Source organism: Aeromonas sp. Lyrl_2, from assembly GCF_051948815.1.
Lineage (GTDB): Bacteria > Pseudomonadota > Gammaproteobacteria > Enterobacterales > Aeromonadaceae > Aeromonas > Aeromonas veronii.
The window spans coordinates 1-56,671 of record NZ_JAYJLJ010000014.1; the positions used below are offsets into that span (position 1 = coordinate 1).

General features: G+C 57.3%; 53 protein-coding genes, 2 tRNA genes, 5 pseudogenes and 1 riboswitch (1 of these 61 cut by a window edge). Of the genes and pseudogenes, 41 read left to right on the forward strand and 19 right to left on the reverse strand.

Features of this window, described 5'->3' with window-relative positions:
• Positions 1-70: 70 nt before the first annotated feature.
• On the reverse strand, positions 71-1,294 hold the full coding sequence (locus VF684_RS13320; RefSeq protein WP_139442042.1) for an MFS transporter: 1,224 nt from the start codon (positions 1,292-1,294) through the stop codon (positions 71-73).
• A 95-nt stretch (positions 1,295-1,389) separates the two neighbouring features.
• Here VF684_RS13320 and VF684_RS13325 point away from each other — a divergent pair, with 95 nt between their 5' ends.
• Together VF684_RS13325 and VF684_RS13330 are read left to right on the forward strand one after the other, a co-directional pair.
• Positions 1,390-2,265, forward strand: a complete 876-nt coding sequence (locus VF684_RS13325) for a LysR family transcriptional regulator (protein ID WP_005351154.1) — start codon at positions 1,390-1,392, stop codon at positions 2,263-2,265.
• Positions 2,266-2,328: 63 nt separating this feature from the next.
• Positions 2,329-3,285 (forward strand): LysR substrate-binding domain-containing protein, encoded by a 957-nt coding sequence (locus VF684_RS13330; protein WP_139435484.1) that lies wholly within the window; start codon positions 2,329-2,331, stop codon positions 3,283-3,285.
• Positions 3,286-3,355: 70 nt separating this feature from the next.
• Here VF684_RS13330 and ribA read toward each other — a convergent pair whose 3' ends face one another.
• Entirely contained in the window at positions 3,356-3,949 is a 594-nt protein-coding gene (gene ribA / locus VF684_RS13335; protein WP_139435482.1) for a GTP cyclohydrolase II, read from the reverse strand.
• Positions 3,950-4,197: 248 nt separating this feature from the next.
• On the opposite strand from ribA, the gene cmk reads away from it, so the two are divergent.
• The 6 genes from cmk (at position 4,198) to pyrF (ending at position 9,371) form a co-directional block, all read left to right on the forward strand.
• On the forward strand, positions 4,198-4,890 hold the full coding sequence (cmk, locus tag VF684_RS13340; protein WP_019444698.1) for a (d)CMP kinase: 693 nt from the start codon (positions 4,198-4,200) through the stop codon (positions 4,888-4,890).
• A 94-nt stretch (positions 4,891-4,984) separates the two neighbouring features.
• Positions 4,985-6,655 carry a 30S ribosomal protein S1 gene (rpsA, locus tag VF684_RS13345; protein WP_005337148.1) on the forward strand — a complete coding sequence of 557 codons (1,671 nt, stop codon included), beginning with the start codon at positions 4,985-4,987 and terminating at the stop codon, positions 6,653-6,655.
• Between the two features lie 92 nt (positions 6,656-6,747).
• Entirely contained in the window at positions 6,748-7,032 is a 285-nt protein-coding gene (gene ihfB, locus VF684_RS13350) for an integration host factor subunit beta (RefSeq protein WP_005299934.1), read from the forward strand.
• Positions 7,033-7,190: 158 nt separating this feature from the next.
• Positions 7,191-7,475, forward strand: coding sequence for a LapA family protein (locus tag VF684_RS13355; protein ID WP_005337143.1), 285 nt, complete (start codon positions 7,191-7,193; stop codon positions 7,473-7,475).
• A gap of 9 nt (positions 7,476-7,484) precedes the next feature.
• A complete protein-coding gene (lapB, locus tag VF684_RS13360) occupies positions 7,485-8,651 on the forward strand; it encodes a lipopolysaccharide assembly protein LapB (protein WP_139442043.1) in 1,167 nt (388 codons plus the stop codon).
• Positions 8,652-8,669: 18 nt separating this feature from the next.
• Positions 8,670-9,371: an orotidine-5'-phosphate decarboxylase gene (pyrF, locus tag VF684_RS13365; protein WP_139442044.1), complete on the forward strand. Its 702-nt coding sequence runs from the start codon at positions 8,670-8,672 to the stop codon at positions 9,369-9,371.
• On the opposite strand, the gene rrtA is transcribed toward pyrF, so the two are convergent.
• Positions 9,346-9,939, reverse strand: coding sequence for a rhombosortase (rrtA, locus tag VF684_RS13370; protein ID WP_162838995.1), 594 nt, complete (start codon positions 9,937-9,939; stop codon positions 9,346-9,348). The two genes, pyrF and rrtA, sit on opposite strands and share 26 nt — an antisense overlap.
• On the opposite strand from rrtA, the gene VF684_RS13375 reads away from it, so the two are divergent.
• From VF684_RS13375 to VF684_RS13395, 5 genes are all read left to right on the forward strand, one after another.
• Entirely contained in the window at positions 9,938-10,561 is a 624-nt protein-coding gene (locus VF684_RS13375) for a tRNA-uridine aminocarboxypropyltransferase (RefSeq protein WP_139442045.1), read from the forward strand. The genes rrtA and VF684_RS13375 overlap by 2 nt on opposite strands.
• Positions 10,562-10,581: 20 nt before the next feature.
• Positions 10,582-11,289 (forward strand): 7-cyano-7-deazaguanine synthase QueC, encoded by a 708-nt coding sequence (gene queC / locus VF684_RS13380; protein WP_139442046.1) that lies wholly within the window; start codon positions 10,582-10,584, stop codon positions 11,287-11,289.
• A gap of 61 nt (positions 11,290-11,350) precedes the next feature.
• Positions 11,351-12,022: a 7-carboxy-7-deazaguanine synthase QueE gene (gene queE / locus VF684_RS13385; RefSeq protein WP_069527953.1), complete on the forward strand. Its 672-nt coding sequence runs from the start codon at positions 11,351-11,353 to the stop codon at positions 12,020-12,022.
• Between the two features lies 1 nt (position 12,023).
• Complete coding sequence (locus VF684_RS13390) at positions 12,024-12,254, forward strand: DUF3820 family protein (RefSeq protein WP_005337126.1); 231 nt, start codon at positions 12,024-12,026, stop codon at positions 12,252-12,254.
• Positions 12,251-12,826 (forward strand): cob(I)yrinic acid a,c-diamide adenosyltransferase, encoded by a 576-nt coding sequence (locus VF684_RS13395; RefSeq protein WP_376898503.1) that lies wholly within the window; start codon positions 12,251-12,253, stop codon positions 12,824-12,826. Before VF684_RS13390 ends, VF684_RS13395 begins: the two co-directional genes overlap by 4 nt.
• Positions 12,827-12,895: 69 nt before the next feature.
• On the opposite strand, the gene VF684_RS13400 is transcribed toward VF684_RS13395, so the two are convergent.
• Entirely contained in the window at positions 12,896-13,300 is a 405-nt protein-coding gene (locus VF684_RS13400) for an H-NS family histone-like protein (RefSeq protein ID WP_376898501.1), read from the reverse strand.
• Positions 13,301-13,603: 303 nt separating this feature from the next.
• A riboswitch (Lysine riboswitch) is annotated at positions 13,604-13,775 on the forward strand.
• A gap of 88 nt (positions 13,776-13,863) precedes the next feature.
• Between VF684_RS13400 and VF684_RS13405 the strand changes: the two genes are divergently transcribed.
• On the forward strand, positions 13,864-15,444 hold the full coding sequence (locus VF684_RS13405; RefSeq protein WP_234663915.1) for a Na+/H+ antiporter NhaC family protein: 1,581 nt from the start codon (positions 13,864-13,866) through the stop codon (positions 15,442-15,444).
• Between the two features lie 91 nt (positions 15,445-15,535).
• A complete protein-coding gene (locus tag VF684_RS13410; protein ID WP_005351181.1) occupies positions 15,536-16,117 on the forward strand; it encodes a thymidine kinase in 582 nt (193 codons plus the stop codon).
• Between the two features lie 91 nt (positions 16,118-16,208).
• Here VF684_RS13410 and VF684_RS13415 read toward each other — a convergent pair whose 3' ends face one another.
• Complete coding sequence (locus VF684_RS13415; RefSeq protein WP_376898498.1) at positions 16,209-17,546, reverse strand: flavohemoglobin expression-modulating QEGLA motif protein; 1,338 nt, start codon at positions 17,544-17,546, stop codon at positions 16,209-16,211.
• 158 nt (positions 17,547-17,704) lie between these two features.
• On the opposite strand from VF684_RS13415, the gene VF684_RS13420 reads away from it, so the two are divergent.
• Together VF684_RS13420 and VF684_RS13425 are read left to right on the forward strand one after the other, a co-directional pair.
• On the forward strand, positions 17,705-18,160 hold the full coding sequence (locus VF684_RS13420; RefSeq protein WP_082628315.1) for a YbjN domain-containing protein: 456 nt from the start codon (positions 17,705-17,707) through the stop codon (positions 18,158-18,160).
• Positions 18,161-18,294: 134 nt separating this feature from the next.
• Positions 18,295-18,382, forward strand: a tRNA-Ser gene (locus VF684_RS13425).
• 330 nt (positions 18,383-18,712) lie between these two features.
• Here VF684_RS13425 and VF684_RS13430 read toward each other — a convergent pair.
• The 8 genes from VF684_RS13430 to VF684_RS13465 form a co-directional block, all read right to left on the reverse strand.
• Positions 18,713-19,435: an AcvB/VirJ family lysyl-phosphatidylglycerol hydrolase gene (locus tag VF684_RS13430; protein ID WP_376898496.1), complete on the reverse strand. Its 723-nt coding sequence runs from the start codon at positions 19,433-19,435 to the stop codon at positions 18,713-18,715.
• Positions 19,436-19,446: 11 nt separating this feature from the next.
• Positions 19,447-21,996: a bifunctional lysylphosphatidylglycerol flippase/synthetase MprF gene (mprF, locus tag VF684_RS13435; protein WP_440174310.1), complete on the reverse strand. Its 2,550-nt coding sequence runs from the start codon at positions 21,994-21,996 to the stop codon at positions 19,447-19,449.
• A 153-nt stretch (positions 21,997-22,149) separates the two neighbouring features.
• Positions 22,150-22,332 carry a hypothetical protein gene (locus VF684_RS13440; protein ID WP_005337116.1) on the reverse strand — a complete coding sequence of 61 codons (183 nt, stop codon included), beginning with the start codon at positions 22,330-22,332 and terminating at the stop codon, positions 22,150-22,152.
• 54 nt (positions 22,333-22,386) lie between these two features.
• Complete coding sequence (gene rstB, locus VF684_RS13445; protein WP_047438323.1) at positions 22,387-23,712, reverse strand: two-component system sensor histidine kinase RstB; 1,326 nt, start codon at positions 23,710-23,712, stop codon at positions 22,387-22,389.
• 21 nt (positions 23,713-23,733) lie between these two features.
• A complete protein-coding gene (gene rstA, locus VF684_RS13450; protein WP_257724835.1) occupies positions 23,734-24,444 on the reverse strand; it encodes a two-component system response regulator RstA in 711 nt (236 codons plus the stop codon).
• Between the two features lie 310 nt (positions 24,445-24,754).
• Positions 24,755-24,830 (reverse strand) — tRNA-His (locus VF684_RS13455).
• A 366-nt stretch (positions 24,831-25,196) separates the two neighbouring features.
• Positions 25,197-26,507, reverse strand: a complete 1,311-nt coding sequence (locus tag VF684_RS13460; protein ID WP_005329232.1) for a type II toxin-antitoxin system HipA family toxin — start codon at positions 26,505-26,507, stop codon at positions 25,197-25,199.
• A complete protein-coding gene (locus VF684_RS13465) occupies positions 26,507-26,761 on the reverse strand; it encodes a helix-turn-helix domain-containing protein (protein WP_005329233.1) in 255 nt (84 codons plus the stop codon). Before VF684_RS13465 ends, VF684_RS13460 begins: the two co-directional genes overlap by 1 nt.
• Positions 26,762-27,266: 505 nt before the next feature.
• Between VF684_RS13465 and VF684_RS13470 the strand changes: the two genes are divergently transcribed.
• Positions 27,267-27,515, forward strand: a complete 249-nt coding sequence (locus VF684_RS13470; RefSeq protein WP_010674978.1) for a hypothetical protein — start codon at positions 27,267-27,269, stop codon at positions 27,513-27,515.
• A 420-nt stretch (positions 27,516-27,935) separates the two neighbouring features.
• On the opposite strand, the gene VF684_RS13475 is transcribed toward VF684_RS13470, so the two are convergent.
• Both VF684_RS13475 and VF684_RS13480 read right to left on the reverse strand, forming a co-directional pair.
• Positions 27,936-28,187: a type II toxin-antitoxin system Phd/YefM family antitoxin gene (locus VF684_RS13475; protein ID WP_010674977.1), complete on the reverse strand. Its 252-nt coding sequence runs from the start codon at positions 28,185-28,187 to the stop codon at positions 27,936-27,938.
• Positions 28,188-28,265: 78 nt separating this feature from the next.
• Positions 28,266-29,573, reverse strand: coding sequence for a Fic family protein (locus VF684_RS13480; protein ID WP_021140687.1), 1,308 nt, complete (start codon positions 29,571-29,573; stop codon positions 28,266-28,268).
• A gap of 254 nt (positions 29,574-29,827) precedes the next feature.
• On the opposite strand from VF684_RS13480, the gene parS reads away from it, so the two are divergent.
• The 4 genes from parS (at position 29,828) to VF684_RS13500 (ending at position 36,854) form a co-directional block, all read left to right on the forward strand.
• Complete coding sequence (parS, locus tag VF684_RS13485; protein ID WP_021140686.1) at positions 29,828-30,280, forward strand: type II RES/Xre toxin-antitoxin system antitoxin; 453 nt, start codon at positions 29,828-29,830, stop codon at positions 30,278-30,280.
• 331 nt (positions 30,281-30,611) lie between these two features.
• On the forward strand, positions 30,612-31,190 hold the full coding sequence (locus VF684_RS13490) for a hypothetical protein (protein WP_021140685.1): 579 nt from the start codon (positions 30,612-30,614) through the stop codon (positions 31,188-31,190).
• The gene (locus VF684_RS13495) at positions 31,183-33,561 is read left to right on the forward strand and encodes a site-specific integrase (RefSeq protein WP_139737078.1); all 2,379 of its coding nucleotides are present in this window, start codon (positions 31,183-31,185) and stop codon (positions 33,559-33,561) included. The genes VF684_RS13490 and VF684_RS13495 overlap by 8 nt, the downstream gene beginning before the upstream one ends.
• Positions 33,546-36,854, forward strand: a complete 3,309-nt coding sequence (locus tag VF684_RS13500; RefSeq protein ID WP_139737079.1) for a tyrosine-type recombinase/integrase — start codon at positions 33,546-33,548, stop codon at positions 36,852-36,854. The genes VF684_RS13495 and VF684_RS13500 overlap by 16 nt, the downstream gene beginning before the upstream one ends.
• Positions 36,855-37,344: 490 nt before the next feature.
• Here VF684_RS13500 and VF684_RS13505 read toward each other — a convergent pair whose 3' ends face one another.
• On the reverse strand, positions 37,345-37,545 hold the full coding sequence (locus VF684_RS13505; protein WP_010674971.1) for a helix-turn-helix domain-containing protein: 201 nt from the start codon (positions 37,543-37,545) through the stop codon (positions 37,345-37,347).
• A gap of 131 nt (positions 37,546-37,676) precedes the next feature.
• Here VF684_RS13505 and VF684_RS13510 point away from each other — a divergent pair, with 131 nt between their 5' ends.
• From VF684_RS13510 to VF684_RS13545, 8 genes and pseudogenes are all read left to right on the forward strand, one after another.
• Positions 37,677-37,886, forward strand: a complete 210-nt coding sequence (locus VF684_RS13510) for a hypothetical protein (RefSeq protein ID WP_021140683.1) — start codon at positions 37,677-37,679, stop codon at positions 37,884-37,886.
• Positions 37,887-37,901: 15 nt separating this feature from the next.
• Positions 37,902-39,146, forward strand: coding sequence for a tyrosine-type recombinase/integrase (locus VF684_RS13515; RefSeq protein WP_010674969.1), 1,245 nt, complete (start codon positions 37,902-37,904; stop codon positions 39,144-39,146).
• Positions 39,130-40,020: an HDOD domain-containing protein gene (locus VF684_RS13520; protein ID WP_223916935.1), complete on the forward strand. Its 891-nt coding sequence runs from the start codon at positions 39,130-39,132 to the stop codon at positions 40,018-40,020. Before VF684_RS13515 ends, VF684_RS13520 begins: the two co-directional genes overlap by 17 nt.
• 124 nt (positions 40,021-40,144) lie before the next feature.
• Positions 40,145-40,426: a hypothetical protein gene (locus tag VF684_RS13525; protein WP_010674967.1), complete on the forward strand. Its 282-nt coding sequence runs from the start codon at positions 40,145-40,147 to the stop codon at positions 40,424-40,426.
• Positions 40,427-40,564: 138 nt separating this feature from the next.
• Positions 40,565-41,418, forward strand: a pseudogene (locus VF684_RS13530) (IS3-like element ISKpn10 family transposase); the annotation flags it as partial.
• An 87-nt stretch (positions 41,419-41,505) separates the two neighbouring features.
• A complete protein-coding gene (locus VF684_RS13535) occupies positions 41,506-42,423 on the forward strand; it encodes an IS5-like element ISAs13 family transposase (protein ID WP_005345606.1) in 918 nt (305 codons plus the stop codon).
• A 60-nt stretch (positions 42,424-42,483) separates the two neighbouring features.
• Positions 42,484-42,723: pseudogene (locus tag VF684_RS13540) on the forward strand (integrase core domain-containing protein); the annotation flags it as partial.
• A gap of 372 nt (positions 42,724-43,095) precedes the next feature.
• Positions 43,096-43,344 carry a hypothetical protein gene (locus VF684_RS13545; protein ID WP_042045363.1) on the forward strand — a complete coding sequence of 83 codons (249 nt, stop codon included), beginning with the start codon at positions 43,096-43,098 and terminating at the stop codon, positions 43,342-43,344.
• 304 nt (positions 43,345-43,648) lie between these two features.
• On the opposite strand, the gene VF684_RS13550 is transcribed toward VF684_RS13545, so the two are convergent.
• Entirely contained in the window at positions 43,649-44,827 is a 1,179-nt protein-coding gene (locus VF684_RS13550; RefSeq protein ID WP_139738029.1) for an ABC transporter substrate-binding protein, read from the reverse strand.
• Between the two features lie 228 nt (positions 44,828-45,055).
• Between VF684_RS13550 and tnpA the strand changes: the two genes are divergently transcribed.
• The 5 genes and pseudogenes from tnpA to VF684_RS13575 form a co-directional block, all read left to right on the forward strand.
• The gene (tnpA, locus tag VF684_RS13555; RefSeq protein WP_005325174.1) at positions 45,056-45,358 is read left to right on the forward strand and encodes an IS66 family insertion sequence element accessory protein TnpA; all 303 of its coding nucleotides are present in this window, start codon (positions 45,056-45,058) and stop codon (positions 45,356-45,358) included.
• Entirely contained in the window at positions 45,358-45,723 is a 366-nt protein-coding gene (tnpB, locus tag VF684_RS13560; RefSeq protein ID WP_041205730.1) for an IS66 family insertion sequence element accessory protein TnpB, read from the forward strand. The genes tnpA and tnpB overlap by 1 nt, the downstream gene beginning before the upstream one ends.
• 277 nt (positions 45,724-46,000) lie before the next feature.
• Complete coding sequence (locus VF684_RS13565; RefSeq protein WP_000273849.1) at positions 46,001-47,503, forward strand: TnsD family Tn7-like transposition protein; 1,503 nt, start codon at positions 46,001-46,003, stop codon at positions 47,501-47,503.
• A 34-nt stretch (positions 47,504-47,537) separates the two neighbouring features.
• Positions 47,538-49,118 (forward strand): Tn7-like element transposition protein TnsE, encoded by a 1,581-nt coding sequence (locus tag VF684_RS13570; protein WP_235671684.1) that lies wholly within the window; start codon positions 47,538-47,540, stop codon positions 49,116-49,118.
• Between the two features lie 91 nt (positions 49,119-49,209).
• Positions 49,210-49,311: pseudogene (locus VF684_RS13575) on the forward strand (ATP-binding protein); the annotation flags it as partial.
• Between the two features lie 290 nt (positions 49,312-49,601).
• Here VF684_RS13575 and VF684_RS13580 read toward each other — a convergent pair.
• Both VF684_RS13580 and VF684_RS13585 read right to left on the reverse strand, forming a co-directional pair.
• A pseudogene (locus tag VF684_RS13580) lies at positions 49,602-49,754 on the reverse strand (transposase domain-containing protein); the annotation flags it as partial.
• On the reverse strand, positions 49,711-49,974 hold the full coding sequence (locus VF684_RS13585) for a transposase (RefSeq protein WP_001446199.1): 264 nt from the start codon (positions 49,972-49,974) through the stop codon (positions 49,711-49,713). The gene VF684_RS13585 and the pseudogene VF684_RS13580, both read right to left, overlap by 44 nt.
• A gap of 315 nt (positions 49,975-50,289) precedes the next feature.
• Between VF684_RS13585 and VF684_RS13590 the strand changes: the two are divergent.
• The 6 genes and pseudogenes from VF684_RS13590 to VF684_RS13615 all read left to right on the forward strand — a co-directional run.
• Positions 50,290-50,664 (forward strand): annotated as a pseudogene (locus VF684_RS13590) (Hsp20/alpha crystallin family protein); the annotation flags it as partial.
• 105 nt (positions 50,665-50,769) lie between these two features.
• Positions 50,770-53,619 carry a heat shock survival AAA family ATPase ClpK gene (clpK, locus tag VF684_RS13595; RefSeq protein WP_065086370.1) on the forward strand — a complete coding sequence of 950 codons (2,850 nt, stop codon included), beginning with the start codon at positions 50,770-50,772 and terminating at the stop codon, positions 53,617-53,619.
• Between the two features lie 17 nt (positions 53,620-53,636).
• Positions 53,637-53,810 carry a hypothetical protein gene (locus VF684_RS13600; protein WP_312553988.1) on the forward strand — a complete coding sequence of 58 codons (174 nt, stop codon included), beginning with the start codon at positions 53,637-53,639 and terminating at the stop codon, positions 53,808-53,810.
• Positions 53,811-53,865: 55 nt separating this feature from the next.
• Positions 53,866-55,749, forward strand: coding sequence for an ATP-dependent zinc metalloprotease FtsH (gene ftsH / locus VF684_RS13605; RefSeq protein ID WP_139700435.1), 1,884 nt, complete (start codon positions 53,866-53,868; stop codon positions 55,747-55,749).
• Positions 55,746-56,186: a thioredoxin TrxC gene (gene trxC / locus VF684_RS13610; RefSeq protein WP_139700425.1), complete on the forward strand. Its 441-nt coding sequence runs from the start codon at positions 55,746-55,748 to the stop codon at positions 56,184-56,186. Before ftsH ends, trxC begins: the two co-directional genes overlap by 4 nt.
• Positions 56,187-56,341: 155 nt before the next feature.
• A protein-coding gene (locus tag VF684_RS13615; protein WP_139737420.1) for a sensor domain-containing protein crosses the window boundary here: on the forward strand, positions 56,342-56,671 show its 5' end (the start). The gene runs 2,478 nt beyond the window's last position; the window shows 330 of its 2,808 coding nt (coding positions 1-330); the start codon lies at positions 56,342-56,344; its stop codon lies beyond the right edge, outside the window.

Genomic DNA, 56,671 nt, shown 5'->3' on the forward strand with positions numbered 1-56,671 from the left:
TTGTTATCTGGCGGTGCTGGGTTGCGAGATCGCCATCTGCTCGTGGGTGACCCTGTTTGCGCTGAGCCTGTTACCCGTGTCGGTGGGGTTGCTGGGCGGGCAGTGGCGATTGGCTTCGCTGCTTGAGACGGCCGAGCCAGAGGCTCAAGCCTGCCGTCAGGATGAGGACCAGCTCAATTCCCATGACCAGACCGCCCAGCTCGCCTTGCTCCCAGAAGGGGTGCAGGTAAAGCCCACCCAGACTGGCACCCAGATAGTAGGCCACCAGATAGAGGGAGGAGGCGAGAGCGCGGTTGTGTTCGACATGATGACCGACCCAGGCACTGGCGCAGGCGTGTGCCAGGAAAAAGCCGAAGCTGGAGATCAGCAAGCCGCTCAGGATCCCGAGCAGACTGCCCTGCAGCAGCCACAGACTGCCGATAGCCATCAGCGCGATCCCCACTAGCAGCATCCGTTGTGCTCCCCAGCGGTTGGCAAAGCGGCCGCTCAAGGAGGAGGCTACAGTCCCCGAGAGATAGGTGAGAAACAGCATGCCGAGCCACTGCGTGGGCAGGGAGAAGGGGGGCTTGGCCAGCAGGAAGGTGAGATAGCTGAACTGGTTCAGAAACACCATAAAGTTGAGCCCCCCGATAAGGTAAGCCCCTACCAGCAAGGGATTGGTCAGGTGTTGTTGCAAGGCGCGAGCAAATTGGCCGCGAACGGGGGCGCTCGCCACAAAGCGGGTCTGATGGGGCAGCAGCCAGAAGACCAGCGGCAGCAGTGACAGGCTGATCACACCAATCCCCAGAAAGGTATGTTGCCAGTCGCCAAACCAGCCCGCCAACAGACCGCCGACCACTCGACCGGCAATGCCACCGAGGGAGTTGGCGGCAATATAGACCCCCACCGCCGAGAGCAGCGCCCGTTTGCTGAACTCTTCCCCCATATAGGCAATCGCGGTCGCGGGCAGTCCTGCCAGCAGCGCGCCCTGCAGGATGCGTAGCAGCAGCAGGGTGCCAAACTGCTCAACCAGCGGGATCAACAGTGAGAGCAGGATCGCCAGGGTGAGGGTACCCAGCATGACCTGCCGACGGCCATGGCGATCCGCCAGTCTGGCGCAGATCAGCAGGGAGGCGGCGAGGCCTGCAGTGCATCCTGCCAGGGTCCAGCTGGCCGAGAGGGAGTTGACCGAGAAGACCTCGGCAATCAGGGGTAACAGGGGGTGGGTCTGGTAGAGGTTCAGAAACACCAGAAAAGAGCCCAGGCTGAGGGCCAGGGTTGCACGTATCCACTCGCGACTTCCAACTTCAATCATTGCGTATTGTCCTGACTACTTTTGGTCAGGGTAGAGTCCTTTCGGTTATAAATATAATATATTTAAGTTATCCAACTCATAAGATGAATTGATACATGGATCTAAAACAGCTCACCTATCTGCTGGCGGTCAGGGATGCCGGCTCATTTACCAAGGCAGCCAACAGTCTGCATGTGGCACAGCCGGCCATCAGCATGGCAATCGCCAAGCTGGAGCAGCAGCTCGAATTGCGGCTGTTTGATCGACAGGACCGGGCGGTACGGCTCACCCCGGAGGGAGAGGTGCTCTGTCGCCATGCCGAGCGCTTGTTGTTGCAGATGCATCAGGCCGAGGCCGAGATGGCCGAGCTCAAGGGGTTGGAGCGGGGGGAAGTGCGGATCGGGATCCCCTATATGATGGGCTCCTACTATTTCCCCCCTCGTCTGATGGCCTTCAAGCATCGCTATCCCGGCCTCAAGATCCGGGTCGAAGAGGCCGGCACCCGTGAGCTGCTCAGCCGGATGGTGGATGGCTCCCTCGATCTCGCCATTCTCATCACCAGTGATCTCCCCCCCGCCATCGAGGGGGCACATCTGCTGAGTGAAGAGATGTTGATGGTGGTGGGGGACGATCACCCCTTGCGTGGCGCATCGGCCGTCACCCTCTCTCAGTTTTTCGCTCAGGAGCTGGCGCTGTTTCGCCGTGGTTTCTACCACCGGGAGCATATGGAGGCGCTGGCCCAGAGCCTGGGCGTCGAACCCGATATCGCCTTCGAGAGCAATCTTATCCCTCTGCTCAAGGCGGTGGTGCGGCAAGGCTTTGCTGTGACCACCTTCTTGCGGATGGTGCTGGAAGAGGAGCCGGATCTGAGTGGCGTGCCCTTCGACCCGCCTATCTATCTCGATCTCTGCGTGGCGTGGCGGCGTGGCGATCCGCTCTCCATGGCCAACCGTGCCTTGCGTGATTTCCTACTCAAGGAGCGCCCGGCCTGATGGCGGCGGGCCATTGCTGAAAGTTTGTTACTATTAACGGTGGGTTCGCTTGAGGGCTACACCATGAAATTGCAGCAATTGCGCTATATCGTCGAGGTGGCGAACCACAGGCTGAATCTGTCGGCCACCGCCGAGAGCCTCTTTACCTCCCAGCCCGGGATCAGCAAACAGGTGCGGATGCTGGAGGATGAGCTGGGGATCCAGATCTTCGAGCGCAGCGGCAAACACCTGACCCAGATCACCCCCATAGGTCGGGACGTGATCAAAGTGGCCGCCGAGGTGCTGGACAAGGTCGCCACCATCAAGGTCATGGCCAGGCAGCATGTGCATCCGGAGCAGGGAACCCTCACCATTGCCGCTACTCATCTGCAAGCCCGTTATATTCTGCCCGCCATCCTCAAGGGTTTCATGGCCCGCTTTCCCAAAGTTGCCGTAACTGTGATGCAGGGGAGTGCGGCGCAGTGCCGCGCAGCCGTACATGATGGCGCTGCCGATCTGCTGCTTGTCGATGAACCGGAGGAGGGGAGCGATCTGCTCATGCTTCCTTCTTTTCAGTGGCAACGGGGCTTGGTGCTGCCCAAGGATCATCCGTTGGCCAAAGCACCATCGCTGACCCCGGCCGAGCTGGTGGAGTTTGCGCTAGTGACTGACGGAAGGGCGCTCTCTGCCGCTTATAGCACTGATTGCGCTCATGCTGAGAGCCGGATCGCCTGCTGTGCGAGCGACAGCGATGTGCTCAAGACCTATGTCAGACAAGGGATTGGTATAGGGGTGATGGCAACCTTTGCCTGGGAGCCCCAGCGCGATGGCGATCTGGTGCTCAAAACGGCGCCCTGGCTACCAGGCGGTGTGGCCGCTATCGGGTTGCGCAGAGGGGCATTTTTATGTGGCTATCTCTACGATCTGATTGAACGTCTCGCGCCGCAATTGACCCACGAGCGGGTCGATCAATACTGCGCGGCCCGCACTGGCGAAGAGCTTGAAGCTCTGCTGGCCAATCTGACCGTACCACAGCGATAGCTAGGGTCGTCCCAAGAAAAACGCCTCCAGTTGGGAGGCGTTTGAGTATCCGGTATTCGTCAATGCAGGCTCATTTTTTGAGCATGTGATCCAGCTTGTTGGCCTTGGTCGACAGATAGAACTCGTTGTGGGGATTGCGCCCTTCCTGCAACGGTACCCGTTCGGCCACCGGAATACCGAAGGATTCCATCGCTTTCATCTTGCGCGGGTTATTGGTCATCAGTTTGAGAGACTTGACCTCAAGCTGCTTGAGCATATCGGCGCAGATGGTGTAGTCGCGCATATCGGCGGCGAAACCAAGGGCTACGTTGGCCTCCACGGTATCGGCCCCCTGATCCTGCAGGTGATAGGCGCGGATCTTGTTGAGCAAGCCGATGCCACGGCCCTCTTGACGCACATACAGCAACACGCCACGACCGGCTTTGGCGATATTCTCCATGGCCGCCTGCAACTGGAAACCGCAGTCACAACGCAGGCTGAACAGGGCGTCGCCGGTCAGGCACTCTGAGTGGATCCGGCCCAGCACGGGCTCGTCACCGGTAATGTCGCCCATCACCAGTGCGGCGTGATCTTTGCCTGTGCCGGTTTCCTGAAAACCTACCAGCGTGAAGGTGCCCCAAGGGGTTGGCAATTTGGATTGGGCCACGAGGGTAACGCTGCTCATAGGTTGCTCCTTACTACTAACGGCTCAAAAAAGGGGGCCAGTTTAGCGCGCCTTGTCAGGAACGACCATAAGAACAAGTCCCTGCATTGCTTAATGAAATCTCCAAATGAGATACAAGCACAGCTGTCCGTCGGAGTTTTGGCCCTTTGTGCGGATTGATGACTGCCAGGCTCACCACATTCGGGTATAATCGGCGCCTATTAACCCACCCCTTCGGGATGGGAGCAACACAGTGCAGGAGAGAAGTTATGCCTCAGATGGCCCCCGTAATGACAATTGATGGCCCCAGTGGTGCAGGTAAAGGCACCTTGTGTCAGCTGCTTGCTGAGAAGCTGGGTTGGCACTTGCTGGACTCGGGCGCCATCTATCGGGTGTTGTCCCTGGCCGCCCTGCATCACGATGTAGAGCTGGACAGTGAAGCCTCACTGGTGCCACTGGCTGCCAATCTGGATGTGCAATTTCAGGTTGAGGGCGATCTGGTCAAGGTGATCCTGGAAGGGGAAGATGTCTCCCGCACCATCCGCACCGAAGAAGTGGGTAATGCTGCCAGTAAAATCGCCGCCTTCCCCCGGGTGCGCGAAGCATTGTTGCGCCGTCAGCGTGCTTTTCGTCAGGCCCCGGGTCTGATTGCCGATGGTCGTGACATGGGCACAGTTGTTTTCCCCGAGGCCGAGGTGAAGATTTTCCTCGACGCCAGTGCCGAAGAGCGGGCCCAGCGTCGCTATAAGCAGTTGCAAGATAAGGGCTTTGATGTTAACTTTGAGCGTCTTTTAACCGAGATTCGGGAACGTGACGATCGCGACAGAAATCGCGCTACTGCACCCCTGAAACCGGCAGAAGATGCTCTGGTGGTAGATTCTACCGCCATGACCATAGATGAAGTGCTGGCAACAGTACTCGCCTATGCAGAGCAACAACTTGGTGATGCCAGCGCAAGCTGACATCCGGTCGTCTGCACCAAGGATGGCGCAGATTATTTAAAACAGCCCCGCTTGTGCCGGATTGCAAGTGGATGTTTCATTTGTGACATAAACAATGATCGAATCTTTTGCTCAACTCTTTGAAGAGTCCCTGAACGCCGTTGAAACCCGTCAAGGTTCCATCGTCAAGGGTACTGTCGTTGCTATCGAGAACGGTTTTGTACTGGTTGACGCCGGTCTGAAATCCGAGTCCGCTATCCCGGCTGAAGAATTCAAGAACGCCATGGGCGAGCTGGAAATCAACGTCGGCGACACCGTTGACGTGGCTCTGGACTCTATCGAAGATGGTTTCGGCGAAACCAAGCTGTCCCGCGAAAAAGCCAAGCGCCACGAAGCCTGGCTGCAGCTTGAGAAGGCTTACGAAGAGCAAGCTACCGTTATCGGTATCATCAACGGCAAGGTCAAGGGTGGTTTCACCGTTGAACTGAACGGCATCCGTGCCTTCCTGCCGGGTTCTCTGGTTGACGTGCGTCCGATCCGTGACACCGCTCACCTGGAAAACAAAGAACTCGAGTTCAAAGTCATCAAGCTGGACCAGAAGCGCAACAACGTTGTTGTTTCCCGTCGTGCCGTGATCGAGACCGAGAACACCTCCGAGCGCGAAAGCCTGCTGGCTAACCTGCAAGAAGGTCAAGAAGTTAAGGGTATCGTCAAGAACCTGACCGACTACGGTGCATTCGTAGATCTGGGCGGTGTTGACGGCCTGCTGCACATCACCGACATGGCGTGGAAGCGCGTTAAGCATCCTTCCGAAATCGTCAACGTTGGCGACGAGATCGCTGTCAAGGTTCTGAAGTTCGACCGCGAGCGTACCCGTGTATCCCTGGGTCTGAAGCAGCTGGGCGAAGATCCCTGGGTTGCTATCGCCAAGCGTTACCCGGAGACCACCCGTCTGTCTGGCCGCGTGACCAACCTGACCGACTACGGCTGCTTCGTTGAAATCGAAGAAGGCGTTGAAGGCCTGGTACACGTATCCGAGATGGATTGGACCAACAAGAACATCCACCCGTCCAAAGTTGTTAACGTTGGCGACGTGGTTGACGTGATGGTTCTGGACATCGACGAAGAGCGTCGTCGTATCTCCCTGGGTCTGAAGCAGTGCAAATCCAACCCGTGGCAGCTGTTTGCCGAAACTCACGCCAAAGGCGACCGTGTTTCCGGCAAGATCAAGTCCATCACTGACTTCGGTATCTTCATCGGTCTGGATGGCGGCATCGACGGCCTGGTTCACCTGTCTGACATCTCCTGGAACAACCAGGGCGAGGAAGCCGTGCGTGAATTCAAGAAAGGCGACGAGATCGAAGCCGTTGTTCTGCAAGTGGATCCGGAGCGTGAGCGCATCTCCCTGGGTGTCAAGCAGATCGAAGAAGACCCGTTCAACAAGTACCTGGCTGACAACAAGAAAGGTGCTATCGTGAAGGGTAAGGTTACCGAGGTTGATGCCAAAGGTGCCGTTATCGAACTGGCTGACGGCGTAGAAGGCTACCTGCGTGCCTCCGACGCTGCTCGTGACCGTGTAGAAGACGCCACTCTGGTGCTGTCTGTTGGTGACGAAGTTGAAGCTAAATTCATGGGCGTTGATCGTAAGAACCGCACCGTAAGCCTGTCTGTCCGTGCTAAGGACGAGGCTGATGAGCGTGTTGCTATCGATAACCTGAACCAGCAAGAAGAAGTTGTGTTCAGCAATGCTATGATGGAAGCGTTCAAAGCCGCCAAGGGTGAGTAATCCTTGATGCAAGAAAAGGGCGGCATTGCGCCGCCCTTTTTTATCCTGGCAAAATGAATATTGCATGTGATCGGGGAAGGAGATTTAACGTTATGACCAAATCAGATCTCATCGAACAACTGGCAGCCAGCCGCATGCATATGCCGGCCAAGGATGTCGAAGCCGCCATCAAGGAGATCCTTGAGCAGATGGCGTCGACCTTGCAAAACGGCGACCGGATTGAAATCCGCGGATTTGGCAGTTTTTCACTGCACTATCGTGCGCCCCGTGTGGGCCGCAACCCCAAGACTGGGGACAAGGTTGAACTGACCGGGAAATATGTCCCGCACTTCAAACCTGGCAAAGAGTTGCGCGAGCGCGTCAACATCATTGAATAATGCAGAAATGGGCATACCTCGGGTATGCCTTTTTTCTTTTTGGCACCGATTCCTGTGCCAATCGTCTTGTTTCTTAAACTCTTTTCCCATTCACTCTAGAGTCTGCCTGCGATTTTAAGGATAATCAGCCTCTCATTAGATACTGACAGGGAGCTCTTATGAAGCGTATTTTGGCCCTCATTCCGCTGGTGCTGGTGTTTGTTCTGACCCTGGCGCTGGGCTCACAAAATGGCCAGCTGGTTCAGTTCAATTACCTGATCGCTCAGGGTGAGTTTTCGCTTGCCATGCTGTTGGGCTTCTTCTTCGCTGGCGGTTTTTTGCTGGGCTGGCTGGTATTCGGCCTGCTGTTCCTGCGCCTGAAAATGCAAAACCGCACCCTCAACCGCACCATGCGTCGTCAATCCCGCGAGTTGGAGCTGGCCCGGTCACCGGGTAAGGAATAATGTTCCTCAATGCTTGAACTGCTTTTCCTGCTGTTGCCCATCGCCGCCGGTTATGGTTGGTACATGGGTCGCAGGAGTGTTCGCCAGGACACACAGAAACAGAGTAACCAGTTTTCCCGCCAGTATGTGGCGGGCCTCAACTATTTGCTGTCCGATGAATCCGACAAGGCGGTGGATCTCTTTATCCAGCTGCTTGAGGTGGACAGTGAAACCATCGAAACACACCTCTCCCTCGGCAACCTGTTTCGCCAGCGTGGGGAGGTCGATCGTGCCATCAAGATCCACCAGAACCTGGTGACCCGCCAACTGACCCGGGAGCAGCGGCAGCTTGCCCTGCAGGAGCTGGCGCGCGACTTTCTGGCTGCCGGTCTGCTGGATAGGGCCGAGGCACTCTGGAATGAGCTGTGTGACGACAGCGACTATGAAGAGACGGCGCTGGCACAGCTGTTGATCATTCATCAACAACTGCGGGATTGGGACAAGGCCATCGATGTGGCGGTGCGTCTGCAAAAATTCCAGGGCAAGAAGCTGGCCGACCCTATCTCCCATTTCTATTGCGAGCAAGCTGAAATCGCGCTGCGTGAGGGCAATAAAGGGGAGGGGCTGGCCAAGCTCAAACGGGCGCTCGGTATCAATCCGGCCTGTGCCCGGGCCAGTTTGCGCCTCGCTGAGCTCGCCATGGCAGATGGAGAGTATGAGCAGGCCAGCAAGGAGTTGCTGCGGGTGTTCGAGCAGGATATCGACTTTGCCTCCGAGGCGATGCCCAAATTGCTCGAGTGCTATCAGCAGTTGGGCCGCACGCCCGCATTGATCCCGCTGCTTGAGAAGGCAGTGGAAGATCACGCTGGCGTCAGCGTGACCCTGGCCCTTGCCAAGCTGGTTGAAGAGCGTGATGGCCTGAGCCAGGCCCGTTTGCTGGTGCTGCGTCAGCTGCGTCGTCATCCGTCGATGAAAGGTTTTTACCAGCTGGTGGGTTTTCAGCTGGCCAGTGCGGAAGAGGGACCCGCCAAGGAGAGCCTCGAGCTGCTGCAACAACTGGTCGGCGAGCAGATCAAAATCAAGTCAACCCACAAGTGTCGACAGTGCGGTTTTGCCACTCACTCGCTGTTCTGGCAGTGCCCGTCTTGTCGCCAGTGGGGTTCCATCAAGCCGATCCGTGGTCTGGACGGTGAATAACAAGCAATAGGATGTGAGATGCAAGATCCCAAAGTACTGGTAGCGCTGGATTATCAGCACGAGGCAGATGCCTTAGCGTTCGTTGAACGTATCTCTCCGGCCCAGTGCCGTCTCAAGGTAGGCAAGGAGATGTTTACCCTGTTTGGCCCGCAGTTTGTACGCCAGCTGGTGGCCAGGGGATTCGATGTCTTTCTGGATCTGAAATTTCACGATATTCCCAATACCGTTGCCAAAGCCGTGGCAGCCAGTGCCGAGCTCGGTGTCTGGATGGTCAACGTGCATGCCAGTGGTGGTGAGCGGATGATGCGTGCCGCCAAAGAGGCGCTACTGCCTTATGGCGACAAGGCGCCCCTGCTTATCGGCGTGACCGTGTTGACCAGCATGGAGCAGTCCGACATGATCCCTCTTGGTCTGGATGTAAGCCCGGCCGAGCAGGTGATCCGGCTGGCTACCCTGACCAAGGCATCCGGTCTGGATGGTGTGGTCTGCTCTGCCAACGAGGCCCATGAGTTGAAAGCATTGCTGGGCGCCGATTTCAAGCTGGTGACCCCGGGTATTCGCCCGACTGGTTCAGCGGCCGGGGATCAGCGCCGGGTGATGACACCCAAAGCGGCGGTCGAGGCGGGTTCCGATTATCTGGTTATCGGTCGCCCCATCACGCAGGCTGCCGATCCGGCCGCCATGCTGGCCAGCATCAATGCCGAGCTGGCTGGTGCGTAACAGGCTCACTCAGTGAGACGCGGTGCAGGCCGAGCAACAGGCCTGCACCGGCCCCGATAAGATGAGAGCCGATGTGTACCCTGGCATTGATCAGGGTGGATATCGGGCTCTCTCCTGCGTTGTAGAAGTCCATCACCAGCTTGAGCCCCATCCCCGCTAGCAGCAGCCAGCCCGACGTGCGGCGTCCGTGGCGGATATCCTGCATTGCCCCCCAGACAAACAGACCATGCAGCGAGCCGGATAGCCCCATGTACCACTGGGTCTGCGGGCACCACCACCAGATCCCCAAGCCCACTGCCAGCCAGAGCAGCAACATCAGCAGCGGCAGGCGAGCCCCACCCAGATAGTCGCGAAACAGGCTATAGAGGATGGCGAGGCCGCCCAGATTGAGCAGCAGGTGCCACAGATTGGTATGAGCCAGATTGCCTGTTATGATCCGCCACCCTTCGCCCCCGGCGATCAAGGGCCGATCGAAGGAGAGCTGAAGATTGGGAACGGTAAAGAAGAGTAGCAAGCTGGTGAGAGAGAGCGTGATAACCCAGAGCAATCCAGATTTGTCTGACAACATGAAACAGTCCAACGACAAGAACAGTCGATACTGTACACGTTGCACCCGAGCCCTCAAAGCCTGCCTGTGCGATTATATTGTGCCGGTTGACAATCACACGCCCCTCTACATCTTGCAGCACCCCAACGAGGTGGCACATCCCAAGGGGACTGCGGCGCTGCTGGCTGCCTCTTTGCAACAGTGCGAGATCCATGTGGGGGAGGACTTTTCCCGCGATGAGTGGCTTAATGTGCTGCTAGCTGACCAATCCCGTCGTTATTATTTGCTTTGGCCGAATGAGGATGCCATTTCGCTGACCGATCTTCGCCAACAGTGGGAGAGTGAATCCTCTGGCTCCGCATCCGTCGCCTTTATCTTGCTAGACGGCACCTGGCGCAAAGCCTATCGCATGTTGCAGAGCAACCCGACACTGGCCCGCTTGCCCCGCATCGGCATTGGTGCCATTGCCGGTCAATATGCCATTCGCAAGAAACCCTTTCCCGATGCCCTCTCTACCATAGAGGCGGGCTATCACCTCTTGTCCCGGTGGGAGGGGAGGCCGGAGCACTATGCGCCCTTGCTGACCCTGTTTAACCGGTTGAATACCCAGTGGCAGGACTTTGCCGAAGGCCGCCGCGCGTGACAATTCAAGGAGTTATCAAGATGAAAAAAGCAGTCGTGGTTTTCAGTGGCGGTCAGGACAGCACTACTTGTCTGGTGCAGGCATTGGCTCAGTATGATGAAGTGCACGCCATCACCTTCGACTATGGCCAGCGCCATCGGGAAGAGATCGACACCGCGCGCTGTCTGGGCAGTGCACTGGGGATTGCCGCCCACAAGGTGATGGATGTGACGCTGCTCAATGAGCTGGCGGTCTCTGCCCTGACCCGTGACGACATTCCTGTCAGCTGCGAGCTGCAGGATAACGGGCTGCCCAACACCTTCGTGCCGGGCCGCAATATCCTGTTCCTGACCCTGGCTTCCATCTATGCCTATCAGGTGGGCGCCGAAGCGGTGATCACAGGTGTGTGCGAGACCGACTTCTCCGGCTATCCCGATTGCCGTGACGAGTTCGTCAAGGCCCTCAATCAGGCGGTGTCGCTGGGGCTGGATCGCGGCATCCGTTTTGAAACTCCCTTGATGTGGCTCGACAAGGCCGAGACCTGGGCTCTGGCGGATCACTATGGTCACCTCGACACGGTGCGCCAGCAGACCCTGACCTGCTACAACGGCATTGCCGGTGACGGCTGCGGCACGTGTCCTGCGTGTGAACTGCGCAGTCGCGGCCTGAACAACTATCTGGCCGACAAGGCGGGCATCATGGCCAGACTGTTTGAGAAAACCGGGCTGGGCGAGAAAAGCGCAGAGTGAGCCTGCGTCTTGTCGTGGCTTGGGGTATAATCCGCGACTTTTGCAACAAGCCGTGATCGAGATGCACTACCCAATCAACGAGATTTTCCAGACCATCCAGGGGGAGGGCATCTTTACCGGCCTGCCCGCCATCTTTGTTCGCCTGCAGGGTTGCCCGGTGGGCTGCCCCTGGTGCGATACCCGTCATACCTGGGTTGTTGATCCGGCTCGAGAAGTGGGTAAGGCGGCGGTGCTGGATCGCTCCAACGAATCCGATTGCTGGAGCCAACTCAGCACCGCGCAGATTATCAAGAGCTTTACCGATCTGGGTTATCAGGCGCGCCATGTGGTGATCACCGGTGGTGAACCCTGCCTCTACGATCTGCACGAACTCTCGTCAGCCCTGCTGGCGGCGGGTTATCAGGTGCAGATTGAAACCAGTGGCACCAGCGAGATCAAGACCCATGAGCAGACCTGGGTGACCGTCTCCCCCAAAATTGGCATGAAAGGGGGGCTGCCTGTGCTGGTCTCGGCGCTGGAGCGGGCCAACGAGATCAAGCATCCGGTGGCCACCGAGCACCATATTGAAGAGCTGGATGCGCTGCTCGCTACCGCTACCCTGCGCCCGGACGTGGTCATTGCCTTGCAGCCGATCAGCCAGAAACCACGGGCCACCCAATTGGCGATGGATACCTGTATCGCGCGTAACTGGCGACTCTCAATCCAGACTCATAAATATCTGGATATCGATTAATATGGATTGGCTATCCGACGAACAGGTACTGCTGACCCTGACCAACAAGATGCCTTACGGTAAATATCAGGGGCGGCGTATCATCGATATTCCCGAGCCCTATCTGGTGTGGATGGCGCGCAGCGGTTTTCCGGCGGGTAAATTGGGCCAGACGCTGGCGCTGGCTTACGAAATCAAACTCAATGGACTCGAGTCCATGATTATTCCCATTATTAACAGGATGTCGGTATGAGAATATATACGAGGCAGGGCGACAAGGGCATGACCCGGCTGGCCGATGGTATCCAGTTGCCAAAGGATCATTTGCGGGTCGAGACCTACGGTTATATCGATGAGCTCAACTCCCATATTGGCTTGCTGATTTGTGACGTCCCGTCGCGAGAGGTCGGCTTATTGGCTGATTTACAGCTGTTGCAACAGGAGTTGTTTGATCTGGGGGGGGAGTTGGCATTCTCCAGCAACGCCCAGAATGAATCGATTTGGCAAGTTAATGCCGCCTGGACCACTCGCCTTGAACAGCAGATAGATCGTTATAGTGAGCCATTGCCACCGCTGCGCCAATTTATATTGCCGGGTGGTTCCCGTGCCGCGGCGCAAGCGCATGTGGTGCGTACTCTGGTGCGTCATTGCGAGCGCTTGCTGCTGACATTGAGCCGGGAAGAGCGGGTTAATCCCGAGGTGCTGCCCTATTTGAACCGGATGAGTGACTGGTTCTTTACCGTTGCCCGCTATCTCATCTGCGTGGCAGGGGATCGTGAAGAGCTGTGGGTAAAGGCTGCAGACCGCCCGCAATCAGCAATCTGATGTTTAATATTTAAGCGGCAATAAAAAACCTCGCCTTGGCGAGGTTTTTTATTCGCAACGCAAGCGCTGTCAGATAGCAAAATCTTCCAGTGATTTGCCTGCTGCCACTGCGCTGGCAATGGCCGAAGGCATACGACCCTGGCCGGTCCAGGTTTTCTCTACGCCATTATCCTGATAGCGATATTTGGCCGGACGTGGTGCCCGCTTGGCTTTTTCTGAATTGGCGGGGTTGGTGGCGACAGCGCTTACCAATTCTGCCGGGTCAATACCGGCGGCTTTCAGCATTTCGCTATATTCGTTAATTTTCCGCAGATGTTCTTCACGGGCCTGACGCTCGGCAGCTTCATCCTGCTGACGTTCAGCAACGATAGCAGAGAGTTTTTCCAGTGCCTCTTCCAGTTGTTCCAGAGAAAGTTCACGGCAGGTCGCACGCAGACTGCGGATATTAAGCAGTACCTTTAAAAATTCATTCATAGGAGTTACCACGTCGAGTCAGAGAAAAATATTATGTTCCAGCTGATTCTTGCTTGGCGATTTAAATAAGTCAAGCCGGGTTAAATATTATATCCGTGGCGATCATCAATACAGATATTTAATATGGCCAGCAATAGGTAACAGGGGTTGGATGCCAATGAAGCCGCAGTAGGTGAAAATAGCGTCAAAGCTGGCGTTGCTGCATCATTTGACTACCATTTTCAGACGTTGATATGTTTATCATGACTATTTAATCAAAAAACTTGCTATAAGCTGCCATCTCGATAAAATGCTTGGCGAATACCTTTAAGTAGAGGCGCGCTGCCTATGAGTATTTGTGCGGAGGGTGATGCCTGTGATGCACAAGGAAAGGAGTCAGCGCCGAAGTGGCCAGGCCATCATACCGGGCTGCTGGTTCTGCATCTAATAGGTGCAGGACTGCCATAGTCATCCACTATGGAGCGCTACCTGAAGGGGCTGAGGAGTATGACCTCCCCATAGGTTTTGTTTCTTTAGATCCTCTCGGTAGATCTCCACCTGTAATCTTTAGGTGCAAAGAGATCATGGACATTAGTCATTTCGCCGACTCCGGTTGGTCCGTACTTCCCCCTCTGTTGGCTGTTGCGCTGGCGATCATGACCCGCCGCGTGCTGCTGTCCCTTGGTGTGGGCATCGTTACCGGCAGTTTGCTGCTCAATCAGTTTTCACCTCTCGACTCCCTGCATTACATGTTGAATACCGTGCTCAAGATCTTCTGGGTCGATGGCGCGCTCAATCGTGACAACGTCAACATGATCCTGTTTATGCTGCTGCTGGGCGGCCTCATCAGCCTGATGAGTGTCTCCGGGGCGACCCGTGCCTTTGCCGAGTGGGCCGAGCGTCGTGCCAAGACCCGCAAGGGCGCCAAAGCGCTGACCGGCATGATGGTGTTTGCCTTCTTTATTGATGACTTCTTCCACAGCCTGTCGGTGGGGGCCATCTGCCGTCCGGTCACCGACCGCTTCCAGATCTCCCGCGCCAAACTGGCTTATCTGCTGGACTCCACCGCGGCGCCGGTCTGCGTGCTGATGCCCATCTCCTCCTGGGGCGCCTATATCATCGCCCTGGTTGGCGGCATCATGGCGGCCCACGGTCTGACCGAGCAGAGCCCCATCGCGGCGTTTGTCGAGATGATCCCGATGAACCTCTACGCCGTCTTCACCCTCATCATGGTGCTGGTGGTGATTGCATTCCAACTCGATATCGGCCCGATGCGTCAACACGAAGAGTGGGCGCTGGAAGGCAAGCTGTGGGATGAGTCCAAGGGGCGCCCCATCGGTCTGGATATGGAGAGCCCGGAGGAGAGCAACGGCGGCATGATTGACATGGTCTTGCCGATCCTGACCCTGACCGCCGCCACCATCTATTTCATGATCGATTCCGGTGCTGCGGTGCTGAGCGAGAAAGGGCTGCCCTTCAGCGTGCTCGGTTCGTTCGAAAACACCAACGTCGGCTCTTCGCTGGTTTACGGTGCCCTGTGCAGTCTGGTGGTCTCCATCGGTCTGGCCATGCGCTTGAAGCTGGGTGCCAAGAACTGGATCAAGGCGGCTCCGCAAGGTGTCATGGCCATGCTGCCAGCCATCAACATCCTGCTGTTTGCCTGGACCATAGGTGCCGTGGTACGCGATGTGGAGACCGGCAAGTACCTGGCTTCGCTGGCTAACGGCAACCTGCCGATCGAAGTGCTGCCCGCCGTGGTCTTTATCCTCTCCTGTGCCATGGCATTTGCCACCGGCACCAGCTGGGGCACCTTCGGCATCATGCTGCCGCTGGCCGGTGACATGGCCGCCGCCAGTGACATCAGCCTGATGCTGCCGATGCTGGCCGCGGTACTGGCAGGCTCGGTATTCGGGGATCACAGCTCACCCATCTCCAGCACCAGCATCCTCTCTGCCACCGGCGCCGGCTGCCATCACATCGATCACGTGATGACCCAGCTGCCTTATGCGCTGGCCATCGCCTTCGGTGCGGCCATCGGTTACCTGGCGATGGGGGTGATGCACTCCAGCCTGGCCGGTTTTAGCGTCAGCGCCCTCTGGTTCGTGCTCTTTACCAGCTATCACCTGAAAAAGGCCAAAGCGCGGCCAGCTCTGGCAACCGCGTAACATTTATAGAGCAAGGGGCCCGCGGGCCCCTTGGTTTTGTCAGGGGCTTTGGTTAGCATGCGCCCCATAAATTCAGTTTCGGAACAGTATCATGGCTTCACTGCACTACAAATTTGCCACCATGAATTCAGGCAAATCCACCCAGCTCATTCAGGCGCACTTCAACTATCTGGAGCGGGGCATGCATCCTCTGGCGATGACGCCAGCCATCGATGACCGTTTCGGGGTCGGGGTGATCAGTGCCCGAGTAGGCCTTGAACTGAAGGTGGACGTGTTCAGCGACAGCTGTGATCTGTTTGAAATGGTGAAAGCGCGCCATGCGAAGAAACATATCGATGTTTTCATCGTGGACGAGGCCCAGTTCCTGACCCGTGAGCAGGTCTACCAGTTAGCCCGCATCGTCGATGAGCAGGATATTCCGGTGATGGCCTATGGCCTCAAGACCGATTTTCGCGGCGAGCTGTTCCCGGGTTCCTACCATCTGCTCTGTCTGGCCGACAAGTTTGAAGAGCTGAAGAGCATCTGCTGGTGCGGCAACAAGGCCCACATGAACTCCCGGGTCAACGAAGCGGGTCAGGTGATGCGCGATGGCGAACAGGTGGAGATCGGTGGTAACGATCGCTATGTGTCGCTCTGCCGCAAGCACTATCTGGAAGGTCGGGCCTACAAGTAACCCAATTGTGATATTTGAATAGTCGAGAAGGGCGCCAATCTGGCGCCCTTTTTCTTTTCCTGCTTGTTTCCCCAGCTTGCTTCTCTGCGGTTCAGTCGATCTCGATATCCACCGGCGCAATGATGGGGTCGGCCACCGGCAGGCGTTGAAATAGCTGGCGGAAATGGTGCTGTACCCGGCCGATATCGACCAGTGACATGCCGGAGGCAAAACCGAACCAGACATAGAGGCCGGTGAGATCGCGAAACATCGGCGGCAAATAGCGGGGAGCGGCGATCAGCCCCTCCAGATAGTGCTGATAGAGCACCGGAATATCATCCAGCGTTACCTTGCCGACAAACAGCATCGGCAGGATCTCGGGCACCCCTTCCAGCACAGCGCTGCGGATAAAGTTGACCGTCTCCACATAGCCACGCACGTAGGAGAGATCCTTGGTAAAGCAGGCGCCGCCGCCCACCATACCGCCACGAAAGACCCGCTGGGTGATCTTGTAGGCGTCGTGCTCGCTGGTGCCCTGCTGCACGAAGTGCTGAAACACCTCGATAAAATCGGCGCCCCGCTCGGCCATGTCGATGGCCATCACCCGATCGGAGATGCGCTTGGCCCGATCCGGAAAGGAGCTGAAGGTAAGGGTCTCAATCAATACTGCCAGCCCTTCCTGGCACGCCGTGATCCGCGGTGAACCGGCGCTCAGCCAGGTGGCATAGGGCTGCTGGCGACCGTTGAGGGTGGTGCCGACATGCACCCACCCCTCGTGTACCTCCAGCACCTGCAAGTCCAGCTCGGAGAAACGGGCGTGGGAGTTGAGCTTGATGTAGTCACCACCGGCCGCGGCGTCGGAGACGATGCCATCGCTCAGCTTCACTTGCACCGTGCCGTCACTGAAGTAGCTCGACAGCTTGCCCTGTAGTTTGGCGACTGCCGCTTCTCCTTCGAACTCCTTGGGGTAGGGGCGCACCAGATGGCGCGCACCGGGCAGGGAGAAGATGTCACACAGGCGGGCGCCCAGCTCCTTGAGGGTCTTGCGATCCCCGCGCAGGTGATCGCTGGCAGAGCCATAAAGCAGCTGGCTGTAACGCTGGAAATCGGGTTGGCCGCGCTGGCGCAGCATCTCGATCACCACCATGTACTGATCGACCGTCTCTTGCAGGATCCGGCCAAGATCGTCATGTGGCCCCAGTTTTCTGCGGATCCTGTCCCGCAGCTCCTTGAGCTCTAGATACTTGTTGCGCGGATCGAAGCCAAGGGGGAGGGCATCATAGAAGTGTCTGTCGATAGCGGGCAGCTCTCTGCCACCGCTTGCCAGAAAGCGCTCTTGCAGATGGCGTGGCCACTTGATGGCATCCAGAATCCGGATGGGTTTTTGCAGGGTGAGCAGCTCATCCGAGAGTGATTTCAGATGGAGGCGATACTTTTCTTGGATGGTCATGGGGCCCCCTGTGGGGCAAGCGTCGTCGTGGATTTGGCTGAGTATATGCATAGCGCTTGCCAAAAAGAAGCGAGCCGCAGGGTTATCGGGTTGGCGTGCTTTTTGTTGATAGCAAATTGGTTTAGACTGCGCCCCTTGATCTCAATCTTGTCGTGGAAATGATGAATATCCCCAGCTCCGAAATGATAATGCGTTGGTTGCAACAGGCTCGTATCGAGCACTATGTCTGCGACCAGTGTCACGGTATCCACATTGTCTCTTTGCAGTCGGTCGATGGTATTCAGGAGAGCCGGATCTTCGTGGAAGAGGAAGGCCTGCTGTTCTCCTCCGAGCTGGAAGTGCGCCCCTCCGCCATGCTGCCGCTGGTCGCCGAACTGGGCCGACTCAATATGCAGTACCCCTCCCTCAAGGTGTTCCTCGATATCATCGATGACAACTTGCCGCGGCTGGTTGTCGGCCACACCGTCTTTACCAAGGCCGGACTCAGCGTCGAGCAGTTCCTGCTGTTCGTGCAAAGTACCATCGCTGCCACCCACGAACTGGTTGCCGAATGCGAACGTTCCGGCTTCCTCAACCTGGCGGAAATCCAGGTTGCTCCGGAATCTGTGCATTAAGTGTTCGAACGGTTCGCCAGACGAAAAAAGCCGTTGACGCGGGCGGGGCTTTCCCCTAAATTACGCCCCGTTCCAGCGCAACAGCGCAGCGAACACCGTGTTGGCTGAACACGTTAAACCACAGACCAAAATTTGGTGAGGTGTCCGAGTGGCTGAAGGAGCACGCCTGGAAAGTGTGTATACGGCAACGTATCGAGGGTTCGAATCCCTCCCTCACCGCCAAATTGCAAAGCCCTGATGGAAACATCAGGGCTTTTTGCTTTCTAGCGCAATCCCAACGTGGTTGCTGGTATAGGACTGCAAATCTTCGTTCTTGATAGCGCAGCATCTGGCTGAGCCGATTGGTCAATCGCAGTGAAAAGCCGCACTGAGCTTGACGCCATACCCAAGCTTGTTCCTGTCAAACTTTCCGTCGAATTCAGTAAAAGGGCCTCTCGCAAGAGAGGCCCTTTTCATTACTCACTGATTTGTCTTGATTGGAGTTTATAAGGCATTTAATGGTGATACCGGATACCGGATACCGGATACCGGATACCGGATACCGGATACCGATTAACGCTCCACGGTCTGCGGATCCGGTGGCAGGTTCAGATGCTTGGTGATGGCCTGATAGAGCTGGGGGTAGTTATCGTCAAAATGATGCCCTCCCGGCAGGGTGACGGTCGTGACGTTGGGCTGGTTGAGACGGGGGCAGAGACGGTCGTCGTCATCGTCATCGGCACCTTGCAGGCAGAGCATCGGCAGGTCGCGGATGGTCTTCACTTGCGGTTCGGTCGGGTAGCTGCGGGCCTTGTGAGTCAGCATGTCGCTGACATGGATCTCGAAATCCGAGCTGGTGGAGGGGGAGATCATCACGGCCCCGACCAATCCCTGACGATAGTGCTCCGGCAACCGGTTGATGACGAAGGGGACAATCTCGGCACCAAACGAGAAACCGACCAGCAACCAGCGGGGGCGCTGCCAGCGAGTTTGATAATCATCGAGGATCCGCTCCAGATCGGCGGTCACCTGCTCCGGGGTTTTCTGCTTCCAGTAGTAGGTGAGGGAACTCCAACCCACGACCGGCATGCCGTGCAACTGAAACTGGGCGCTCAATCCCTTGTCGAGGGCTGCCCAGCCGCCATCGCCGCTGAGAAAGATCACCATGGGGGCATCGGATGGCTGCTTGACCGGCAGCTCAATCAGGCTCAGGTCATCCTTGACCGGGGCGGCGTGCGCCGCAAACGACGAAACGGGCAGTACGAGACTGAGTAACAGCAATATCAAGGCTCTCATTGGCCATGCTCCTATTTCTTGATCAGCCCCAGCGGGCCGCGGCTAATCAGGGTGATCAGGTGAGTCAGGGTTCTGGGCAGTACCAGCTTGCTGCTGCAGAGCAGGTAGCGGGGTTCCCAGTGGGGCGAAAATTTCTCCTTGTAGCGTCTGAGCCCCTGGAAGTTGTAAAAGCGGCTGCCACGGACGAACAGGGTATTGCCAAGGCGGGCCCAGTAGCCGTTGAGCGGGTGATCGTTGAAGCCGGACATGGGGGCCATCCCCAGATTGAAACTGGCGTACCCCTGCGCCTTGCCCCACAGCAGCAGCTCGACAAAGAGAAAATCCATGATGGGGGCGGTGCCGGTATCCAGGCTGTAGCGCATCAAATCGATGGAGAGCGTCTCCTTGTTGTCGCTCACCCAGAGGTTGGCAAAGCCGACGATTTGCCCCTCGTGCCACACCAGCGCAGCCGGGCTCAAGGTCAGGTAGTCAGGCTCGAAACGGCCGACCGAGAAGCCCTTCTCCTTGCCCATCTTGCTCTGCAGCCAGCTATCGGAGACGCTCTGCAACCTGGGCAGCAGGGGGGCCACCGCACTTGCCTCGACCACCTCGAAGGTCAACCCTTCCCGTTTGCCCTTGGCATGGCTCTGACGCAGGTTGCGCAGCCGGCTGCCAGCCAGATCGAAGGTAGCCAGATCGACCATCGCCTCTTCACCGAGCTTGAAGGGGATCAGCCCCAGCTCCAGATAGAGCGGAAGATAGCGGGCCGAGACTTGATAAAAGACCGGATTGGCGTCGTGCTCATCGCATCGCTCGCGAAATTGCCAGAGCAGCTCTTCGATCTGCTCGGGGCGACCGACGGGATCACCCATCACAATCCAGCTGTTGCCCTCGATGCCATACATCAGGAAGGCGTCGCCGGCGGGGTGGAACAACAGGGACTTGTCCTGTAGCTGGGCCAGATAGCCGTGGATCCCCCCTTCACGCACCACCAGCTCGTGGGCGCGCGCCAGCGTCTCCTTGTCCGGCTTTTCACCGACCACGCGCAGCGGTGCAAGCAGCTGGGCAACCCCGGCAACGGCCAGCACGGCCACCACGCTCCCCATGGCGCGCAGGCCGCGGGCAGCCCCGCCGTGGGGCGAGAAGTGGAACCAGAGGGCGTGGTCATACTCCACCTGACGGTAGGAGAAGAGCAGCAGCCACAGCGCCCCCAGCAGCACGGCGCCGACCGAGATGAGCCAGCCCGGGGTGTACTGGGGATAGAGCAGCGACCCCTTGCGATAGAAAAGAGAGCGGCAGGGAGTCATGATGAGCAGGAAGCTGCCGAGCAGCAGGGCTGACTCCCAGTCCCCCCCCTTGAGCAGGGAGAAGGCGATACCCAGAGCCAGCAGCAGCTGGGTGATGCGAAACGCGGCGTCGTGACGGCGATAGAGGCTGCGAGCCAGCAGGATCAGGAGGATACCGCTCACGCTGCCGAGCACGTGGGAGAGCTCCAGCAGGTGGAGCGGCAGCACTTGCAGCCACACCTCGATGTGGCTGCGCATGGTCGGGATCATCCCCGAGCAGAGCAGCAGGCTACCGGCGGCGAAGGTGCCCATGCTGATAAGGGCAGGCAGAAATTCGCGCACTGCGCTCATCAGCCCCTGTAGCCGCTGCCAGCGCGCTTTTTGTTGCAGCATCTCCTGACTCGCAAAGAGCAGCAGGGCACAGAGAAAGGGAAGCAGGTAATAGATGCAGCGATAGAGCAGCAGCGAGGCGAGCAGCTTGTCGGTTGGCAGATAGTTAGCCAGCAACAGGCTCATGCTCGCTTCGAACACCCCAATCCCGCCCGGCACGTGGGCCAGCACCCCGAGGAAGCTGGCCAGCACGAAGGCACTGAGCAGCACGGGGTAGGGGACGCTATCTGCAGGCAACAGCACAAACAGCACTGCGGCGGCGGCCATCCAGTCGGCCAGCGCGACCAACAGTTGCAACAGACGAACCTTGAAGCCGGGCAGGATCAGGCTGTGTTCGCGCCAGGAGAGACGGTGTGTGGGCCAGCAGAGGTAGCAGGCCACCAACAGCAGAGCCATCATGCCCGCCAGCTTGAGCAGGCTATCTGCCCACTGCGGCCAGTCAGGCAGCAACTGTGATACATCGCAGGTCAGTAGGGCGCCACCTCCCCACGCCAGCAGGCCGAGGAAGAAGGTGATGGAGCAGAACAGCACCACGCGGGCCACTTCTCCGGTGGCGAGCCCCAGTGCGGAGTAAAGGCGATAGCGTACCGAGGTGCCGGTCAGCAGGGCAAATCCCAGGGTGTTGGAGAAGGTGTAGGCGATAAAGGAGGTGATGCTGACCTGTTGCCAGGGAAGGAGCTTGCCCAGCGCATGGAGCGCCAGCATGTCATAGCTGCAGAGACAACCATAACTGAGCAGGGTCAGCAACAGGGCGCCCGCCAGTCGCGGCAGGGGTTGGGACCAGATGGCCAAACGAATATCGTGCCAGTGCCATGTCTGGGTCAGGTGATACAGCACGGTCAGTGCGGTGCCGAGCAGCAGCAAGCTGCACAAGGGGCCGAGCCATTTAAGCAGATGACGCCACATGCCATGTTCCTGTGGTCATTGACCGTTTCCCGCAAAGGGGGAGCCGGGTCGTGGATCCGGTTTGGACGAGGGAGGCGCTCGTCAGGAAAATTTCGGGAAGAGATGGAAAGGGAGGCGTCAGCCTCCCTTTGTGTTATCCAGTGACCGGTTGGATCACTTGGTTTTCGGCGCGACTTTGACGGCAGGGGTCTTGGCGTGGGTGGCTTTATGGTGTTTTTTCACCACCTTGGTCTGGGTCGCCTGCGGTGTGGCTGTCTTGGTCGGTGTGGCCGCCATGGTGAAACCGGAAGTGAGGGCGAAGACGGCTGCCAGGGTCAGGGGAATGATCTTTTTCATGTTCAATTTCCTTATTCGGGTTGATGTTATGGAGCGTTCTCCATGACAGTCATCCTATGACGGTTGCGGCGGCCCTTCAGTGAGCGGTTGGTGACGGTTTGTATCCAAATGTACAGGCAGGGTGAGGCAGAAGCGGGCGCCGTGGTCACTGGCCAGCAACGCCACATCCCCCCCGTGATGACGGGCAATGCTGCGCACGATGGCCAGCCCCAGTCCGGTGCCGCCGGTGCGGCGATCCCGGCTTTGATCAAGGCGCACGAACGGTTCGAAGATCTGGGGCGCCAGCGCCGGATCGATCCCCGGTCCATCGTCGCTCACCTCCAGCAGATAGTTCTCCTGCAGCCGCGAGATGGAGAGGGTAACCTCGCTCTCGGCGTAGCGCAGAGCATTGCCGATGAGGTTCTCCACCGCGCGGGTCAGCAGACGCTGATCGCCGCACCAGGGCATGTGGCGTGGCGGCAGATCGAGGGTGAGCCTCTTCTCGGGTGCCAGCGCTTGCCAGTCGCCGAGATGCGCTTGTGCCCAGTGGCTGAGTTCAAGCTCGTCCCGTTGCAACGGCAACTCGGGTCTATCCAGCCTGGCGTAGGTGAGCATCTCTTCGATCAGGGCGTCCAGCGCTCCCAGATCTCGCTCCAGCGCCTGCTGCTCCTGCTCGGCAGGGGCAGGATCGAGCATGGCAAGCCGATAGCGCAACCGGACCAGCGGGGTGCGCAACTCGTGGGCGATGGCATCGGTCAGTTGCTTGCGGCTGGCAATCATGGCCTGCAATTGGGTCGCCATTTGATCGAAGGTGCGTCCCACCCGGGCCAGACTGCTGCCCGGTGGCAGATTGGTTCGGCAGGAGAGATCCCCATCGCCTACGCGACGTGCGGTTTGCTCCAACTGCTGCAAGCCGCGCCAGTGGGGACGTAGCCACAGAAGGATGGGCAGGCCGAGAGAGAGGCCGATCACCAGCAGCAGCCCCACATCGACCCAGTGCAGCTCGTGCAGGTAGGAGAGGTAGGGTACAGGGCCGACAATCAGCACCCGGTCGGTATCGGGGATGCGCTGCAGGAAGGTGTCATCCTCCTCGACGATGACAATATTGCCAGCGGCCAGAAAGGCCTGATCCTCGCTGGCCAGCGGCTGGCGCACCAGCTCGCCGATCTTGAGGGGGAGGGTAAACTGACTGCTCTGCTCGGCCAGCCGAGCGGGCCAGCGCTCGGGCGGGGTTCTTGCCAACTCGCCGGTCAACAGGCCAAGGGATCCCTGCATCATGCGTTCGAGATAGCGATCACCCGCCCGTTCGGCGGTCACCTGATAGACCACACCCACCAGCAGGATGGCGAGGGTGAAGCAGCCTATCAGCAACAGATAGAACTGGATAAAGAGACGGCGCATGGCGGTGCTCCCGAAAGAGGGTTATTCCCAGGCGTGGGGGACGAAGAGGTAGCCTTTCTGACGCACTGTCTTGATCCGGGTCGGGTTGTCGGGGTTATCACCCAGTTTTCGGCGCAGGCGGGAGATGGCCACATCCATGCTGCGATCCTGACCGTCGTACTCTCGGCCGCGCAAGCTGCGAAAGAGGGCTTCCCGACTCAAGATTTGGCCCGCGTGACAAGCGAGTTCCCACAGCAGATCAAAGTCGGCGGTCGAGAGGGCAATGCTCTCGCCATCGAGGCGCACATCTCGCCCCGGACCATCCACCCGCAGCCGACCAAATTGCAGCTGCTGGGGAGCACTGCTGGTGGCGGCCGGTTGGGTTGATGTTTGCTGGTGCTGACGAAACTGCACCCGAAGTCGGGCCAGCAGCACGGGGGGCGGGGTGGTTTTAAGGATGTAGTCGTTGGCACCCAGCTCCAGACTCAGGATCTGGTTCATGTCGCTATCAAGCGAGGTGAGCATCACGATGGGGCCGTCGAAGCGCGGCCGCAGATCCCGACAGAGGGACATGCCATCTTGCCCTGGCAGCATGATATCGAGCAGCACCAGATCGGGCTGTTCGGCCTCGACCCGGGCCAGCGCCATGTCCCCTCTGGGCTCGAGGGTCACGTCCATATCGTGGCGACCGAGCCAACTGCTGATGAGCTGGCCAATCTCGGGATCATCTTCGACAAAAAGAATGCGTTGCATAGAAAAGCTCCAACGGAAAGCAGGAGAGAAGAAGAGCGATCAGCATATCAATGGCGCTTGGGAAATACAGAAAAAGAACCGGGCAGGCTGATGTGCGGGGGAGCGTGGCTGTGTCATCGATGGGGAGAAGCCATCGTGACAAATGGGCGGAGCCGCGTTTATCGAGCTGGAGGATGACCTTTCAGACAAGGCAAGGCGCTGTGGAGCGCAAAACAAAAAAACCGGCCAAGGCCGGTTTTTCGTGGAGCAGACCAGAAGTCACTGCACCAAGTCGATGGACATCACCTTGCGGCGATTATCGACAGAATAATGGGGTGGCTGATGGGGCTCGAACCCACGACAACCGGAATCACAATCCGGGACTCTACCAACTGAGCTACAGCCACCACTAAAATCTTCATCAACACTCGCCAATCCAGAAGAAAAGGACAGTATCAATGGCGCGCCCTGCAGGATTCGAACCTGCGACCCACGGCTTAGAAGGCCGTACCTGTTAATAGAGTTAAAATGTCATCAGAATACGTCAAACATCAAATAAATATAATACTTTAAAATCAATGTCTTATTGCCGTTAAGTCTGTCTAGGTTAGCTGAGGAAATTTTATGTTGCCAAAATTAGCACTTCAGGTTTCTGCATTTTTAGTTGTTTTTTTGATCTAAAATGGATCATTCACTCGCTCGTACGCAAAAAAAATGAGCCTCGATAGAGGCTCATTTGGGGCGATGCAAGAGGCATTTGTCACATTGGTCAATTATCGTTTTAAGCGTTGCGCTTTCGAACTGAGTCCACCCAAAATTGAATCTGCAATCTCAGTGGGAAATGTATCAGGCAATTGCTGACGAACGATTGATATTACCTCATCCAGATTATCCGTCAGTTCGCTGATGATTTTTTCCATCTGCACTTGTTCAAAACCAATCGCCTTGGCCGTTTGATAAAAATGGCGAGGAAATATCTGCTCTATCGCGTATTTTTTGCCCTTGGTTGCAGTAAGCCCCATGGCCAACTTGGCATCACGGGGATGTAATCCTTTACCACCAAATGCAGGATACATGGAAAGGATGTCGTAAAACGGTGTAAGCCGGAAACGCCCTTCAGGTTCGATAAACACCGAGAAATTCTTGGCATGGCCATCAGTGGCAGCCAGCAGCCAGAACAACACCTGAGACTTCATAAACAGGTACCGATCCTGCTCCGGCGTGGCCGATCCCAGCAGGGTCGTCATGATGTCAGCAATGCCCGGTCCACCATGGCTCTCGTACTTGCGTGCTGACGGTACATTCAACACCTGGCAGAAGTCCTCTTGGGGCAGGCGCATGATCCAACTGCGATCCGTGGCGTAGCGCCGATCGAAGCGTTCCACCGCCAGAGCCTTGACCTTGCCGACCTGCATGATGAAGCAATGGGGAACCGGAAGACCCAATGCTTTGGCGATCAGGGTGCAGAGATATTCGTTTTCTACGCTCTGGGAGAGGTCTATCGAGTAGGAGTGGCTTTCGATCTTGCCAATGGGCAGCTTGATAATGTGGGTGGTTGGGGTCGCTGCATGCGGTAAGCACCAACGGTTGTCGAGGTAGAGTAACGCGGTCTTTTCCTGAGCCCCGGCGATGGATATCCGAAAATCGTCCTCTTCCCTCACCATACCAAGCGGGATCCCTTGCTGGTAGCTGGTCATGATCTGCTCCAGTTCGGCGTCAGAGAGCGGCTTGCACTCAATGCGCTTAACGTCTGGCACAGGTCTGCCCTGAGCCACCAGTTGCAATGCCCCCACGCTGTCCTGGCCAATACAACTGAGCAGATCAAAGGGTTGGGTGGAATCGGCTTGATAGCGCGCCACCACCCGGTTTCTTACTTCCGGGTTATCTGGCAGCAGATTATCGAAGAAGTTATAGGCCTCATCGCCCTGGTAGCGCTGCTGGCGTAATGGCATGGAGAGCGAGATGGGGCGGCTGCCTGGCAACTTCACCCACGATTCATCGTACTGAAATTGGTGAGCACCATTGGTCGCCTTGGTAAAGGTACCTACCCGGTATCCGTTCATGTAGACCGTCAGGCTGGCCATTACCACTCCTCCTTCCAGCCAGGCGTGGCGTTTTCCGCAGGATCGGTGCGGGGCCTGATATCGAGGGAGAGTTCCAGTGCGGCGAGGATCTTGAACAAGGTCTCCAGCTTGGTTGACTCGGGATTGAGCTCGAAGCTGGACACCGTGTCCTGCCTGATCCCCACCTTGCCGGCCACTTTGCCTTGGGAGAGCTTTTGCGAAAGCCTGGCATCCTTGAGACAGGCACTAAGTTGCTTGGCGCTGGTTACTTTCATGATTTGACTTACCTGGTAGCGTAATTTCTTTTAATTTACACGCTGTGGCAGGTATATCAATATTTACCTGCTTTAGGCGGTAAATGTTTTTCACACGCTAAAGGCGGTATTTAACCTTGATCCTCAGGTATGGGTGTCGCACTTTCGATTCAAGGGGCCATTAAAACAAGGTGTAACGAGTTTCAGCAGGAGTGCACTGGGGTTGGCGCAACAAAAGCCAAGGCGGCGATGGTGCGTCGGTTGATCGTCTCTGTCAGTGAGTGAGTCCATGATTGTTGCGATCGCTTCACGGGAGCTCACAAGTTCGCACCCGCGTTCGCTTCTTTAAATACCTTCTTGAATTGATGAGCACGAAATTTTGCCAATCTAGCCGAGGTTTCTCGGGAAAATTTGCAAATGCAGTGATGGTGTCATACCAAGCAGCCACCTCCATTGAAGATCTAAACTGGACAGGTCCCCAGTGTTATCGAAAACGGGGGGGCGCAACCAACAAGGTAACTCTGACATGTTGAAACCCATTCTGGTACAGCTCCGAGAGGCCTTGGCCGAGCTGCCCTACTTCACCCATATCGACAACCAGCATGACTACGAAAGTGCGCTGGCACTGATAGATGAGCTGGTGGATGACTACGATAACAACGTCCAGCTGTTAGACCTGCTGGCGGCCAGCATTGAGCGTTGGGAAGATAATGCTGAAGAGTTTGCCGAGTTTAACCGGCGGGTGGCGGCCATCCCTGCGTCATCATCGACATGAACCACTAGGCTAACGTCTTGCCGCCGGGCGCAGCCTACCGCATGAAGTCCGAGCACGACAACAAGCTGCTGATGGATCTTCGATCCAAAAATCGGATGGTTGCACACACTCCAGGGTGGTCAAAATTGGACGCTGAAAACCCCGGATGGATGAGTCAGACAGGAATGCCGCCTGACGGCCTTTGCTTTTCAGTGGTTCGTCTCCATCGGAAGCGCCCAAGTGAATTCCCCTTTATTACTACACCGGGGCCCAGATCAGCAGGCGCTGCCAGTTCGCTCACACAATGAGGGGAGGAGGGCCATGACGCGATTAATGCTGCGATGACAATAAGGGGCATCGTAGCGTTGATCTCCAGCCCGCGCTTGATCAACGTTGACTTGCAAGAGCTGAGGGTAGTGATGGCAAGGATGGGATTCTAAATCATAGGTCCTCCAGGTTGACGCTGACGAACTCCGACCGTTTGACTCGCTCATCGACAATACGGTTCAGCTCGGCATCTTCGGCCAGTTCCAGATAGTAGGCGTAGAGCTCAGGCGGCACACAATAGAATGCTGGCTCGTTACGATAGAGGATGGCGACGGCATCGCCTTTTCCCTCTTTGATGGTCCCCATTGGATTGCGTCTGAGCTCTGTGATATTGGCAGTGGTGGCTGCCAGGCTTTGGTAACTCATGATGATGTCCTCGGCATAGAGCACCGCACTATGGAATACCTTAATAGATACTCAACTCGACGATTGTCACAGTATCAATCAGCGCCCATGTTGCGCTTTCCACGCGATAAACTCCGAGGGCCGTAAACCATAGCGTGCCAGAACACCTTCATGCAGCCTTCGCAACTCTTCAACAATCAGTGCCTGTACGGCCGATCGCTCTTGCTGCGGGACGTTCTCTGACACCGCTTGTTCAATGGTGCTGAGTGGATCAAGTTGGATCGACGTGACGACCCCACGGACAGTCTGTTTGATAAGATCCCGCCATGCTAGGCGAAGTGGGTCAGGTTCGGCGAGATCCCGCTTGATGGCAAGATATTCTTGGGTTGAACGTTCATAAGCCCACACGTACAGGTCGCGTAGCAGTTCGATGCGGGCCATTTCGTACACACCGAGGGTGGCGCGGCTGTAGGCCTGTTCTGGTACATCGAGGAAGGTGAGCGGGCAGAGGTTGCCACGAAACAGGGGGAGATTCGCGGCCAGGCGGGAAGTGCGTTTATTGATGTCGGCAAAAGGTTGTAGGTAGGGCAAGTGCACCATCATGAAAAACGATTGTTCAAACGGATCGTGGATCTGATTGGCTTTGCTCAGCACCTCGTCCAGCACCTCTTCGATTTGTTGTGCCGTGGATAACGGGCGATAGATACTTTTACTGATGTCGACAGCATGTTGGCGAATGCGCCCCTCATCGGCAGGGTTGGGTAGCAAGTTTTCCGCCAGGGCGCTGTGCAAGTTCATCAGGGTGTAGCGGTTAAATTCGGCACTGTCGATGTTTTCGACCAGTAACTCGATCGCGGTTTTATGGTTCAGGATCATCTGCGTTTCGATGGCTCCCTTACCCCGCGCGGCCTTGCCGTGCTCGATAAGTTCACGGGTGTCTAGCCTGCTATAGGTATTACCTTCCAGGTGGCTCGATGCCCATGATAAGTCGATCAACAAACGGTTCAGGATCGCTCGACTGTATGTGCCGGCAGGCTCATCGATGTCTGTGGTCTTGCCCATGTTGTGCAACTGACGGCGCAGTGATTCGGACAGGTAACAGGTTTCGTTGGGATGATATGCCTGCAAGAAATCATGCTGATAGCCCACGGGCTTGCGGGCTGGGAGGGGCTGGTCGATATAGGCAAGGATATCCAGGCTGTCGGCAGAGAGTGGGATGAACGCGGGGAAACTGTCCACCTTGGCTATCCGGGGCTCGGTATGGCTCTCGGAGTCAGCATGATAGCGGCGAGCCCGTCCTTCGCCTTGGGCTGTGATGTGGCCGCTTTCAATCAGCTTGGCTATCAGGCGCTGTGCGGTGCGTCTGGCAATGCTCGGGTGGCGGCCCAGCAGTTCAGCCAGCGTCAATCCGCTTTCGGATCCCCTGATAGTCTCTAGTAGGTCTGTGGTCGCTGACATCGTGTTTGTTGGCGCGTTTTTCATATATATGGCGCCATTTTGGCGCAGTTAACTAAACTGCGCCAGTTTTAGTGGCAAGTTTGGCGCAGTTTTGCGGTGGCTTCATAGGTTAACGTTTGGGGTTTGAAAGAGTCCTGCATCGTTGATGGTATGGTTTAGATGGGCTAGTTTAAAGGCGCAATGATACAGGGAGCCGCCTCGCCATGTCCTACGCTGCTTATCGTTCTGTTCGCCAGATCCGCCAACCGAAGGGGCTGATGGCCTCGCTGGCCTTGCCCCAGGAGCTTGTGGGGGCGCATCATCTCATTGTGGCTGGAATGGCTCCCTCCATCGTCAATGAACTGGCTGCGTTGCTGGGCTGCGACGTCAAGATAGTCTGTCAGCTGGTTGGCATTGACCGCTCGACGGTGACACGCAAGCGCACTGCGGCGGCCCTGCTGTCCCGCGCTCAGAGTGCCCGTATCTATTCATTCGTTAGTGTGATGGAGGCTGCGGAGTCGCTGTTCGAGGGGGACAGGGGGAAGGCGCTTGAGTGGTTGAACAAACCTGCCCGGGCGCTGGGAGGAAACCCTCCTGCTACTTTCCTGACGACCGCAGTCGGAGCTCAGGCAGTTATCGATCTCATCGGTCAGATTGAGCATGGCGTCGTCGTTTGATGGCGACCTATCTCGCTGAAGGCGTTACCGCTCGACAGCGGTGTCCAGCATGTGCAGGAGAAAGCCAAGTATTGTTCAATTGACGTCACCCGAGTCAGTCACATTCCCCCTTGCATATCGGCTAAATGATCCCGCTCCCTCGACGATTACCCACTTGGTGAATTGCATCTCCATTCCTGACTTCATTCACAGTACCTGCCTGCGGTAGGCCTGCCATGCGCAGGTTCAGAGGTTCGGTGTGTGGCTGAATCGGTTTATCGCTAAGGAACTGTTTGAAAACAAAATACATTTTTATGTAATGTGTTAGTAACGGGTGATACACGGGGTTTACATGAGGACGAAGGAGTCAGGGAACTATCAGATCCATCCGGCGTTAGTCGCGTTTCGTGAGGCGTGGTTGGAGTTGGGCTTCAAGACTGGGCTGCCGATTGCCGATCAATTCCATACGCTCTGGGAGTCAGCCATTATTCTCTATCGTCCCTTGTCGTCAGGCGATGATGTGGGCAGTGCGCTTATGATCGTAGGGCCATTGTTGCCAGTATTGTCTTGGCCGTCGCCAATCAAACCGCCGCCTGGGCAACGATTGATCCCCTGCGGGCTGAATGATGGTGAGGTCGAGCAGCATCTGGCCGGGGAGTGGCTGAGGTTGATGACGCTGTTAGGGGAGCCCCGTCTCATCGAATGCAGCCGACGAATTTTCAATCGCGTTCTGACAGACGAGCAGCGTCTTAACTGGTTTCAGAAGAAGCGGTTGTCTCAAGACTATTGGGCCAAGGTGTGCGGGTTGTCCCGGGAACAGCTGGCGCATGCTCAGGAGGCGCTGAGCAAGTCCCGGCAAAAAGACAAAAAGAACGGGATGGTATCGGTGCCCGAACCTAACTTCTTCTTGCAGAGGTTAGCCGATGAGTGATGACCTTTCGCAGGAGCAGGCAGTGGAGGGTCTTGACGCTGAACCCGCCCGTTCCCTTACCCGACAGCTGGTGTTTCCGGAGGCGTTGGCCGAGTGGCACCGGCAAATCCTTGAATCGTTGCAAGCCTGCTGTCAGGGGATCCTGGGATTGGATCCAACACTGACCGCGTTGTTGGCCGCCGAGCTGCAGTGGATCGATTCTGTCTCATCCAAAGAGATGCTGCCCCCATCGCCACTCTCTGCCATGCAAATGCGTGAGCGGTTGAGTAAAGATCGGAGACTCAGCCAATTCTATCTCGTTGACGCCATCTTGGCGGAATTGCGTAGTGGCCATAGCCTCAACGGTGAGCTATTTGCTCAGCTCAAGTCCGTGACGATCCTGGCCGTCTTGGCGTTATCACATATCAATTTTTCTCAGGGTATTGCCGAGCGGGACCAAACGGTCGAAGAGGCGCTGCGCAACGTCAGGCTGATGGCGAACAATCAACGTGAGGTGATGATTAAGGCCCTGTCTGAGGTCGATTTTACGCAGCCGATACTGACGCTATTGCAAGCCATCAAGATCCAGAGAGAGCAATATGCCAATAACAAGCAGGTGAGCGTCAATACAGGGGCCTTGGAGGCCCTACTGAGCCGACTCTATAAGGCGCGAGCCAAAGAGATCAAAACGGGTACCCGGTCAACCGGCGAACGCCAGCGGTTCCAACTGGAGGCGCGTTATCAAGAGCAGCTCGACGAGCAGACCCAAATCCTGTTGCTACGGGAGGTTCTGCTGCAGCGCGGCAAAGTCAAACTGACCGAGTGGGAGGGTGAAGAGGAGCGAGGAACCCTCCCTGAGCAGCAGATGCTGCTGGTGTCCTCTCAGCCACAGGGGTTGATGGATATTCAGGCGAGGGTTTTGCAAAGCGCCTCGGTAGCGCTCTCCATGTCGATGCGTCATCTGCAGTTGCCGGCCAACCTTTGGATTGCCACAGCGTCACAGATCACACGCCTCGTCGATGCCTTGATGCCTCAGGCGGTCGATGAAACGGCGTTGCCGGCGCTGTCGATCCTGCTGCAACTGGTGATGGGCACGAGTAGCGAGGACTTGCACAAGCTGCCGGTCTGGCCGAGTACTGAGATTAAATTGCCTGCTCCTGGCTCTCGATTTGCCGATGACGACGGACCCTCAAAGAATGCCAGTGGTATTTGGCGGCTTCCTCATGGGGCGTATCTACAACGCTATGTAGAGGTTGCCCACAGCCGAGTGCATAGGAAATTGCACTCTTTTTTGCCAAAGAGCGACTTATTCTTGCAGCTACCTTTGCCAAAATGGGCCACTCATTTATTGGTTGGACACGGTTGGAGGACATTGAGTAGTAGCGCGCAGGTGGATTGTTTAGCGCGAGCAAATGAGCGAGCTGGCACGGCCTTGACCATGCGACAGCTGCAAAACTACCAGCGTGCTTGGTTGCAAAGAGAGGGGATTGATAGCGCCATTGCCGGTATCCTGCGTGGCAAGGCGGCTCAGCAATGTTCCCCTATGGCCTACAGTCATGTGCCACGTAAAGACGTGTTGCAGATCTGGCGCCGTTATTTGGCCTCCATGGGGATGACCGCGGTGGTGCTGGCACCGGAATTAGAACAAGGAGCTGTCGGATCACGCCTCTATCCTAGCGTTGGCGAGCTTGCTCGACTCCTAGGAAATTATCAGCAGTACCTCTGTGCACGACTCAGTGGGTCACGGCAGCAGCATCCAACGCTGACGCAATATCATAACCTCCTCGTGCGCCACAGTTTGTTGATCCTCCATCTTTCTACTGCCGCCAGGCCCGTGACGGAGATGTACGGCAGGCGTGGTGATTACTGCCTCATCAGTCGCTTTATCCGGCTGACAGACAAAGAGGGACGATCTGTGAGCTCGGCCAGGTTGGTGCCATTGTCAGCGTTGGCAGTGCAGCAACTGCAAGCCTGGGAGCGCTATTTGACATATTTGGCATGTCAGCGTGAGCCGCTGCTGGCGCCGTTAGTGTCGGCGGCGGAGCAAGCATTGAGTGGAGCTGGAGCGCTCCTGTTCTGGGCGGTCGAGGCCAAAGATGGCAGCCTGGAAGGCACAGAAATCGTCACCCCAAATTCGATGATGAGGCAGTTCGAAAATCTGTTGCCCCTGGCGCCAAACTGGCATCGCCATTCGGTGCGCAGCCACCTGCTGGAGCAAGGCGTGGCCACCGAGTTTATCGATGCGCTGCTTGGTCATGAGGAGATGGGGACAGAGTTCACAAACCAGTACAGTAGTGCGGCGTTGAGCGATCTATTTACCCTGACGGACGTGCTGGACAAATGGCATCAAACCCTCGGGTTGAAGGTGATGGGCGAATGGACAATCCACTGATCGATTGGCGTGAACAGCTTCGAAAGGAAGATGAGCGTGCAGCGAACGTTCTTCGGTCTGGTCGGGCTATGCGTCGGGATCGTCTCAAACGTGCTCAGGTGCAAATAGAGCGTCGAGCACTGGATGCGCTGTTGCAACATTTGCCCGGCCTATTCAAGGAGCCAGCCGATGTCCGAGGGTTTGAGTATCTGTGGCCATTGGCGATGAGCACGTTGACGGGCAAGTATAGGCGACAGTCTGAATTCAAGGCTGGGCTGCGAGCCATCCTGCTTTGCCTGCAGCAGGGCAATACCAGCGGGTATTGGCAGTTGCCGTTGCCGACAATCCCCCTGACGGTGCTTCGGCGCCCGCTACCTTACACTGAAAAGTGGTTTGACAAAGCGCAGCGCTGTAGTCAAGCGCTGCTGAACTGGCATAGACAGATCGAGGCCCGCGACACTAGCCTGATCGAAGCTGAAGATTTACTGGCCGACATTCTTCATAGCGCGGTGTTTTACTGCGGTGTACACCAGACGGCGATTTTGCACGCACTGATTCTGGCCATCGCTGAGCGGCGAAGATTATGCACGAATGGCTCAGTTGTTTGGTTGCCTTTGACGTTAGAGAGCAAGGCGTTGGCCACCAATGCGCACGATAGAGCAGGGAAGGGGGTTACCGAGCTCCAGATTTTCCTAAGCCTGCCGACTCTGGGGTTGGTACAGCGCTGGTATCGTCGGCGCGGCAAAACGTTTGAGCTTGCCGTTGAGCTCGACACATTCAGCTTATGGGCCCAGAGACATCTGACTGCACCCCTGCGCGGGATCAAAGAGTTTTGCCAAGGGGCGAGTCTGGTAACCGGTGGGCAAGCCGGGGTCCGCTGGCCACAGATCCTGACTCATGTGGCATCTGGGGCGTTACACAGTGTACCGCTGCCTCATGAAAACTGGCTTTCACTGCATCATCCGACGGTTGCGGATGGTCACCAAGTGGTGTGTTTGGCGCAGGAGGCGAGTACCGGATTAGTCGATAACCTGACGGCAGGCAGTTCCAAGCGTTGGCGCTACCATGGCGAAGACCACCCTTATTCATCCTTACTGGCTCGGTTGCGAACGGTGTTGGCGGAAAAGGAGAGCGCGACTCGCAAGCAGACGAAGGCAAGCTGCCTCGCAGGACTGAACCGGTTGCGCAATGAGCAGACCCTCAGCAAGTCAGAGCAGATCCTGGTTGGGTGGCTACATCAATGCATCGCAAAGAACAAAAACAAGCCTTCGACGCTGCGCAGTTACCTTAGTCGCGGTGGTCAGCAATGGCTTGTTCGGTGCTTTGATCATGATCTCGGCTTATGGGATGGCGATCGTTTTCTGAGCTGTTATCGAGCATTGCTGGAAGAGTATGGGGGGACTTCAAATCTGGTCGTCGACCCGGCGCTCTCTGGTGCGGTTGAACGGACGGACCTGGAAAGATCCTCCTCCGCAGAGCCGGAAAGTTCCTCTTCCGAGGCGCCCGTTAGCCAAAAGAATGCTGTCAGCTACATGGCTGCACGCTTGACCAGCCTGCACAGCTATGCGGTGGCGAGTTACCACTTGGCCCCATTGCCGGAGGAGCTGGTCCCGCGCGAGCGCCAGAGGCCCCATGTGCGTGCCACCTATCTCAGTGAACCTCTCTTTCGACAGTTGCTGCGTGGAATGGAGCGGATGACGCACACCTCATCGAGTTACCGAGAGTGTCTGAGCGCGTTATACATCGTGGCTTATCGTGCTGGACTGCGCTTGAGCGAGATCCAAAAGCTCAGGTTAAAAGATATCGAACGCAGTCCAGAGTGCTGGCTATATATCCGCGATACCCGGCTTGATGATGGCAAGAGTGACAGTGCCACCCGCAAGATCCCCCTGGGGGTCTTGCTGACCCCGGAAGAGCGTACTCGATTGGATGCGTACTTGTCTGGGTTATGGCCGCGAAAGGCGAAAAACGCGAACGCGCTGGCGTTTCCCTCACAGAGCGGTTGGTTGATACCGATGTCGGATGAAGAGATCAGGGGGCCGTTAACCAGTATCCTTCGGCAGGTTGGTGGGAAATACTATACATTCCATCATCTGCGGCATACGGCATTGAGCCGCCTGCAACTGCTGTTACATCACGAAGCTCTGGCACTGCACAGTTTGCCAGGGTGGGCACATTTCCTGCCTTGGTCGGCCGCACAGTGTACCTCTATCTACCAGACCATCACACACTCATCCACTCAGGGGGATTATTGGGCGCTGGCCCAGTTTGCTGGCCATCAGAGCCCGGAGACGACGTTGCACTCATATTTGCATTTTACCCACTGGGTCAATGCAGCGTGTCTGTTGCAGGCTAAGTACGACTGGTCTTTGTCACTGCGACACCACTTCACCGGGCTGTCTCGTGCAAAGCTCACACAGAACGACTGGTTGGAGGGGCCCTTGACATGGCAGCGCTGCCGGGAGGCCCTGCTCCAGTCGCTTTCGCCTTATCTTCAACAGGTCTCCTGGGTCCTGATGGAGTGTGCACCTTACCCTCCCTTGGTTAAACACAAGCTGGATTTTGATGCCGCTCTGGAGCTGATCGCACGGTTCGCACGACATGAAGATATCACCGATCAACTCAATCGTTATCAACTCACACCCGCTATGGTCGATGAGTTAGTTGAAAAAATTCATTTACTTAAAGCATTTAAGACTCAGCGGGGAGCACAGCGATTGCTCTACTCAACGTCACATCATCTGAATTTGCTTCCTGGAGCCTTGCGCAGTCATAAGGAGCAAATCGAACTCCGTAAAGTGGTTAAACTGGCTCGCCAGGTCTATCGCGAGCAACGAGCGGCTTTCATCGAATGGATTGGCTATCTGCTAGTCCGAAGCAATACTCGCAACACTGGGATCCCCTTCACGGATCCACAGATGTTGCAAGCCTTCCTGAGTGTGACGGTATTACTGCTGCCAGCGACACGGATTGCGATCGAGGTACGATGTGGCGCCAAACGGAGTGAAAAAGCCCCATGGCGGGAGGTCATCTCACGCTATCGCGTGAAGAGTGAATTCATTGAAAAAAGTGGGGCTAACCGGGCACTACTGCGAATAATTCATCCTGACGAGGCGGGTATCTGTCAGCGTTCTACTGAGCGGCAGCAAAATGCTGACACGGTAAAACCAATGGCGCGCTACAGCACTCCGTTGCTACGGACAGTCGCCTATGTCGTGGCGCTGAAAGTAATGAGCATCCAAGAGCTGGTATCGCTAGGTAACAAGAAGAAAGCCGACTTTGCACGTCAAACCGCGCGTGAGCTTACAGATTGAACGTGCAACATGCTGAAATAGAATAAAATCTATTTGCTTCGCCATTTTGCCAGCTGCCTGACCACTGCGCGCTGCGCATCTGATGTGGATAGGCCCTGAAGGGGCAGGAATTGCTCTGCTTGCCGGCGCTGCTGTCGAGGGCTGAACCAGCTTTTCCCATCCTTATCCATGTTCCAAGGGCTCGAAACGGCGCATTGGAGTATTGGCAAAAAGTCATCCGTCGTTGCGTCGTGTGATAGCTGGCCACGCAACTGAGCGCGCCAGCGTTTGTGCCAAATCCGCTTGTCTTCAGCTTCAGACGTCGCTGTTGTGTAGCCAAACATGGGGGTCTTTCGTCGACTTCGGCTCATTTCTTGCCCTCATAATGCGTTTCGTTTGAGGTAGCTCGTGGCTCTTCACTTTTGCACTGCCAAGTGTGTTCGACGAAAGCGGGTTGAGGACTTGACGCTTTGTCTGCGTCCTAGCTCTCAGTTGGTAAAGATAGCTATCGTTAATCAACGAACTCATACAGATCTTCAATCTTTACATTGAGATAACGGCATAATGTTTCAATAGCATCAAGTTCTATTCTAGTCGCAGTTTCGTTGTACATGCGCGTAATTGTGCCTCTGTTGAGTCCTGTCTCTCTGGCAACATCGGCAATTTTTAGCCGTTTCTCACCCATGATCTTGGATAAATGACACTTAATCATGCTCTCTCCGTAACCAAAATAATCTCCTGAAGATTAAAATGGCTTGCAATTGTGTTTTCTTGTGTCTAGATTGTTCTGCAGGAGATCAATTTAATCTCCAAGTTAGATAAATCAGCGTTTGGAGAATGATTATGGCATACACCTACCTGACAACAGAAGAGCTCTCTGCTCGCATCAAGTTCGATCCACGTACTATCCGCAATCAGCTGAAAGACTCTGTCCTGCTCGAAGGGCTGCACTATATTCGCCCGTTTGGCGGTCGTAAGTTGTTGTTTCTCTGGGAGCCTATCGAAGAGGAAATGCTCAAGCACAGCGCAATGTTCGAGTCGTTTCAGGGCTAGGGGAGGTGGATTCTTATGGCAACAGTATATAGCCTTAACCAATTGCTTTACCTCGATTTTTGCTTCAAGGGGAAGCGCTGTCGTGAGCGCACTGGGTTACCCGATACAAGCCAAAATCGCCACAAACTGAAGCAGTATTGTGAACGGTTGGAGGCACAAATCACCCTCGGGCAGTTTGATTTTTGCAAAACCTTCCCAAACAGCCCGCGTTGTGGCTACTTCACCAAACTGGCCGAGCGGGAAGCCGTGTTGCGGGCTGGGTGCCCTCTGTTGTCTGATTTTGCTGAGCAGTGGTACCAGGAAAAATCGGCCGAGTGGCGAACCTCCCAGCAGGAGACCATCCGCGACATTCTTGATTGCCATCTGCTGCCGCACTTTGGCAATCAGCCGCTGAGCGTGATCGATAAGTCTGCGATCTTGGCATTCAGGACAATGATCGCTCGTTTGCCCGGGAGAGGTGGCAAGCCGATCTCAGCCTCACGGGTCAACCACATCATGACGCCGCTTCGCATGATGTTGGCAGATGCGGCAGATCGGTTCGGTTTTGACTCGCCCTGGCGCAATATCCGAGCACTCAAGATCCCCCGTAGCAACATCATGCCCTTCAGTCTTGAAGAGATTGGTCGACTGCTGGCAGTGGTGAGGGCTGACTTTCGCCCTTATTACACCATCCGGTTTTTTACCGGGCTACGTTCGAGCGAGATCCACGGTTTAACCTGGCGCCACATCGATTTCGAGCGCCGGCAGATCCTGGTGTATCAGGCATGGGTCCGCAATGAACTGATCCCGACGAAAACCGATGGCTCCTATCGCGCGGTGCAGATGAGTGAGCAGGTTTATCAGGCATTTCTCACTCAACGCGACCGCTACGATGGCAAGGTCTCACCAGATGGGTTTGTTTTCTGCACGAAGCACGGCAGCCCGTTCGAGGATCGCAATGTGGCCAATCGGGTGTGGTACCCATTGCTGTCGTTGTTAAAGCTGGAGAAGCGCAAGCCCTATCAGACAAGGCATACCGCCGCCACGCTCTGGCTCGCGGCAGGTGAGAGCCCTGAGTGGATAGCAAAGCAACTGGGCCATAACAGCACTCAGATGTTATTCCGGGTCTATTCCCGTTACGTGCCTGATCTGTCGGGTCGGGATGGGCATGCCTTTGAGCAGATGTTGGCGGGATTCGAGCAGCAGCGGCTTGCCTCGAAGGCGCTGGCGGAAAGGTGGGATTCACACGATGGGGAGGCGGGTCATGGTACACGTCACTGAATATGCGGATTGCGGCGAACTGATGTGGGCAACCAGACTGGCGGATAGCGAGGGCGAGTATGAGTGTTGGGAATTGTTATCGCCAAAGGCCGTCCATCGAGTCTCGGTCTCAGATAAATGCATGGCAACTATTGCGCCGTCGGGGCAGCTGGTACTGGCAATGCTGGGGATGGAGCAGCAGTCTGTCACATTGCGCAGTTGTCGCGCTCTGGAAGGCATCACAGGGGACGAGGGGCGTCAACTGTGGGAGTTTCACCTTGGTTTGGCCCTCAATGAGTCGCATGGCCAGATGATCCAGGCACTGTGGCGCTTCTATGCCATGTTACCGCCCGGCGGGTTACGGCGCTTTTCCCTCGGGATCCTACGTGACCGGCGTTTTATCACCGGGTTTTATCGAGGCAGGGCGAGCCATCACCATCATCATGACCATGTGGGTGGCTTGCTGGAGCACAGTGTAGAAGTGGCGATGACAGCCAGGATGTTGTGTCGTCAATACCGGCTTGATGGACGCACCGCCGACGTCGCCTTCCTAGGGGGATTGCTGCACGATGTGGGCAAACTCTACCTCTACTACAACGTGGAAGCCGGAGAGGGGATCTGCTCCCAGCATGAAGCCCTGAACTTCATGAAGTTGGAGCCACACCTGCAAAGTCTGATGAGCCAGGATCCCCGGGCATTTGAAGCCCTGTCGGCCTGCTTGTCCGCATCGATTGGCAAGCCGCTTATCCAGTATATGCCGGAGACTATCGTCAAGATGGCGGATCGATTATCGGCCGAAGTATTCAACTGGCGCAGGGTGTTTGCAGGATTGCCCGATTTTTACTGGTTTCGGAAATCGACCAGCGATACGCGGATTTACAAGCGGCTGGATTGATGGCGTGGTCGTGGGCTTAAACCGGTTTTAAAGAAGAGCTGGCAAGATGGCATCACCCACAACGTCCGATGGGGCTCTTGCCGGGGGTAAACAGGTTGCGTGTTGAGATAATGCGGGAGGCAATATGTTGGTAAAAGCGATAGTTCCGACGGAGCAGGTCGTAGATGTTATCTGTGATGTGTGTGGTGACAGCACGACAAAGACAATGGCACAGGAATACGGCACATTGTCAGCCCACTGGGGGTATGGCTCGGTACGGCACGATGGCGAGAGATACGAAGTGCATCTCTGTGAAGATTGTTTCTTTGAGACGCTCGCGTCTTTGCGTCAAAGCCATCGCTCGCAGAATATGTTTGAGGACGATTATGTGCCAGCCGACCCTGATCGTTTTGGTCGGGTGGAATGACGGATAAACAGTCAGGTGCTCGTAGTGGCGTCGTGAGCTGGGCCACTACAAAGCACCAGCCCGCTACGGTAATCCCCCCGAAAAACTGGGGTGCTCATAAGTAGAATTTTCTCGTATCTTGAACGCAGGAGGTTCTACATGAAAACATCACGCTTTAGCGATACCCAGATCATCGCCATCCTCAAACAAGCTGAGGCTGGAGCTCCCGTCCCGGAGCTCTGCCGCGAGCATGGCATCAGCACGACCACCTTCTACAAGTGGCGTTCCAAATTCGGGGGGATGGATGCCTCCCTCATGGCTCGACTCAAGGAGCTGGAGGACGAAAACCGCCGCCTCAAGAAGATGTACGCCGAGGAGCGCCTCAAGGCAGAGATCATCACCGAGGCCATGGCAAAAAAGTGGTAACGCCATCTGCCCGCCGGGAGATGGCGACCAAAGCCGTGACTCACTACGCCATATCCATCCGTCTGGCTTGCCGGATCTTCAAGGTCAGTGAAAGCTGCTATCGCTATCAGTCCGTGCTGGTCGATGAAAACCAGGAAATTGCCGATTGGCTGCTACGTATCACGGCCAGCCAGCGCAACTGGGGCTTCGGGTTATGCTTTTTGTACCTGCGCAACGTCCAAGGCTTTGGCTGGAATCACAAACGGGTATACCGGATCTATCGGGCGCTGGAGCTCAATCTGCGGATAAAACCCAGGAAACGGTTGGTTCGGGCTAAGCCAGAGCCGTTGGCGGTTCCCGACCAGCCTAATCAGTGCTGGTCGATGGACTTTATGCATGACCAGCTCAGCGATGGCCGCTCGGTGCGGCTGTTTAATGTGATCGATGACTTCAATCGTGAAGCGCTGTGCATCGAGGTGGATTTCTCCTTACCCGCCTCACGAGTCAAACGGGCGCTGGAGCAGGTGATCACGTGGCGAGGTAAGCCCGCCATTATCCGATGTGACAATGGCCCGGAATACATCAGCGAAGAGCTCAAGCGATGGGCGGCGTTGTTGCCCAAATCGATGCAGCTTGAATGGAACTAACTGAGGACTTGGTGATCTGATCACCACCATCTCCTTCAAGTCTGCATCATGAGCACGTCGCTTCACCCCATCACCAACTGGCCTACATACAACAAATCTTTGATTAACCGTGGTTCACTCACCTTCTGGGTTGATGCCGAGGCCATGAACAACTGGTTTCACCACGGCCATCATGGGCGGCGGGGCCGCAGCCAACTATACACTGACCAGACCATCTGCACCTTCCTGATGCTCAAGGGGATTTTCAACCTCACTCTGCGGGCCACCCAGGGACTACTCGACTCCCTGTTCGAGTTGATGAACGTACCGCTTTGTGCCCCCGATTACAGCTGTGTCAGCAAGCGAGCACGCACGGTGGCGGTGGCTTATCGACAGCCCTCTAAGGGGCGCATCACTGACTTGGTTATCGATTCGACGGGCCTGAAGGTATTTGGTGAAGGCGAGTGGAAGGTCAGAAAACACGGCGCCGAGAAGCGGCGAGTGTGGCGCAAGTTGCATCTGGCGGTAGACCCGGTGACCCACGATATCGTGGCGGCGGAAGTCTCGCTGGAAAATGTCCATGATGCCGAGGTGTTGCCGACCTTGCTCAACCCACTGCGGCGCAAGCTGGGACGTGTTTATGCGGATGGCGCCTATGACAGCAAAGCCAGCCATCAGCTAATCTCGCGCAAAGGGGCGACAGCCTGTATCCCGCCTCGCAAGAACGCTGGGCTATGGGAAAAAGGACATCCAAGAAATGAGGCTGTGCTGGTGATGCGCAAGGAAGGGCTGGCGCACTGGAAGAAGATATCGGGGTATCACCGTCGCTCGCTGGCGGAAACGGCGATGTATCGGTTCAAGCAGTTGCTGGCGGGGAGAATCAGTCTGCGTAACTACAATGGCCAAGTGGGAGAAGTCATGGCGTATGTCAGTGCCATAAACAAACTGAATACCCTTGGTCTGCCTGTCAGAAAGCCCCGAGTGTAACGGTCACTTGGGGCTGGGGCAGTTGTGGCTTGATGGTTGATTTGGGAAACAGCGCCGCGATGGGCGAAACAGGAGGGGATAACCCTAGGCTATATCCAGCCAGGAAATCCGCAGCAGAATGCCTACATCGAACGGTTTAACCGCACGGTGCGCTACGACTGGCTGGGCCATTACCTGTTTGAGTCACTGAATGAACTACAGGAGTTTGCCACGAACTGGCTGTGGGTTTATAACCATGAGCGGCCCAATATGGCGCTGGGTGGCTACACGCCGAAACAGCGTCTGGCACAGGCCGCATGACCTCTACTTTTGAATGCCCCTAAAAATGGGGGGATTACCACTCATCCAGACGATTTGGACTCGGATTTATACCTGTTACGACAGTTAATCGATGACGAGATAGACCGTTACCAATTAGAAAAACGGTATATCACTAAATCAGGTAATACCATTGTGTGGTTGATCAGCGTTCACTCAAGCCTGAAATGAACTGGACGGTGGCGGGATAATCGCTGCTGCCCTGCTTCAACGCGCAACGCAAACCCTGGCTCACGTACACTCAGTTCCCCCGAGATTGCCGAAAATAATGTCAATCTATTAACCCGTTCATGTTTCGACACCATGAACGGGCCTATCTGTGCTACCGAATCTCTTATCTCACTAGAGATACAGATGACGAGGCTGGAATGGTCAAATGCGCAGGTAGAAACGCGGGTAGAAGCGCGGGTAGAACCCAAACCCAAGACACCGGAGCTGGTACTGGCTCTGTTGTCGACGGAGCCTGATTTGACGCTAAAAGAGGTGGCACTTCGGCTTGATAAAGCAACCAGTACCATAGAGCGGGCCGCCTCTGGTCTGGTCAAAGCCGGTCGCTTACGTTTTGTCGGGCCGCGCAAGCGTGGTCGGTGGGAGCTGTTGTGATGAAAGAGACAGGCAACGAATTCCCAACTCTCAGTGCTTGAGTCTCCTTTGGCGCCATCTTTGTGTTTTGCTCGCGGTAAACGCTGGGCTTCGCAGGCTCAGCACCAGCCTACAACGGTTTTTGCCGGATGCATGGCTGTCCTTTGGTGATCTCGGATGCTCATTAAAAAACATCAACAAAATCAGATAGATATAAAATACCTAATAAAATCAATAAGATATAATATATTGATTTTATTAGGTATTTTATTGCTGTTTCACTGGCGCTGTGGCTTGGGCAGGCGCTGGGCGGCGTCTGGGGTTATCAAGGCGGGGGGACGCCGGTGGGTGGTGTGGTTAGAGGGGCTGGGCTGGTGGTGTAGTGTTGCTGGCGCAGCGCCTCCAGTTGGGTGAGGGTGTGCTCTATATCGGGGTGGCTGGCAAATCGGGCCATGATGGGGGTGGCGGCCCGGTCAAAGTCCGGCGGCACATCCCGATCGAAGTATTGGGCAAAACCGGCGGCGCCCTGCAGCACCTGCTTGCTGGCCGCTTGAATGGCGGAGAGCTGTTGCTGGCTTTGCCGGTGGGGGGAGAAGGTGCCGAGCTGGTGATTGAGCCGGAGCTGCACCTCGGGGCGGCCCAGATAGGCCAGCAGGAGCTTGACCTCCATCATGCGCGGATTGGCGCGGGCCGGTAGCACGAAGAGATCCAGCGGGGCATCTTCATAGCGCGGCATATCGGCGCGCAGGGTGGGAAAGGGCAGGGTCTGGATGTCGTCAATGCGCTGCTTGGGGATGGTAAAACTGCCCATCAGTGTCATGGCCCCCTTGCCGTAGTAGAGGTAGGGGATGCTGTCGTTCCAATCCAGCCGGATCATGTTGTCATTGAAGCAGCGGGCCGCGATCAGTTGCTGCCAATGACTGAATACCTGCCGGATGCGCGGATCCCGGTAATCTACTTCTCCTCGTGTCACCTGCTGGTGAAAGGCCAAGCCGTTGAGCCGCAGGTTCAGATAGTCAAACCAGGCCAGGGCTGGCCAGCTTTCTTTTGTGCCCAACACCAGCGGCACTATCCCCTTGTTGCGTAACAGGGGGCAGCTTTGCAGCAGTTGTGCCCAGGTGGTCGGTGGGGTGAGCCCGGCGCGTTGCAGGGTGCTTTTGGAGTAGAAGAGGCCCCAGTGGTAGTAGCTGTAGGGCAGGGCGTAGGTGTGTCCCTGCCAGGAGACGGCGGCCTGCATGGCCTTGCCGAAACTGGTTTGCCAGTCCTGCTGTTGCCACAGCTCATCCATGGGTCTCAAGGCGCCTTGACGGACATAGGCCAGCAGGCGCTCCCCGCCTTGCCAGTTGAGCAGATCCGGTGAGGTATCCGCCTCCAGCCAGCGAGGAAAGCGGGCCTTGTACTCGCGGTCTGTGTAGGTCCGCAGTTGTACCCGGATACCGGTTTCGGTGTGGAAATCCCGTAGCACGGCCACAAAATTATCCCGCTTCTGTTTGTTGCCATGCATCACGGCCAGCTCCAGCGCCCCACTCTGGCAAAAGGGGAAACTGCAAACCAGTAGAGCTAACGCCCTTATCAACTGCCTGGACATGGTAGTGATCCGAAGAAGGCCATGCATTGAGTCTAGCACACGGATTTTCGCTGTGTTGGGTAAGCGCCCTTGAATCGGCATCTTTTTTTCCCAAAATCAGCTCGTCACACTTGAAATCCATTACCTCTTCGCTGGATTTTCACTATGACCACTCAAGAACGTGCTGATTTTTGGCAGCAGCAGATCACTGCCTGGCTTGACTCCGGCCTCTCCGGCCACGCCTTTTGCAAAAGCCAGGCACTGGTCTATCACCAGTTTGCTTACTGGCGTAAAAAGCTCGAACAGCCTGTAGACTCGGACTCTCTTCCTGGCTTTGTCAGAGTAGCCATGCCTGCTCCTGTCGGGACCGAAGTTGGCTTGACGCTCACCTTACCCAACGGGATCACTCTCTCCGGGTTACATCCGGGCAATATCGATTTGCTCGGCGCTATCATGAGGCAGTTGTAATGCGCCCTCGTTACTTGCGTCCGGCACTGACCATGCCGCAGATCTACCTCTATCGGGCTCCTATCGATTTTCGTAAACAGGCCCACGGCCTGGCGGCGCTGGTCGAGCAGCAACTGGGGCACAACCCATTCACCGGTGCCCTCTATGCCTTTACCAATCGCCGCCGCAACAAGATCAAGTGTCTGATGTGGGAGGACAACGGCTTTGTGCTCTATTACAAGGCGCTGGCCGAGGAGAAATTCAAGTGGCCATCGTCTGCCGATGAGCTACTCTCCCTCTCTTCCGAGCAGATAAACTGGTTGCTCGATGGCTACGATATCTCCTTGATGCAGGGCCATAAAACACTGCATTATGAGACGCTTTAATACCGCCAACCTCGTGCTTTACCGCCTTGTTTTTGTTATAATTTCCTCATGAAAATGACGCTGAAAAACCTCACCCCATCACCTGATCTCAGTGGCCTCGCGCAGGACGCTCCCAAGAGGCCCGGCATTTCCAGAGTTAAGCGGACGGAGTGGGGGTACCTATCCGAGGAGGATCTGCGCCGACGTTATGCCGATGGGCCTGAAAGCGAGGCCTATGACAGATTCAAGCAGGCTGGCTTGATCCTCGATCTGCGGCCTCTGCTGAGAGCGAGCTGACATGTACTTCCCCAGGCTCTACCCGGACGAACTGCTTTACAGCGGTATTGCCCGGTGCCGGGTACATCTGGGGATAGGCAGCCACAAGACCTTGCTGCACATGCTTTTCGGTGACAGCAAGGTTGCCGCGATCACCGATCTGCCCACACACCTGACTGCGTTGGCGAACAACACGGGCTTGGATGCGGAAGGCATGATCCTGAATCACACGCTGTTCCCGCTCTATGCCCCTTTCATTCCGCCGGAGCGCCGTACCGATCTTTTTCAGGCCATGCTTGCTCCCGACCGGCCGACGATTGGTCTGTCTGGGGCCTCGACGGCCTTGGTCAAGTGGCCCGATTGGCTGCGTTACTGCCCGATCTGCTTTGAAGATATGGCTGCGCGCTACGGTGAACCCTACTGGCGGCGTAGCTGGCAGATTCAAGGGATAGATGCCTGTCCCGAGCATGGCTGTCAGCTCCTGAACTCACCTATCCCGTTCCGTCGAGCGCAGCGGCACGAGTTTCATACAGCCTCTCCACTGTTTCTGCCCCGTGATCTTCGTGTGAGTCCCGTGGGCGAAGAGGCTATCAGGCTCGCCAAGGCTGCTATGCAGCTGCTGGCGCTCGAAGAGGTGCAATCGCCTGGCTACGGACGCTGGACCAACCTGTACCGGTACCTGGCTACAGAGTGCGGCGCCAGGCGAGGCCGGCAGGTCAGGGCTGAAGTCATCTGGGAGAAGATCCTGGCATCCCATCAAAGGGATTGGCTTGCTGCGAACGGTCTGCTGACATCCGGAGAGCCTCCACCTTGGCTGTTGGCGATGTTCAGGAAGCATCGCAAGGGATTCAGTGCGCTGCAGCATCTGATCGTCTGGACCAGCCTGCGCCCTGGCCAGCATGCTGGCGAGCTGATCAGCGAGGCGAAGACTCGCCAGGTCGACCTTGCCTCCGAGCGGTCAGTGCAGCTGCTCCCTGCTGAGTTTGAGCAAAAGCAGCAGTACCGAGCCATTTGGCTGCAAGCACTGGCTAATCACGGTGGAGCCAAGGCAGCCAGGCAAGACGGAGCAGGGGCATGTTACGCCTGGCTCTATCGTCATGACCGACACTGGCTGATGGTTGCGAACCAGGTCAGGCAGCGCCGACAGGGCAACAACAGCCACATCGACTGGCGAGCGCGTGACATAAGGTTGGTGCGCCTGCTGATCCGGATTGGTAGAGGTAGCGAAGAAGACCTGGGCCTTCCGCGCAGGAGTCGCAACTGGTTCCTGCAGCAGCTACCCCATCGGGCATCAGTCGAGCACCGTCTCGATCAATTGCCTCTTTGCTGCACCTTCCTGGATCGCTATGCCGAGTCCGTCGGCGAGTATCAGATCCGTCGCCTGACTGCAGCGATGCTGAAGGATGTACAGACAGGCATAACGTCTAGGCGCTGGGAGCTGGAAAAGCGTTGTGGATTGGAAAAAAGCAGGGTGGCACCACTGACCACTGCGTTCATTCGATTGATAGGAAGATGGATTGAATAGGACAGTATTTCGTCAGATCCCGAACGGATCCAGGTTGCTGGCCGTTGGAAATTTTTTCAGGGCCAAGACTCCGGCGGCCCAGTGGCAGTTGGCGGCTCTCTTTGAGCGTAACGGTCAGCTGCAGCTGCAGCGGTTCGCACAGGAGATGTCGTGTGTCTTGGCCGTTGGTCGCGAGTTTCTTGGCGAAGAAGGGGCTCCTTATCGTCCCAGTGGTTTCAAGAAGACGGTGGTGCTTCCTGCAATAGATACCTGGCGGGAAAGGCAGTTGGGTGAGTGCCCACGTCTGGCCAGAAGGCTTGCTGCAAATCCTGAGATATCTGGACAGCGATGCTTTGTGTTCGAGGTCGATGGTCTGACCGTCTGGCTGCCGAAATTCGAGCTGACACGAAAAATGTTCTTCCACGCAGCCTTCATCGTTCGTGCAGCCTTCGCACCGAATGGCTTGGACATGGCCTTCACGATCTACAGAGAGGGCGATGTTGTTCATATCCATACGCCCCCGAAGACGGGGGCCCCAAGTCAGCTTCTCAAAATCAAGGGATACAGAGACCATTTCAGTTGGCTGCTGCTGAATCAGGATGTGAGGCGATCCTTCGAGTCAATCTGGCAAAGCCTCAATCAAAGGCAAGAGCGGGTACTGCAAGAGTCGGCGTATGCCAGGTGGCAGTTCGACTTTCAGGCACCCACTTCCCTCGCGGGTACCACCATGGATGTGCGAGGCCCCTTTGATCCGGAAAGCAACGAATTGCTGGTCTGGGAGATCGAAAAGCTTCAGGGGCTCCGGTTTAGCCATCGCGGTGATATTTTTTTCCATCACCCTGCTCTCAAGTTACCCGTCAGGGGAGAGAACACAGGCTGTGTATCCGTGCCATCGGGAGCGAAAGAGTTGGAGGTGGATGCTGACGAAGAGCCGACTGCTGCCAAGGAGCAGAGGTTGATTCATCTGCCCGTTGAGGGAGTCACGTTTGATGCTCAGCTGCGCACCAAGATCGCCTACAACGGGGAGCGTGCCAACGGTCATGGCAAGAAGGTCGACGACGAGCAATGCCCGAGCAGAGAAAGCCAACTCTTCGGCGTGGCTGATCCTGTGAGCGAGGGCAGCATAGCGTCAGGAGAATTCCAACAATTGGGTGAGGGAGAGGGTGATGGGGACGAGCATGAACGGCTTGCAGATCGCTTCTCGCTGCTCCGAGAGATTCTTGAACAAATCACCCAAGAGTCTGGAGTTGCGCTGGTAGCACTGGAAGTGAGGCCTCTGCCGCCCGTTCCACGTTGCAGCTACCACATGATTGATCACGAAAAATCACGCTGCTATCTGCTGGCAAGGTTCAAGCTGCAAAACGGCGATCAACGCTACCTTCTAGAAATAGATACCTCAGACAACCGGAAGACCATGTCAACGCGGATCATGGGCTTCAAAGCAGGTGTTGAGGCAGGAAAATGCATAGACAGGATCTTGAGGGAGACAGTGAAAGGCTCGTTGCGTTGGCCAGGCACCATGGCGAAGTACTGTGAGCCTTTGCACTCTGTGCATCACCCGAAAGAAAGCTCACCTGGGGCCAACCATGCCCGGGTGTTCGACTGGAAGCAGCGGATACGCGCGGCCCTAGGCTGATTGCAGAATACACCGCAGTTCGGCTGCGATACATCTTGTCGCGCACTGCGTGCAGCCTCCCCGAAACTGCCCGGAGCCGTGCCAAGGCGATATAGGCCCCTTGGGAGTCGGCAAGACGCATCTGGCCATCGCACTGCGCTATCGGGCGGCGCAGTGCGGCATCAAGACCCGCTTCATCACTGCGGCCGACCTTGGTGCTGCAACTGGGCGCGGACCAGCGTAACCGTCCGGGCATCCCGGCTGGCTTGACCCCGCCAAGCTAAGAGATGGTGGCAGTTCGTGGATGCCGTTTCCCGGGTGCACGCGATCCGAGACCACGCGATCAAGCAGGAAAACGAGCACCTGGGCTTGCCTGACTGACCGCAGGCCGGCGACGACAAGGTGGAAAAGTTCGGCGTGTGGCTCTGGCGGCAACGATCCCGCTAAGGGCGGACGGTGCTTGAGCTGTTGAACGTAAGCGTGCGGGCAAACCGTCTTGCGCGACTATGCCGGATGCCACCTATGCGGCAGCAGCTCTGCAATCTCACTCGCCCGCTGCGTCGGCAACCGTGTCAGCACATCCTTGAGATAGGCATACGGATCGTGCCCATTATTACGGGCCGACTGGATCAAACTCATGATCGCAGCAGCGCACTTGAGCATGCGATCCCGCGCCGAGCATTTGAGAAGGCAACGGGATGAACGCTGGCTGGATAGCCGTGGTTTTCTGGGTATGCAGCCGAATCCATTTGTGGACGAGGTTGGCATTGAGGCTGTAGCCCAAGGCGATGTTTGCGATGGAGGCACCGGGTTCAGAACACTCCTGAATGACCTGGGCCTTGAAAGATTTGCTGTAGGTACGGCGCTGAGGGGGCATGGAAAATCCGCTTGATGGGCCATGGCCTTCGGCGGCGGTGTCGGGAAGGTGTGTTGGCCGGACGGATACTGTTGAACTACGCTGTCTGGGGCAACGGAAGTGTTTCGGCCCGACTCTGGAACGCGATCCGCAGCGACGACTGGGCAATTCCGCACGTTGGCCTGAGCAGCCTCGGGGAAAGCGTCGGCTGGGCGCGCCCAGACGAGTTTCCGCCAAGGAACATGCAGACGAGCAAGGGGCTGCGGGCACTCGGCTACAACGTGAGGATCGGTGTTTGATCGAGGCGCCTGTGGCACACGCAGGCTGACGAGCCAGGCGCTGGCCATGCCGCGGCTGCCATCCGATTGGTCGGGCATGCTGAAGCCGGCCCTGGACATCCAGGAAACCGACAAGCAGTACAAGATTGCCCTGGAAGTGCCCGGTGTCGAGGAAAAGGACATCCAGATCACCCTCGACAACGACGTGCTGGTGGTGCGTGGCGAGAAGCGCCAGGAACAGGAGAAGAAGGAAGGTGGCTTCCACCGTGTGGAGCGCACCTACGGCAGCTTTCACCGCGCCTTGAACCTGCCTGACGACGCCAATCAGGATTCGATCAAGGCATCGTTCAAGAACGGGGTGCTCACGGTCACGATCGACAAGCGCGAGGTCAGCGCGCCGAAGCAGGGACGTTCGATCCCGATCAACAGCTGACGTCGCCGGCTCGTTCGTCACAAGAAAAACCCGGTACGAGACGAGGTGTCGCGGCTCGCGATGCCTCGTCGCCTCAACCTTGTCAACCTTCTCAGGAGCATCAGCATGGCCAGAAAACAATGCCAGGTCTGCGGCCAACCCGCCACCGTGCGGGTGGAAGCCAATCTCAACGGGCGTCACAGCACCATGCTGTTGTGCGACGACCATTACCGCCAACTGGTGCGCCAGCAAAAGCGCACCGTCTCGCCGCTGGAAGCCTTGTTCGGCTCGCGCAGCGGCCTGTTCGAGGACTTCCTCGGCAGTGACTTCTTCCGCATCGGCGACGACGCGACGCCCTTTGCCGCCGATACCGATGACGTGGTCGATGCCGTGTTTGGCGAACCCGCCGCCGCAGGTTCGGGTGCACCGCGCCGGCGCGGCAGTGGGCTGGCCAGCCGCATCAGCGAACAGTCGGAAGCCCTGCTGCAAGAGGCCGCCAAACACGCTGCCGAATTTGGCCGCTCCGAGGTGGATACCGAACATCTGCTGCTGGCGCTGGCCGACAGCGACGTGGTCAAGACCATCCTGGGTCAGTTCAAAATCAAGGTCGATGACCTCAAGCGGCAGATCGAGTCCGAGGCCAAGCGCGGGGACAAGCCGTTCGAGGGCGAGATCGGCGTGTCGCCGCGCGTGAAGGATGCGCTCAGCCGCGCCTTCGTGGCCTCCAATGAACTCGGCCATTCCTATGTCGGTCCGGAGCATTTCCTGATCGGTCTGACCGAGGAAGGCGAAGGGCTGGCCGCCAACCTGCTACGCCGCTACGGCCTGACGCCGCAGGCGCTGCGCCAACAGGTCAGCAAGGTGGTCGGCAAAGGCGCCGAGGATGGCCGCGCCGAGACGCCGACCAACACGCCAGAACTCGACAAGTATTCGCGCGACCTCACCAAGATGGCGCGCGAGGGCAAGCTCGATCCGGTCATCGGCCGTGCGCAGGAGATCGAGACCACCATCGAGGTGCTGGCCCGGCGCAAGAAAAACAACCCGGTGTTGATCGGTGAGCCCGGCGTCGGCAAGACCGCCATTGTCGAAGGACTGGCGCAGCGGATGGTCGCCGGCGAAGTGCCCGAGACGCTGCGCGACAAGCGTCTGGTGGAACTCAACATCAACGCCATGGTGGCCGGCGCCAAGTATCGCGGCGAGTTCGAGGAGCGCGTGCAGAAGGTGCTCAAGGAAGTGACCGAGCACCAGGGCGAGATGATTCTCTTCATCGATGAAGTGCACACCATCGTCGGTGCCGGCCAGGGTGGCGGCGAAGGCGGGCTGGACGTGGCCAACGTGTTCAAGCCGATGATGGCGCGCGGCGAGCTGAACCTGATCGGCGCCACCACGCTCAACGAGTATCAGAAGTACATCGAGAAGGACGCCGCGCTGGAGCGTCGTTTCCAGCCGGTGATGGTGCCCGAGCCGACGGTAGCGCAGACCATGATGATCCTGCGCGGCCTGCGCGACACCTTCGAGGCGCACCACAAGGTCAGCATCACCGAGGATGCGATCATCGCCGCCGCCGAGTTGTCGGACCGCTACATCACCGCGCGCTTTTTGCCTGACAAGGCCATCGACCTGCTTGACCAGGCGGCCGCACGCGTGAAGCTGTCGGCCACGGCTCGCCCAGTGGCCGTACAAGAGCTGGAGTCCGAACTGCACCAGTTGCGGCGTGAGCAGGACTACATGGCCTCGCGCAAGCAGTACGACAAGGCCGCCGAGCTGGGCAAGCGCATCGAGGCAAAAGAGGCCGAACTCAAGAAGCTCATCGAAGATTGGGAGCGCGAGCGCGCCTCGGGCAGCGCCGAAGTCAAGGCCGAGCATGTCGCGCAGATCGTCTCGCGCCTGACCGGCATTCCGGTCAACGAGCTGACGGTGGAAGAACGCGAGAAGCTGTTGCATCTGGAACAGCGGCTGCACGAGCGCCTGGTGGGCCAGGACGAAGCGGTGCGCGCGGTGGCCGATGCCGTGCGGTTGTCGCGCGCGGGGCTGCGCGAAGGCGGCAAGCCGGTGGCGACTTTTCTGTTCCTCGGGCCGACCGGCGTGGGCAAGACCGAGCTCGCCAAGGCGCTGGCCGAGTCCATCTATGGCGATGAAGGTGCGCTGCTGCGCATCGACATGTCCGAGTACGGGGAACGCCATACCGTGGCACGCCTGGTGGGCGCGCCTCCGGGTTATGTGGGCTATGACGAGGGCGGCCAGCTCACCGAGAAGGTGCGTCGCAAGCCCTACAGCGTGTTGCTGCTGGACGAGATCGAGAAGGCTCACCCCGACGTCTACAACATCCTGCTGCAGGTGTTCGACGACGGGCGGCTCACCGACGGCAAGGGCCGGGTGGTGGATTTCACCAATACCATCATCATCGCCACCTCGAACTTGGGCTCGGACATCATCCAGCGTCGGCTGAAGGCCCGTAGCGCCGCCGGCGAGGAATACGAGAAGACCAAGTCCGAGGTGATGGACGTGCTGCGCGGACACTTCCGCCCCGAGTTCATCAACCGCATCGACGAGATCATCGTCTTCCATGCGCTGGGCAAGGAGGAGATCCGCCATATCGTCGGCCTGCAGCTCGATCGTGTGGCCCGCAACGCCGCCAGCCAGGGCGTGACGCTGACCTTCGATCAGACCTTGATCGACCACTTCGCGGAGGAAGGCTACAAGCCCGAGTTCGGCGCGCGTGAGCTCAAGCGGTTGATCCGCAGCGAGCTGGAGACGGCACTAGCGCGCGAGATGCTGGGTGGCGGTATCGGCAAGGGCGATCACGCCAGCGCCCGCTGGGACGACAAGGCCGAACGGGTGGTGTTCGAACGCCATGAGTCACCGCAGACTCCGGCCGAGCCAGAGCAGCCGGATGCCGCGAAGGCGGCCGAGGCGCCGCATGGCGACGCGGGTAAGGGCTCTCGCAAGAAGAAGTCGGCGAGCGACGCGTCTTAATGTTGGGAGAGGCTGCCGTGTCCGATCCCATCGGCCTGGCATGGGCAGCCTCCCTGGCCTCGATCGCGGTGGCGGTCGTGGCCGCGGGTCACGCGGTCGTCTACAAGCGTGATCCGCGGTCGGCCACGCCGTGGGGGCTGCTCATCAGCGGCGGCACTGCCCTCCCGCTCGCTGGCCATCCGTTTGCGTGACGGCGCAGCCCGTCTGTTCACCTGATGGCGACTCGACTTTCGAGGAACACGGCCCATGGAAAAAAAGAATCAATGGAATACCGGCTACTGGATCGTTGCCCTCCTGCTGTTGTTGAGTTTGCAGAGCTACTGGCAGACGGCGAAAACCGTCGAGCCGGTGCCCTACAGCGAGTTCGAGAAGGCGCTGGCCGAGGGTCGCGTCGCCGAAGTGCTGGTGTCGGACCGCACGGTCACCGGGCGCCTGAAATCGCCGGACAGCCGGGGCAAGACCACTATCGTGGCCACCCGTGTCGAACCCGACCTGGCCGAGCGGCTGTCCAAGTACGACGTGCCCTATGCGCGGGTGGTGGAAAGCACTTGGCTGCGTGATGTGCTGTCCTGGATTCTGCCGGCGGTGGCCTTCTTCGGCGTCTGGTTCTTCCTGTTCCGCCGCTTCGCCGAGAAGCAGGGCATGGGTGGCTTCCTGAGCATCGGCAAGAGCCGTGCCAAGGTATTCATGGAGAAGAACACTGGCGTGACCTTTGCCGATGTCGCTGGCGTCGATGAAGCCAAGGCGGAGTTGGTTGAGATCGTCGATTTCCTCAAGAATCCGCAGGAGTATGGACGGCTCGGGGCGCGCATTCCCAAGGGCGTGTTGCTGGTCGGCCCACCGGGCACCGGCAAGACATTGCTGGCCAAGGCTGTTGCCGGCGAGGCGGCGGTGCCCTTCTTCTCCATCTCCGGATCAGAGTTTGTCGAGATGTTCGTCGGCGTGGGTGCGGCCCGTGTGCGCGACCTGTTCGAGCAGGCCCGCGGGCAGGCGCCGGCCATCATCTTCATCGACGAGCTCGATGCGCTGGGCCGCGCGCGCGGCGTCGGCGGCCCCATCGGCGGCCACGACGAGCGCGAGCAGACCCTCAACCAGCTGCTCACGGAGATGGACGGCTTCGACAGCTCGGTCGGGCTGATCATCCTCGCCGCCACCAACCGCCCCGAAATTCTCGACCAGGCGCTGCTGCGCGCCGGTCGCTTCGACCGTCAGGTGCTGGTGGACCGTCCCGACAAGAAAGGTCGCCTGGATATCCTGAAGGTCCATGTCAAGAAGATCACCCTGGCCCACGGTGTAGATCTGGAACAGGTGGCGGCGCTGACCACCGGCTTTTCCGGCGCTGATCTGGCCAATCTCGTGAACGAAGCAGCGCTGAACGCGACGCGGCGCAAGGCGCAGGCTGTGGAACTGCAAGACTTCACCGCCGCCATCGAGCGCATCGTGGCCGGCCTGGAAAGGAAGAACCGTGTGCTCAATCCGAAGGAGCGGGAAACCGTGGCCTATCACGAGATGGGGCATGCGCTGGTGGCGATGGCGCTGCCCGGCACCGATCCGGTACACAAGATTTCAATCGTTCCGCGTGGCATCGGTGCACTCGGCTACACCCTGCAGCGGCCCATCGAAGACCGATTTCTGATGACACGTGCCGACCTGGAGCACAAAATCGCCGTGCTCCTGGGAGGGCGCGCGGCTGAGAAGCTCGTGTTTGGCGAGCTGTCCACAGGGGCTTCAGACGATCTCGCGCGGGCCACCGACATCGCCCGCGACATGATTACGCGCTTCGGCATGGATGAGGGCTTGGGGTACGTTGCTTTTGAGGCACAGAGGCCGCGTTTTCTTGATGCGCCTGAACTGGTACAGGGTGGCTGCCGGGTAGCCGAATCGACTCAGACACGCATCGACCAAGCCATCCGTGACATCGTGATGGGTGTGTTTGATCGTGCATACCGAATTCTCGAAATTAACCGAGAAGTGCTGGAGCGGTGCGCGCGCGAACTGCTCGCACGGGAAACGCTGGATGAATACAGCATCCGGCAACTGACGCAAGGGCTACAGCTCGAATCCCCATGTCACAGCGGCCCAACTGCCGGAGCCATTACTTCCTCTGTGTCCCAAGGAGCCACCTCATGAGTGACAGCATTCATATCGTCTGCCCACACTGCCAATCCATCAATCGCGTGCCAGCCAACAAGTTGGCAGAGAAGCCCAATTGCGGGCGGTGCCAGCACCCGCTGTTCACCGGAGAGCCCATTGATCTGACCACAGCGACCTTCGCCCGTCATCTGGAGCGCAGTAACCTGCCGCTGCTGGTTGACTTTTGGGCGCCGTGGTGCGGACCGTGCAAGATGATGGCGCCGCAGTTCGAGCAGGCAGCCTCCCTGCTTGAACCCAAGGTGAGGTTGGCCAAGGTAAATACCGAGGCCGAGCCTCACCTGGCCGCCCAGTTCGGTATTCGCAGCATTCCAACCCTGATTTTGTTCCGAGGGGGACATGAGGTTGCACGTCAGGCGGGCGCCATGGGCGCGCAGGACATTATGCGCTGGGTGACATCCCGCTTGCCGCAATGACCCGGCGCGAACCACCCTGCTTATCAGTTGTTCGATCCTTGAAGAGAGTGCGTAGCCGCGATGCATAGAGACCCTAACCACACAATCTTTGACGAAATGCGCTCCGAGTTGCAGAAACTTTGGAACCTCTGTTTCACCCATAAGGAGCGTCACCTTTGAACGAGACGCCTCAAACCTCAGCCCGACACTGTGACCAGATTAACCAGAATGCCCATTCTGGCAGTTGGCATCTCGATCTTGGCTCGCAACTCCTCACTTGCTCCGATGAAGCCTGCCGCGTGCTCGGCCTGGATGTTGGTGCGCCAATAGCCTTCGAGCGATTCCTGCAGTGCATTCACCCTGAAGACCGCCCCCTCTTCGATAGGGCATGGGATGCTGCCATGTGCGGAAAGTCCCTTGATCTGCGGTGTCGCATCGTCAGCGGAGGGCAGGTTCGCTGGATACACCTGCGGGCAACATTCAAGGGCGACGCCTCTGGTCGACCC

Coding starts and splice junctions, on each gene's coding strand:
- ihfB (WP_005299934.1), top strand. CDS start 6,748: ATGACCAAATCAGATCTCATCGAACAACTGGCAGCCAGCCGCATGCAT.
- VF684_RS13465 (WP_005329233.1), bottom strand. CDS start 26,761: ATGAAAGTAACCAGCGCCAAGCAACTTAGTGCCTGTCTCAAGGATGCC.
- VF684_RS13475 (WP_010674977.1), bottom strand. CDS start 28,187: ATGAGTTACCAAAGCCTGGCAGCCACCACTGCCAATATCACAGAGCTC.
- VF684_RS13410 (WP_005351181.1), top strand. CDS start 15,536: ATGGCTTCACTGCACTACAAATTTGCCACCATGAATTCAGGCAAATCC.
- VF684_RS13470 (WP_010674978.1), top strand. CDS start 27,267: ATGTTGAAACCCATTCTGGTACAGCTCCGAGAGGCCTTGGCCGAGCTG.
- VF684_RS13375 (WP_139442045.1), top strand. CDS start 9,938: ATGAAACAGTCCAACGACAAGAACAGTCGATACTGTACACGTTGCACC.
- VF684_RS13430 (WP_376898496.1), bottom strand. CDS start 19,435: ATGAGAGCCTTGATATTGCTGTTACTCAGTCTCGTACTGCCCGTTTCG.
- VF684_RS13325 (WP_005351154.1), top strand. CDS start 1,390: ATGGATCTAAAACAGCTCACCTATCTGCTGGCGGTCAGGGATGCCGGC.
- clpK (WP_065086370.1), top strand. CDS start 50,770: ATGGCCAGAAAACAATGCCAGGTCTGCGGCCAACCCGCCACCGTGCGG.
- VF684_RS13460 (WP_005329232.1), bottom strand. CDS start 26,507: ATGGCCAGCCTGACGGTCTACATGAACGGATACCGGGTAGGTACCTTT.
- tnpA (WP_005325174.1), top strand. CDS start 45,056: ATGACCACTCAAGAACGTGCTGATTTTTGGCAGCAGCAGATCACTGCC.
- VF684_RS13505 (WP_010674971.1), bottom strand. CDS start 37,545: ATGATTAAGTGTCATTTATCCAAGATCATGGGTGAGAAACGGCTAAAA.
- ftsH (WP_139700435.1), top strand. CDS start 53,866: ATGGAAAAAAAGAATCAATGGAATACCGGCTACTGGATCGTTGCCCTC.
- parS (WP_021140686.1), top strand. CDS start 29,828: ATGTCCTACGCTGCTTATCGTTCTGTTCGCCAGATCCGCCAACCGAAG.
- VF684_RS13330 (WP_139435484.1), top strand. CDS start 2,329: ATGAAATTGCAGCAATTGCGCTATATCGTCGAGGTGGCGAACCACAGG.
- VF684_RS13525 (WP_010674967.1), top strand. CDS start 40,145: ATGTTGGTAAAAGCGATAGTTCCGACGGAGCAGGTCGTAGATGTTATC.
- VF684_RS13585 (WP_001446199.1), bottom strand. CDS start 49,974: ATGCCCCCTCAGCGCCGTACCTACAGCAAATCTTTCAAGGCCCAGGTC.
- VF684_RS13395 (WP_376898503.1), top strand. CDS start 12,251: ATGAGAATATATACGAGGCAGGGCGACAAGGGCATGACCCGGCTGGCC.
- VF684_RS13320 (WP_139442042.1), bottom strand. CDS start 1,294: ATGATTGAAGTTGGAAGTCGCGAGTGGATACGTGCAACCCTGGCCCTC.
- VF684_RS13515 (WP_010674969.1), top strand. CDS start 37,902: ATGGCAACAGTATATAGCCTTAACCAATTGCTTTACCTCGATTTTTGC.
- VF684_RS13550 (WP_139738029.1), bottom strand. CDS start 44,827: ATGCATGGCAACAAACAGAAGCGGGATAATTTTGTGGCCGTGCTACGG.
- cmk (WP_019444698.1), top strand. CDS start 4,198: ATGCCTCAGATGGCCCCCGTAATGACAATTGATGGCCCCAGTGGTGCA.
- VF684_RS13405 (WP_234663915.1), top strand. CDS start 13,864: ATGGACATTAGTCATTTCGCCGACTCCGGTTGGTCCGTACTTCCCCCT.
- VF684_RS13495 (WP_139737078.1), top strand. CDS start 31,183: ATGAGTGATGACCTTTCGCAGGAGCAGGCAGTGGAGGGTCTTGACGCT.
- rrtA (WP_162838995.1), bottom strand. CDS start 9,939: ATGTTGTCAGACAAATCTGGATTGCTCTGGGTTATCACGCTCTCTCTC.
- lapB (WP_139442043.1), top strand. CDS start 7,485: ATGCTTGAACTGCTTTTCCTGCTGTTGCCCATCGCCGCCGGTTATGGT.
- tnpB (WP_041205730.1), top strand. CDS start 45,358: ATGCGCCCTCGTTACTTGCGTCCGGCACTGACCATGCCGCAGATCTAC.
- VF684_RS13565 (WP_000273849.1), top strand. CDS start 46,001: ATGTACTTCCCCAGGCTCTACCCGGACGAACTGCTTTACAGCGGTATT.
- mprF (WP_440174310.1), bottom strand. CDS start 21,996: ATGTGGCGTCATCTGCTTAAATGGCTCGGCCCCTTGTGCAGCTTGCTG.
- trxC (WP_139700425.1), top strand. CDS start 55,746: ATGAGTGACAGCATTCATATCGTCTGCCCACACTGCCAATCCATCAAT.
- queE (WP_069527953.1), top strand. CDS start 11,351: ATGCACTACCCAATCAACGAGATTTTCCAGACCATCCAGGGGGAGGGC.
- VF684_RS13440 (WP_005337116.1), bottom strand. CDS start 22,332: ATGAAAAAGATCATTCCCCTGACCCTGGCAGCCGTCTTCGCCCTCACT.
- VF684_RS13420 (WP_082628315.1), top strand. CDS start 17,705: ATGATGAATATCCCCAGCTCCGAAATGATAATGCGTTGGTTGCAACAG.
- VF684_RS13520 (WP_223916935.1), top strand. CDS start 39,130: ATGGTACACGTCACTGAATATGCGGATTGCGGCGAACTGATGTGGGCA.
- VF684_RS13415 (WP_376898498.1), bottom strand. CDS start 17,546: ATGACCATCCAAGAAAAGTATCGCCTCCATCTGAAATCACTCTCGGAT.
- queC (WP_139442046.1), top strand. CDS start 10,582: ATGAAAAAAGCAGTCGTGGTTTTCAGTGGCGGTCAGGACAGCACTACT.
- pyrF (WP_139442044.1), top strand. CDS start 8,670: ATGCAAGATCCCAAAGTACTGGTAGCGCTGGATTATCAGCACGAGGCA.
- VF684_RS13500 (WP_139737079.1), top strand. CDS start 33,546: ATGGACAATCCACTGATCGATTGGCGTGAACAGCTTCGAAAGGAAGAT.
- VF684_RS13510 (WP_021140683.1), top strand. CDS start 37,677: ATGGCATACACCTACCTGACAACAGAAGAGCTCTCTGCTCGCATCAAG.
- rstB (WP_047438323.1), bottom strand. CDS start 23,712: ATGCGCCGTCTCTTTATCCAGTTCTATCTGTTGCTGATAGGCTGCTTC.
- VF684_RS13390 (WP_005337126.1), top strand. CDS start 12,024: ATGGATTGGCTATCCGACGAACAGGTACTGCTGACCCTGACCAACAAG.
- VF684_RS13545 (WP_042045363.1), top strand. CDS start 43,096: ATGACGAGGCTGGAATGGTCAAATGCGCAGGTAGAAACGCGGGTAGAA.
- ribA (WP_139435482.1), bottom strand. CDS start 3,949: ATGAGCAGCGTTACCCTCGTGGCCCAATCCAAATTGCCAACCCCTTGG.
- VF684_RS13355 (WP_005337143.1), top strand. CDS start 7,191: ATGAAGCGTATTTTGGCCCTCATTCCGCTGGTGCTGGTGTTTGTTCTG.
- rstA (WP_257724835.1), bottom strand. CDS start 24,444: ATGCAACGCATTCTTTTTGTCGAAGATGATCCCGAGATTGGCCAGCTC.
- rpsA (WP_005337148.1), top strand. CDS start 4,985: ATGATCGAATCTTTTGCTCAACTCTTTGAAGAGTCCCTGAACGCCGTT.
- VF684_RS13400 (WP_376898501.1), bottom strand. CDS start 13,300: ATGAATGAATTTTTAAAGGTACTGCTTAATATCCGCAGTCTGCGTGCG.
- VF684_RS13490 (WP_021140685.1), top strand. CDS start 30,612: ATGAGGACGAAGGAGTCAGGGAACTATCAGATCCATCCGGCGTTAGTC.
- VF684_RS13535 (WP_005345606.1), top strand. CDS start 41,506: ATGAGCACGTCGCTTCACCCCATCACCAACTGGCCTACATACAACAAA.